The following is a 55415-nucleotide window of genomic DNA, read 5'->3' as shown; positions in this document are numbered from 1 at the left end:
CGTCACCCCGCTCACCCTCGGCATCGAGACCAAGGGCGGCGTGATGACCAAGCTCATCGAGCGCAACACCACCATCCCGACCCGCAAGGGCGAGGTCTTCTCGACGGCCGAGGACAACCAGCCGTCGGTCGAGATCCACGTCCTGCAGGGCGAGCGCGAGATGGCGACCTACAACAAGTCGCTGGGCAAGTTCCAGCTGACGGGGATCCCGCCGGCCCCGCGCGGCATCCCGCAGATCGAGGTCACGTTCGACATCGACGCCAACGGCATCCTCGCCGTGTCCGCGAAGGACCTGGGCACCGGCAAGGAGCAGAAGATCGAGATCAAGGCCGGCTCCGGGCTCAGCGACGCCGAGATCAAGTCGATGGTCGGCGACGCCGAGGCGCACGCCGAGGACGACCGGAAGGCCCGTGAGCTCGCCGAGGCGCGCAACAACGCCGAGAACGCGGCCTACCAGGCCGAGCGCCAGCTCAAGGACCTCGCCGACCAGGTCGATCCCGAGTCCAAGACCGAGATCGAGGCCAACATCAAGGCCGTCCGCGACGTGCTGACCAGCGAGGACCCGGACGAGATCAACGCCAAGGCCGAGGCGCTGCAGACCGCCTTCCACAAGGTCTCCGAGGCCATGTACGAGAAGGCCCAGCAGCAGCAGGCCGCGGCCGCCGCGGACGCGTCCGGCGCGGCCGACGGGTCGACCAACGGCGACGCCGCCTCGTCCTCCGCCGAGGAGGACGTCGTGGACGCCGAGGTCGTGGACGAGGGCAAGTAGGTGTCCGAGGAGCGCGACACGACGCTCGACGGGCAGCGCGAGGCGGCGCCGGAGGAGACTCCGGCGCCGGTCGACGCCGCCGTCGAGGAGGTCGACGACACCGAGGAGCGGGCGCAGGACGCCGCGGTCGAGGCTCCCGAGGAGCCGGACTTCAAGGACCTGTACCTGCGCGCGGCGGCCGAGACCGAGAACGTGCGCAAGCGCGCGCGGCGCGACGTCGAAGCCGCACAGGCCCGCGCCGTGGCGCGCCTCGTGCGCGAGATCCTGCCGTCGCTGGACAACCTCGACCGGGCGCTGGCCGCCGCGGAGGCCGAGGAGGCCGACGCCGAGCACGCGGCCAAGGCCGTCGACGGCGAAACAGCAGATGAGCACCACCTGACCAAGGGCATCAGGTTGGTCCAGCAGGAGCTGCTGGCGGCGCTGACGCGCGTCGGCGTCGAGGCGTACTCGCCGCAGGGCGAGGCGTTCGATCCCCACCACCACGAGGCGGTCGCCCAGCAGCCCGTCGAGGGCGCCGCGAGCGGCACCGTCGTGCAGGTCTACCAGCCCGGCTACCGCTACAAGGACGAGGTCCTGCGCGCCGCGAAGGTGGTTGTCGCGGCATGACGCCGCCCGACCCCTACAAGATCCTCGGGGTCGAGAAGAAGGCGTCCGCCGACGAGGTCAAGAAGGCCTACCGCAAGCTCGCGCGCCAGTACCACCCGGACACCAACCCGGGCGACGCCAAGGCCGAGGAGCGCTTCAAGGAGATCCAGGCCGCCTACGACGTCCTCGGCGATCCGGACAAGCGCAAGCAGTTCGACCGCGGCGGCCTGTTCGGCGTGGGCGGCGGGCAGGGCGGCGGCTCCAACGGCCCCAGCGGCGGCTTCACGGCCGCCGACTTCGGTGGCTTCCAGGACATCCTCTCCAACCTCTTCGGAGGCGAGAAGGGCGGCACCGGCACCGGCGCCGGCCGCGGCGGCGCCGCGGGCGGCCCGCGGGCCGAGCGGGGCAAGGACCTGGAGTCGTCGGTCGCGATCACCTTCGAGCAGGCGATGCAGGGCGCCCAGATCCCGCTGAGCGTCGCCACGACGCAGACCTGTCCGACCTGTCGCGGCACCGGCGCCAAGCCGGGCACGTCGCCGAAGGTCTGCCCGAAGTGCCAGGGCCGGGGCATCGAGTCCCAGGGCCAGGGCCTCTTCTCGATCTCGCAGCCGTGCTCGCGGTGCCACGGGTCCGGCGCGATCATCGAGGACCCGTGCCCGACCTGCCAGGGCGCGGGCGCGCAGAAGACCGTCAAGAAGTACAAGGTGAACATCCCCGCGGGGGTGCGCGAGGGCAGCCGCGTGCGGCTGGCGGGCAAGGGCGAGGCCGGCCGTCACGGCGGACCGCCCGGCGACCTGTACGTCCTCACGCACGTCACGCCGTCGGCGATCTTCGAGCGCAAGGGCGACAACCTCGAGGTCGAGGTGCCGCTGACGATCCCGGAGGCCATCCGCGGCGCCGACGTCGAGGTGCCGACGCTCAACGGGCGCAAGAAGCTCCGCGTCGCGCCCGGCACCAAGCACGGCACGATCCAGCGCCTGCGCGGCGAGGGGCCGCCGAAGCTCGGAGGCAAAGGCAAGGGCGATCTCCACTACCGGTTCGTCATCGACGTGCCGGCGACGCTGAGCGCGGAGCAGTCCGAGGCGGTGGAGAAGCTGTCCGAGGTCATGGACGCCGACCCGCGAGCGAGGTTGTTCTCATGAGGCGCACCCGCACGACGACGCGCGTCACGGTCTCCCACGACCGCGGCGTGTTCATGATCTCGGTCGCGGCCGAGCTGGCCGAGATGCACCCGCAGACCCTGCGGATGTACGAGCAGCGCGGGCTCATCGAGCCCAAGCGCTCGCCGAAGGGGACGCGGCTGTACTCGCACGAGGACGTCGACCGGCTGCGGCGCATCCAGGAGATGACCAACGACCTCGGCCTCAACCTCGCCGGCGTCGAGCACGTGCTGCGCCTGGAGCAGGAGCTCGACCGGGCGCGGCGCCGGGTCGACGCGCTGGAGCGGCGCACCGAGGAGCTGCAGGCCGAGATGGACGCGCAGATCGCCGCGGTCAAGCGCGAGATGCGTGGCGGCGAGCTCGTGCCGCTCAAGCACACGCGGTCGATCGTGCCGGCGCGGGACGTCGCGCCGCCGGCGCCGCCGGCCGCGCCGCCGCCCCCGTCGGGTCCGCGGCGGATCCGCATCGAGCGCGAAGACGGCCGCGGGATCTAGGACGCTCGCGGCCTGATCGCCCGGCCGGCGGGGTAGGTTGCAGGCCGTGCGGCCGCTGAACCTGGGGGAGACGCTCGACGCGAGCATCAAGATCGTGCGCGAGCGCTGGCGCACGCTGGCGACCGTGATGGTGGTCGTCGCGCTGCCGATCCAGCTGCTCGACATCCTGATCGTCTCTTCGACGACCGACGTCTACGAGATCGGCACGGGGCTCACGACCGGCAGCGGCTCCAGCAGCACCACCTACAGCGACGAGGGCGCCTACATCGCCGGGCAGCTGGCGATGCAGCTGCTGTCGGTGCTCGGCTACCTGATCGGCACGGTCGCCTGCTACCGCGCGATCGCCGACAGCTACCTCGGCCGGCGCAGCAGCGCCGCCGACTCGCTGCGCTTCGCCGCGCGGCGGCTCGGCGCGACGCTGTGGCTCACCATCCTGCTCGTCGTCGGGCTCGTCTGCGCGTTGTTCGCGCTGGTCGTGCCCGCGATCTGGCTCGCCATCGCGTGGTCGGTCGCGATCCCGGCGCTGCTCGTCGAGGGCCGCGGCGGCGCTGCCGCGCTCAAGCGCTCGTTCGCGCTCGTCAAGGACCGCTGGTGGTCCACGCTGGGCCGGCTCGCCGTGGCCTACATCCTGGTCACGGTCGTCACGGGGATCCTGACGGTCGTGCTGCTGGTGCCGGCCGTCTGGGCGGTCGACAGCACCTCGTTCGGCGCGCTCGTCCTCGAGCACCTGGCGAACTTCGCGGTCTCGCTGGTCACGACGCCGTTCCTGGCCGCAGTGATCACGTTGGTGTACTTCGACCTGCGGGTGCGCAAGGAGGGCTTCGACCTGGCGCTGCTGGCCGAGCGGATGGGCGGCGCGCCCGCGGAGGCGCCGGCGCCCGGGCTCGCGCCGGCCGGCCGCCGCGAGGGCCGCGACGCCTTCGGCAACGCGCTGACCTCGGTGCCGCCGCCCGCGCCGCGGCCGGCCGCAGCGCCCGCGCCTCCCGGCGGCTGGGCGCCGCCCGTGGCGCCCGAGCCGCACCGGCCCTCCTCGCCGCCGGACGAGTGACCGGCGCGGCCCTGCGCGAGCTGGCCACGCGCGCGGCGAGCGGCGACGGCGCCGCGCGGCGCGAGCTGACCGCCGAGGCCCGTCGCGAGGCCCGGGCCATCCTCGCCGAGGGCCGCTTCCACGCGGGCGACCACCACGACGGCCCGTTGCACGGGCTCTTCGCGAAGCTGGGCGACTGGCTGCAGTCCCTGTTCGGTGCGCTGCCCGGCGGAGCGGTGAGCGGGTGGGTCCTGCTCGCGGCGTGCGTCCTGGCCGTCGCCACGCTCGCCGGGTCCTACGCACGGGCGCGCCGGGCCAGCCGGGGCTGGGGAGCGGGTCCGGCGCGGGTGTTCTCCGCCGCCCGCTCGGCGGGACCCGAGGAGCTCGAGCGCCGCGCCGCCGGCGCGGAGCGGTCCGGCGACCTCGACGCGGCGGTCCGCCTGCGCTTCACCGCGGGCCTCCTGCGCCTGGACCGTGCCCAGGCCATCGAGCTGCGCCCCTCCCTGACCTCCGGCGAGATCGGCCGTGCGTTGGGCTCGGCCCGCTACGACGCCCTGGCCCGGACCCACGACGCGGTCGCCTACGGCGGCCGGCGCGCCGACGGCGCCGACGCCGCGGAGGCGCGCGACCAGTGGCCGGCGGTCGTGGGGGAGGCGCGGCGGCGATGACCGCTCGCACGTGGGCCGTGCTCGGGGCGGTGGCGGTCGTGGTCGCCGCCGCGGTGCTCCTCGGGCGCGCGGAGGAGCGGCCGAGCGGGCCGGCGTCCTCGTCGTACGCGACGACGCCCGGGGGGTTGGCGGCCTACGCCGAGCTGCTGGAGCGCGCGGGCCACCAGGTACGCAGGATCCGGGCGCCGCTGGATCGGCGGCGGCCGGCGCGGGACGAGACCCTCGTGCTGGTCGACGGCCGTCCGCTGCCGGCCGCCGGGCGCCGGGCGCTCGTGGCGTTCCTGAACGGCGGCGGGCGCGCGGTCCTCGCCGGCCGGCGCGCGATCGGCGCCCTGGGCGTGCCGGTGCCGTCTGACTCCATGGCGCCCGCGCTCCGGCGGGTGGGCCGGGGCGAGGCGCTGCTGCTCGCCGACCCCGCGCCGCTGCGCAACCGCGCGCTGGCCACCGGCGACCACGCGGCGGTCGCGCTCGGGCTCGCGGGACCACCCGCGCGGCGGGTCGCGTTCGTCGAGTCGGTGCACGGCTACCACGAGGCGCGCGGGCTGGGCGCGCTGCCCGGGCGGGTGCAGACCTGCCTGGCGCTGCTGGCCCTCGCGGCGCTGGTCTTCCTCGCGGCACGCGGACGGCGGCTCGGGCCGCCCGAGGCGCTGGCCCGCGAGCTGCCGCCGCCGCGGCGCGCGCACGTCGACGCCCTGGCCGCCGCCCTGGCGCGCACGCGCGACCGCGAAGAGCTCTTGACCGCCGCGCGGCAGCGCGCGGCGACGACCACGACCACGGAGAAGCCATGAACGACCTCCACGACCGGGTGGCGGCCGAGGTGCGGCGCGCCGTCGTCGGCCAGGACGATGCCCTCGAGCTGCTGCTCGCGGCCGCCGCGCTCGGCGGCCACGTGCTGCTCGAGGGCCCGCCCGGCACCGCCAAGACGCTGCTGGCGCGCGCGTTCGCCGCGGCGCTCGACACGAGCTTCCGGCGCCTGCAGTTCACGCCCGACATGCTGCCCTCCGACGTCACCGGCACGGTCGCGCTGCGCGACGGCGACCTCGTCTTCCGGCCGGGCCCGCTCTTCGCCTCGGTGGTGCTGGCCGACGAGATCAACCGCACGCCGCCGAAGACCCAGGCGGCCCTGCTGGAGGCCATGGAGGAGCGGCACGTGACCGTCGACGGCGAGCGCCATCCGCTGCCCGAGCCGTTCCTGGTCGTCGCGACGCAGAACCCCGTCGAGTACGAGGGGACCTACCCGCTGCCGGAGGCGCAGCTCGACCGCTTCCTCTTCCGCGCCGACGTCGGCTACCCCGACGAGGCCGGCGAGCTCGCGCTCCTGCGCCTGCCCCGGCGCGGCCTGGCCCCCGCGGCGCTGGACGACGTCCGCCCGGTCGCCGGCGCCGCCGACCTGCGCGCGGCCCGCGAGGCCGTCGACGCCGTCCGCGCCACCGCGGAGGTCGAGGCGTTCGTGGTGTCCATCTGCCGCCGCACCCGCGAGTTGCCGGGCGTGACGCTCGGCGCGAGCCCGCGCGCGGCCGTCCACCTCCTGGCCGCGGCGCGCGCGTCGGCGGTCCTCGCGGGCCGCGACTTCGTCACGCCCGACGACGTCGTCCGGATGGCGCGGCCGGTCCTGGCCCACCGCCTCGTCCTGGCGCCCGAGGCCGAGCTGGACCGCTTCACCGCGGCCGACGCCGTCCGGGCGGCGCTGGCCGCCGTGCCGGTACCGCGATGAAGATGATGGCCTTGGTGGCGCGGTGACGCCGACCCCTCGCACCGCGGTGGTCCTCGCGCTCGTCGCGCTCGGCGCGCTCGTAGTGCCGGGCGCGGTCGCGGCGGCGGCCGTCGCGGTGCTCGCGGGCCTGGTGCTGGCGGATGCGCTGACGGCGCGGCGCCCGGTGCGGGCGACACGGGAGCTGCCGCGGGTGCTGGCGCGCGGCGTCGGCGTGCCGCTCGCCGTGGCGCTGCCCGACGGAGGCGCGGCACGGGTCCGGGTCCGGCAGCCGCTCGTGCCGGATCTCGCGCTCGACGTCCAGGAGAGCGACGGCGCGCTGCACGCGACGCTCACGCCACGGCGGCGCGGGCGGCACACGCTTCCCGCCGTCGCGCTGCGCGCCCGCGGCCCGCTCGGCCTCGGCGCGTGGCAGCACCGCGCGGGCGGCGAGCAGGAGCTGACGGTCTTCCCGGATCTGCCGAGCGCGCGGCGCCTGGCGCTCGCGGTGCGCGAAGGCCGGTTCCGCGATCCCGGCGTGCGCACGCGCGGGCCCGTCGGCCTCGGCACGGAGTTCGAGCGCATCCGCGAGTACCTGCCCGACGACGACGTCCGCCAGGTCAACTGGCGCGCGACCGCGCGCGCCGGCCGGCCGATGAGCAACCAGCACCGCGTCGAGCAGGACCAGGAGATCATGGTGGTGATCGACGTCGGGCGCCTGATGGCCGCCCCGCTGGGCGACCGTACGCGCCTGGACGCCGCGCTCGATGCCGCCGCGGCGCTGGCGTTGGTCGCCGACGAGCTGGGCGACCGCTGCGGAGCGCTGGCCTTCGACGACGCGCTGCGCCGCCACGTCCGCCCGGGCCGCGCGACCGGCAGCGCCGTCGTGCGCGCGACCTTCGACCTCGAGCCCAGCGACCGCGACGCCGACTACGAGCTCGCCTTCCGCACCGTCGGCGGCGGCAAGCGCGCGCTCGTCGTGGTGCTCACCGACCTGCTCGACGAGGCGGCCGCCCGCGCGCTGGTCGACGCGGTGCCGGTCCTGACGCGCCGCCACGCGGTGCTCGTCGCCTCCGCCCGCGACGCCGACCTCGAGACGCTGGCCCGTGCTCAGCCCGCCACCGACCACGACGGCCTCGCCGCGGCCGCCGCCACCGATCTCCTCGACGCCCGCCGCCGCGCCGCCGCCCGCGTCCGCGGCGCCGGGGCCCAGGTCGTCGAAGCGGCACCCGAGACGCTCGCCGCCGCCTGCGTCAGCGCCTACCTGCACACGAAGTCGCGCCGGCGCCTGTAGCTCAACCGATCGGTTGACAATCGTCCGGTGCTCGCCTATCCTCAACCACATGGTTGAGGAAGCGACCGGCATGGACGTGGTCTTCCACGCGCTGGCCAACACCGCCCGCCGCGACATGCTCGGCCGGCTGGCCGATCGTGAGCTCACCGTCACCGAGCTCGCCGCGCCGCTGACGATGTCGCTGGCGGCCGCCTCCAAGCACATCCAGGTGCTCGAGCGGGCCGGCCTGGTCCGGCGCACCGTCGACGGCCGCCGCCACGTGTGCCGCCTCGATGCGGCGCCGCTGGCCTCCGCCTCGGCCTGGCTGCACTTCTATGAACGCCATTGGGAGCAGCGCCTCGATGCCCTCGAGGCCCTCTTCCCGCCGGCTCCCACCCCTGACGAGGAGGACCGATGACCCCCGAGACGACCCATGTGCCGGCCATCCGCCTGCACCGGACCATCGCCGCTGCGCCCCACGAGGTCTACCGCGCGTGGCTCGACCCCGACATCCTGCGCCGCTGGTTCGCAGGCGGCGGCATGGCGGTCGCGCGCGTCGAGGTCGACGAGCGCGTCGGCGGCCATCACCGGACCTGGCAGACGGGCCCCGACGGCGATGCCGGCGGCTTCGACGCCGAGCTGGTCGAGCTCGTCCCGGACGAGCGGCTCGTCTTCCTCTGGCGCTTCGTCGGCCCCGAGCGGGTCGCCGACCCGAGCAGCGACTCGCGCCTGACGATCACGTTCGCCGAGGCGCCCCGCGGCGCCACCGCGCTGACTCTCGTCCACGAGCGCCTCGACGGGCTGCGCGCGGCGATGCCGCACGTGGCCGACGCCGTGCCGGCCGGCTGGGGTCAGGCGCTCGACAAGCTCGAGGCGGCCTTGGCCGCGGTCTGAGGCGGCGCCCGCCGCCGCCCCCGCAGCACGATCAACGTCCAGTACAACGCGCCCAGCCCGAGCCCGACGACGTAGGGGCCCGCGCCGCCCCAGCCGGCGGGCGAGACGTAGCCCTCGACGAGCCCCGCGACGATCAGCCACGGGGCGGTGCCCAGGACGACGGCCATCGCCGGCCGCGCCTGGGCCGCCAGGGCGGCGCGGCGGGTGTGGGGCCCCGGGTCGATCAGCGCCCAGCCCATCCGCAGGCCCGCCGCGCCGGCGACGACGATGCACGACAGCTCGAGCACGCCGTGGGCGACGACGAGCCGCACGACCTGGTCGAGGTTCCCGTTGGCCGCGGCGACGCCGAGCACCGCGCCGAAGATCAGTCCGTTGTAGGCCAACAGGAAGGCGCCGCCGACCGCGAACAGCAGGCCGGCGGCGAACGACAGGAACGTCACCTGGATGTTGTTGGTGAAGATCTCGCTGGAGAACGCCGCCGACTGCGACGCGGTCAGCCCGCGGTCGCCGCTCGGTGGGTCGGCGCCGTCGATGAACGCGCCCGGCACGAGCCCCGCGGCCGCGTCGGGATCCAGGATGCCCCACACCAGCGCGAACGCCGTCGCGCCGACGAAGAGCGCCGCCGCGACCGCCAGCGCCACGCGCCGCTCGCGCACCAGCCGCCAGTAGCCCTCGGCGAAGAACCGCCGCGGCGAGCGCCGCCCGCCGACGTCGGCGTAGACGGCCTGCCGTGCGCGCACGACCAGCGCCTCCAGGCGGCCGGTCAGCGGATCGCCGGGAAACAGCCGTCGCGCCAGCGCGAGGTCGGCCGCCGCCGCGCGGTACAGCCCGCCGAGCTCGAGCACGCCCGCGGCCCCCAGGCGCTCCGGGCGCCCGCGTGCCTCGCCGAGCGCGACCTCCAGGCGGCGCCAGGCGTCGACCCGCTCGCGCTCGAAGCGGTCGAGCGTCACGGCCGATCCTTCCGGTGGGTACCCCCGCTACGGTGCCGCACGAGATGGAGGACTACCAGGACCGGCTGCGCATCGCCACGCCCGAGGGCCTGTCGGTCGATCTCGTGCTCGCGGGCGTCGGCTCGCGGTTCTTCGCGACGCTGATCGACCTCACGTTCAAGATCGCGCTGATCGTGGCCGTCACGCTCCTCGCGGCGCAGATCGGCGACCTCGGCATCGCGGTCGTCTCGATCCTCGGCTTCGCCGTCTACTTCGCCTACGACGTCGCGTTCGAGGTGCTCTGCGGCGGCCGCACGCCGGGCAAGCGCTGGACGGGCCTGCGCGTGCTGCGCGACGACGGCCGGCCCGTCGACCTGCTGTCCAGCGCGATCCGCAACGTCGTGCGGCTCGTCGACGGCCTGCCGCTGAGCTACCTGCCGGCGATGATCTCCATCCTGCTGACGCAGCGCAACCAGCGCCTCGGCGACCTCGCCGCGTCGACCATCGTCGTGCGCGAGCCGCGCCGGCCCGCGTCGATGTCGGTCGCCGGCCTCGAGCGCGCCGCCGCCGGCGCGCCCGCGCTCGCCGTCGCCGCCGCCGCGCCCACGTTCGGCGGCTTCGGCCTGCCGCCCGGCGTCGGCGATCTCTCGCCCGTGCGGCGCACCGTCGCCGCCGGCGACGTCCTGGACGTCAGCGCCGTCACCGCCGACGACCTCGCCGCGGTCCGCGGCTTCCTCGACCGCCGCGACGACCTCCCGCCCGAGGTGCGCGGCGACCTCGCCCGCCGCATCGCCGGGGCGCTCGCGCCGCGCGTCGGCGGCGCCGCCGCGCATCTGGGCGACGAGGACCTCATCGAGCGCGTCGCGCACGCCAAGGCCCGCGGCGAGTAGCGAGGGCCGCCCGGCGCTCACGCCGCGCGCCCTCAGGTGTTGCCGTGCACGGTCCCGTCGCCCTCGGCGGCCTGGCGCTCGGCCTCCTGGCGCCCCGGATGGCCCTTGGGCAGGTCCTCGGGGACGATCTCGTCGTGCGCTTCGGGCGTGTCGCCCAGATCGGTCTCCTCGTCGGGCGTCAACGGCCCCAGCGGCTCGTCGGCCGACTGGTCGTGGGGACCCGCCTCGCGGGTCGGCTCCTCGGGAACGCGGTCTGAAGACTCCGTCATACCTTCGTCGGTACCCGCGCCACACCCGGTTGACGCACCCGTGGCCGGTGCTACGATCTTAGTCACCCAGACTGAGATTTACCGACCCTGGAGAAGGATCCAAGCACCTTGAACGCCGACCGCTTCACCATCAAGTCCCAGGAGGCCCTTCAGGCCGCCATCGCCCTCGCGGCGCAGCGCAAGCACGCGCAGGTGCTGCCCGAGCACCTGCTGGCGATCCTCCTCGGGCAGGACGACTCCGTGGTGCCAGGCGTCCTGCGCAAGCTCGGCGTGGCCGGCCCCGCGCTGCGCCTCGACGTCGACGCCCGGCTCGACCAGCTGCCGACGCTCGCCACCGCCGAGGAGCCCACCACCTCGCCCGAGCTGCTCGGCGTCCTGCGCGCCGCCGAGGTCGAGATGCGCGAGCTGGGCGACGAGTACATCTCCACCGAGCATCTGCTGCTCAGCCTCGCGGGCTTCGGCGGCAAGGCCGGGGATCTCCTGCGCGGCGCCGGCGCCTCCAAGGAGCAGCTGCGCAAGGCGATCGACGAGGTCCGTGGCGCCCACCGCGTCACCGACCAGTCGCCCGAGGACAAGATCCAGGCGCTGGAGAAGTTCGGCATCGACCTCACGGAGCTCGCCGAGCGCGGCGAGCTCGACCCGGTCATCGGCCGCGACGACGAGATCCGCCGCGTCATCCAGGTGCTCAGCCGCCGCACCAAGAACAACCCCGTCCTGATCGGCGAGCCCGGCGTCGGCAAGACCGCGATCGTCGAGGGCCTCGCCCAGCGCATCGTCTCCGGCGACGTGCCCGAGTCGCTGCGCGACCGCCGCGTCATCAGCCTCGACATCGGCGCGCTGCTGGCCGGGTCGAAGTACCGCGGCGAGTTCGAGGAGCGCCTGAAGGCCGTGCTGGCCGAGATCAAGGAGGCCGGCGGCAACGTCGTGCTCTTCATGGACGAGCTCCACACGATCGTCGGCGCGGGCGCCGCCGAGGGCGCCGTCGACGCCGCGAACCTCCTCAAGCCGATGCTCGCGCGCGGCGAGCTGCGCGCGGTCGGCGCGACGACGCTGGACGAGTACCGCAAGCACATCGAGAAGGACGCGGCGCTGGAGCGCCGCTTCCAGCCCGTGCTCGTCGGCGAGCCGTCGGTCGAGGACACGATCGCGATCCTGCGCGGGCTCAAGGAGCGCTACGAGCTGCACCACAACGTGCGCATCCAGGACGCGGCGCTGATCGCCGCCGCGACCCTGAGCGACCGCTACATCGCCGACCGCTTCCTGCCCGACAAGGCCATCGACCTGGTCGACGAGGCCGCGTCGGGGCTGCGCATCGAGATCGACTCCAAGCCCGTCGAGATCGACGAGGTCGACCGCCGCATCCTGCAGCTGCAGATCGAGCGCGCGTCGCTGGACCAGGAGACCGACGAGGCGTCGGCGCAGCGCCTGGCGGTGCTGGATCGCGAGCTCGCCGACCTCAAGGAGCGCTCCGCCGGCATGACCGCCGAATGGCAGGCCGAGAAGGACGCGATCGGCGGCGTGCACGAGGTGCGCGAGCGCTTGGAGCAGGCCCACCGCGAGCTGGAGCGCGCCGAGCGCGAGGCCAACCTGGAGCAGGCGGCGCGCCTGCACCACGGCGAGATCCCCGAGCTGCAGCGCCAGCTCGCCGAGCGCGAGGAGCGCACCGACGGCGACGCGGGCTTCCTGCGCGAGGTCGTCGACGCCGAGGACATCGCCGAGGTCGTCGCGCGCTGGACCAAGATCCCCGTCAGCCGCCTGCTGGAGGGCGAGGTCGAGAAGCTCATCCACATGGAGGAGCGCCTGCACCTGCGCGTCATCGGCCAGGACGAGGCGCTTGCGGCGGTCTCCAACGCGCTGCGCCGCTCACGCGCCGGCCTGCAGGATCCGGACCGGCCGATCGGCTCGTTCCTCTTCCTCGGCCCGACCGGCGTCGGCAAGACCGAGCTCGCGCGCGCGCTCGCGGAGTTCATGTTTGACTCCAGCGACGCGATGGTCCGGATCGACATGTCGGAGTACATGGAGAAGCACGCGGTCAGCCGCCTGGTCGGCGCGCCTCCCGGCTACGTCGGCTACGACGAGGGCGGCCAGCTCACCGAGGCCGTGCGCCGCCGGCCCTACACGGTGGTGCTGCTCGACGAGATCGAGAAGGCCCACCCCGACGTGTTCAACATCCTGCTCCAGGTGCTCGACGACGGCCGCCTCACCGACGGCCAGGGCCGCACGGTGGACTTCAAGAACACCGTGTTGATCATGACCTCGAACATCCCGGGGGGGAGGGCCGGGGCCGAGGCGCACTTCAAGCCCGAGTTCATCAACCGCCTGGACGACATCGTCGAGTTCGCGCCGCTGGACCGCGAGGAGCTCGGCTCGATCGTGGAGCTGCAGGTCGAGCGCGTGCTGCAGCGCGTCCGCGCGCGCGGCATCGAGGTGCAGCTCACGCCGGAGGCGCGGACGCTCCTCGGCGACCTGGGCTACGACCCCACCTACGGCGCCCGCCCGCTCAAGCGCGTCATCCAGAAGCGGCTGATCGACCGGCTCGCGCTGGCGATCCTCGAGGGCGAGTTCCGCGCGGGCGACACCGTGCTGGTCGACGCCGCCGAGGGCGAGCTGACCTTCGCCAAGGCCGACGCCGCCGCGGCCCCGGAGCCCGCGGCGGCCTAGGACGCCGACGCGCGGTGCACGTTGACGCCCACCGTGTAGAACAGGAACGGGCTGCCCCGGACGCCGCGCTTGTACGTCTTGCTCGTGTCGAACTGCAGCGCCCACTTGCCGTGCTTGGGGGACGGGAAGGGAAACAGCCGGCGCTGCGCGGTCCGCGCGATGCTGCCGCACTGGCCCTGCGCCCTGCCCAGGCGCACGGTCTGCCGGAGCTTGCCCCCGGGCGCGACGTAGTGCACGTACACGTCCGGATCGGGTCCGCCGAGGCCGAAGCCGTTGACCCGGAAGCGCACCTTCAGCTTGGCCGGGTCGCCCTTGGACGGCGAGAAGCTCGCCTTGAACCGCGTGACCGTGAACGTCGTCTGCGCCACCAGCGCGTCGGACTGGACGCCGACGGTGAACATGCGCTCGTTCTGGTCCTTGGTCAGCGCCGGCGGGGTGAAGGCGCCGCGCATCACGCCGGCCGCGTCCATGGTCCCCGCGCCTCCGCTGAGCGGTGTGTTGTCGAGCGACACCGTGTACGGGCGCGCCGGCGTGTACCCGTTGCCGCTGATCGTCACGGTGGTCTTGTCGGTCTCGAGGTAGCACGCGCGGTCGGTCTGGACCTCGGCGCCATGTGCCGCGGCGGGCAGGAGCAGCAGAGCGAGGGGCAGGGCGGCAACGGGGCGTCGCATACGCCCTCCAGGGTAGGGGTCGTACACCGCGGAACACGCTGATCGGGTAGAAGGAGCGCATGCCCACGTACATCATGCTCTCCACGCTCACGCCCGAGGGAGTCCAGACCGTCAAGAACAACCCGCAGCGGATCCGCGAGGTCAACTCCGAGGTCGAGCAGCTCGGCGCGACCGTCAAGGCTCAGTGGTCGGTCCTCGGACGCTTCGACTTCGTGAGCATCGTGGAGGCGCCCGACGAGTCGACGATGGCGCGCGTGTCGCTGGAGCTCGGCTCCCGCGGGACGGGCCGCTTCGAGACGCTGAGCGCCATCCCGATCGACGACTTCATCGCGTCGCTCTAGCCACGGCGTGGTGACCGCTGCGCTCCTGTCCTCACATCTCCGACTCCAAGAGTGCGAGTGACCACTCCGATGTTCGTCCACGCCAGGTGAAGGTCCTGGTCGTCGGCTCCGGCGGGCGCGAGCACGCGATCGTCAACGCGCTGGCCCGCTCGCCGCGGCGGCCTGAGCTGCTGGCCGCCCCCGGCAACCCGGGGATCGCGGCCGTCGCGCGCTGCGTACCGGTCGGCGTCGGCGACCTCGACGGGCTCGTCGCGCTGGCCCGCGACGAGGCGATCGACCTGGTCGTCATCGGCCCCGAGGCGCCGCTGGTCGCGGGGTTGGCCGACCGGCTGGAGGCCGCGGGCATCGCGCACTTCGGGCCGTCGGCCGCCGCCGCGCAGCTCGAGGGCTCCAAGGCGTTCGCCAAGGAGATCATGGCCTCGGCCGGCGTGCCGACGGCGCACTGGCATGAGGTCGAGTCCGTCGACGCGGGCCTGGAGGCCGTCGACGGCCGCTACCCGACCGTCATCAAGTTCGACGGCCTGGCCGCGGGCAAGGGCGTCGTCGTGGCGCCCGACGAGACGACCGCCCGCGAGGCGCTGACCGAGATGCTCGAGGAGCGCCGCTTCGGCGAGGGGATCGTCGTCGTCGAGGAGTTCCTGGAGGGCGAGGAGCTCTCGCTGTTTGCGATCTGCGACGGCGAGCGCGCCGTGCCGATGGTCCCGGCCCAGGACTACAAGCGCATCTTCGACGGCGACGAGGGACCCAACACCGGCGGCATGGGCGCCTACACGCCCGTCGTCGGCGCGCCCGATCCCGAGGTGCTCGTGGCGCAGATCCACCAGCCGGTGGTCGACCTGCTGCGCGAGCGCGGGACGCCGTTTCACGGGGTCCTCTACGCGGGGCTGATGCTCACCGCCGACGGCCCGCAGGTCATCGAGTTCAACGTGCGCTTCGGCGATCCCGAGACCCAGGGCGTGCTGCTGCGGCTGCGCAGCGACCTGCTCGAGGTGCTGATGGCCGCAACGCGGCCCGGCGGCCTCAACGCGGTCGCGATGGAGTTCGACGAGGGCTGGGCGGTCACGCTCGTGCTGGCGGGCGAGGGGTACCCGGCGCGCTCGGCCTCCGGCGACGTGATCACCGGCCTGGACGAGGTCGGCGCCGGCGTCGAGGTCACCCACGCCGGCACCGCGCGGCGCGACGACGGCGCGATCGTCACCGCCGGCGGCCGCGTGCTGAACGTCACCGCGCTCGGCGCGGGGCCCGCGGAGGCGCGCGACGCCGCCTATGCTGCGGCGGACCTGATCCACTTCGACGGGCGGCAGCTGCGCACCGACATCGCACAGCGGGCCGTGGAGCGTGTGACCCGATGACCGAGCAGCCTCAGCCGACGACGGCCGATCCCACCGCGGCCGACCCGGCCACCGAGCCCGAGACGCTGGTGCAGCTCGAGGAGACCGAGCCCGACACGCCGGTGGTCGGCATCATCATGGGGTCGCAGTCAGACATGGACACCATGTCGGGCGCGTCGAAGGTGCTGGAGGAGGCGGGCGTGCGCTCCGAGACCCGCGTCATGTCCGCCCACCGCGACCCGGCGCAGGTCGCCGACTACTGCCAGAACGCGCGCATGCGGGGGCTGAAGGTGATCATCGCCGGCGCCGGCCTGTCGGCCGCGCTGCCCGGCGTCGCGGCCGCGCACACCGACCTGCCGGTCATCGGCGTGCCGCTGTCGAGCCGCCTGTCGGCCGCCGGCGGGCTCGACGCGCTGCTGTCGGTCGTCCAGATGCCGCCGGGCGTCCCGGTCGCCTCGGTCGGCCTGGACAACGCGAAGAACGCCGGGCACCTGGCGCTGCGCATCCTGCGCGCGTGACGGAGCTGGATCTCACCCGGCCGCGGGAGCTGGGCGAGATCCTGGCCGACGCGCTGCGGATCTTCGGCGCGCACGGCTCGGTCTTCCTCACGCTGACCATCGTCATCGTCGCCCCGGTCGGGCTGGTGGTGGACGGGGTCTGGGGTCGCGCGCTGGCCGACGGCCCGGACGCCCACCCGCCGACAGCGGTCACGCTCACGACGCTGCTGCTGTCGGGGTTCGTCCTGCCGGCGCTGGTCACCGCGCTGAACGTGAGCGTCGTCATGGGCCTCGCGCGCGGCGAGCAGCCGTCGGCCGCGCTGGCGTTCCGCCGCGCGCTGCCGGTGATCCCGCGGGCGCTGGGCGCCGTGGCGCTGGCCGCGGCGGGCGTGGCGCTCGGCACGGTGGCGCTCGTGATCCCTGGGATCTACCTGGCGATCCGGTGGTACATCGCGGCGCAGGTCGCCGTCGTCGAGGGCCTCAGCGGGCGCAGCGCGCTGGAGCGCAGCGCGGAGCTCGTGCGCGGCCGGTGGTGGAACGTCTTCCTGCTGGTGCTCGTCACCGGCCTCGGCTTCGGGCTCGTCGGCGCGCTGCTGCCGGCGCTCGTGGGCGGCGGGAGCCCGCCGCTGTACGTGGCCGCGACGATCGTCGGCCAGAGCATCGCGCTGTCGCTCACGGCGGTCGCCGGGACCCTGCTGTACTTCGACCTGCGCGCGCGCCGCGGCCAGGCGTGGGCGCCCGCCGCTCCATAGACTCGCCGGCGTGATCCCCCGCTACACGCGACCCGAGATCGGGGCCGTCTGGACCGACGAGGCGAAGCTCGAGAGCTGGCGGCAGGTGGAGGTCGCCTGCGCCCAGGAGACCGCCGGCCCCACGCCCGAGGACCTCGAGGCGATCGCCCACGCGACCTTCACCGTCGAGGCGGTCCAGGAGCGCGAGCAGGTCACCGACCACGACGTCGCCGCGTTCGTCGACGTGCTGAGCGCGAGCGCCGGCGAGGCCGGCCGGTGGATCCACTACGGGCTGACGTCGTCCGACGTCCTCGACACCGCGCTCGGCCTGCAGCTGCGCAAGGCCGGAGACCTGCTGATCGCCGGCGCCCGCGAGTACCGCGATGCCTTGGTCGAGCAGGCACGCGCGCACGTCGACACCGTGTGCGTCGGCCGCACGCACGGCGTGCACGCCGAGCCGACCACGTTCGGCGTCAAGCTCGCGGGCTTCGCGTTCGAGGCCGATCGCAACCTGCAGCGGCTGGAGCGCGCGGTCGACCAGGTCGCCGTCGGGGCGGTGTCGGGCGCGGTGGGGACGTACTCCGCCACGTCGCCCGAGTTCGAGCGCCGCGTCCTCGGGCGCCTGGGCCTGGAGGCCGAGCCCGTCTCCACCCAGGTCGTCGCGCGCGATCGCCACGCCGAGCTGCTGCAGGCGATAGCGGTCGCCGGCGCCGGCCTGGAGCGCTTCGCGACCGAGTTCCGCCACCTGCAGCGCACCGAGGTGCGCGAGGTCGAGGAGCCGTTCCGCGCCGGCGCCCAGAAGGGCTCGAGCGCGATGCCGCACAAGCGCAACCCGATCGTGTCGGAGCGCATCACCGGCCTCGCGCGCGTGCTGCGCGGCTACGCCCAGGTCGGGGTCGAGGACGTCGCGCTGTGGCACGAGCGCGACATCTCGCACAGCGGCGCCGAGCGCGTCGTGCTGCCGGACGCGACGATCGCGCTGGACTACATGCAGGCGCTGGCCACGCGCCTGGCACGCGGGATGGTCGTCCACGCCGATCGGATGCGCGAGAACATCGGGCTGACCTACGGCGCGCTGTTCTCGCAGCGCGTGCTGCTGGCGCTGGTCGCCGGCGGCCTCCAGCGCGACGAGGCCTACCGGATCACGCAGGAGGCCGCGCAGCGCGCCTGGGACACCAAGACGCAGCTGCGCGAGATCCTCGAATCCCAGCCCGGGCTGGGCCTCGACCTGGACGAGATCTTCGACCTGGGGCACTACACCCGCCACGCGGCGGAGATCGTGGGGCGGCTGGAGGGGCTGGCGGCGTAGCGCGGTCGTCGGTGGCGCCCAGCTCGCGGCCCTCGGGTGCCGCCGGCGCCTCGTGGGGGCCGTGACGACGGAGGTTCGAGCGGGCGCCGGCCCGGTCGGTCTGCCGCCGGCGCCGGGAGGGATCGTTTGGGCGTGAGTCGCCACTCTTCGGAGGTCCGGGTCGCTTCGTGATGAATTGTCAGGGATCAGGCGACCCGGACCCTCGGCCCCCCTACGCCGCCACCGCCAGCGCCTCCACCCCCTCGGCCGACGCCGCGCTCGCGTTGGCCTCGCGCGCCCGCAGCGTCACGGCGACCAGGCCGGCCCCCAGCGCGAGCAGCCCGGCGCCCACGGCGAACGCCGTCGTGTAGCCGTGCACGAGCGCGTCGGCGTGGGTGCCGCTCGCGCCCTTGGTCGCCTGGTTGGCCACCGTCGTCAGGATCGCCAGGCCGAGGGCGCCGCCGACCTGCTGCGAGGTGTTGAACACCCCGGACGCGAGGCCGTGGTCGTCGGGCGCGACCCCGCCGGTGGCGATCAGCGTCAGCGGCACGAACGCGTTGCCGATCCCGAGCGCCAGCAGAACCACGCCCGGCAGGAACCCGGTGACGTACGAGGCGTCCGGCGTCAACGTCGTCATCCACACCAGGCCGAGCGCGCCGAGGCTGAGGCCGCCGGCCAGGACGGCCTTGACGCCGAAGCGCACGAGCAGCCGCTGCGAGAGCACCGACCCGGTGATGATCCCGACGGTCATCGGGAGGAACGCGAGGCCGGTCTGCAGGGCGTTGTCGCCCTTGATCTGCTGGAAGTACAGCGAGCCGAAGTAGAACAGCGAGTACATCCCGCCCATGAGCAGCAGCGTCGCCGCGTTGGCGATCGTCAGCGTGCGCACGCGGAAGATCGACAGCCGCACCAGCGGCGCCGCCCGCCGGGTCTGGACGACCCCGAAGGCCAGCAGCAGGGCGACCGCGGCCGCGCCGAGGCCGAGCGTGCGCCCGCTGCCCCAGCCGAACTCCTGTGCCTTGACGATGGTGTAGGTCAACAGCACCAGGCCGCTCGTGACGAGCGTCGCGCCCGCCAGGTCGAACCCGCCGGCGCGGTCACCCGCACGCGACTCGGGGACGACGCGCAGCGCGAGCGCCAGCGTCGCCAGGCCGACCGGCAGGTTGATGAAGAAGACCCACTGCCAGGACAGCGCGTCGACGAGGAAGCCACCGAGCAGGAGGCCGACCGCGCCGCCGCCGCCGGAGATCGCGGCGAACGCGCCGAGCGCCTTGGCGCGGTCCGGGCCCTCGGGCACGGTCGTCGTGATGATCGACAGCGCCGCGGGGGAGACGAGCGCCGCGCCGAGGCCCTGCAGCGCGCGGGCGCCGACGAGCCACCCGGGCGAGGTCGCCAGCGCGTCGAGCAGCGAGGCGAACGTGAACAGCATGATGCCGGCGGCGAAGAGCCTGCGGCGGCCGAGCAGGTCGCCGGCCCGGCCGCCGAGCAGCAGGAAGCCGCCGAAGACCAGCGTGTAGGCGTTGACGACCCACTGCAGGTCGGCGGCGGAGAACTGCAGGTCGGATTGGATGGCGGGCAGCGCGACGTTGGTGATCGTCGCGTCCAGCACCACCATGAACTGGGCGAGGCACACGACGACCACGACGAGGAGCCAGTGGCGTGCGGGTGCTTCGGTCTGCGGGGAGGAAGACATGGGAGAAAGGGGGGAGAGGGTCTGCGCCGGTAAACGGACCGGCCGGTCCGCCGGACCGTAGCACAAGCGGACCGTCTGGTCCGTCTTTGTGGACCGGGTGGTCCTGTTTGCGGGTCGAAGTGATACCCTGAGGGCGATGGCGGTCGCGGATGTCACCCCCCTGCGGGCCGACGCGCAACGCAACCTCGAGCGGATCCTCGAGGCCGCACGCGCGGCGTTCGCCGAGCGCGGGCTCGACGTCGGGGTCGAGGAGATCGCCCGCCGCGCGGGCGTCGGCAAGGCCACCTTCTTCCGCCGCTTCCCGTCCAAGGACGCGCTCGTCCTCGCGGTGCTCCACGGGTTCGTCGACGAGATGCAGGCCTCGGCCGATCGCGCCACCGAGCTCGACGACCCGCTCGACGGGATCCGCCTGTTCCTGGTCGAGAACGCCCGCATGCAGGCGGCCAACGCCGGCTTCTTCGACGCGATGGCCGCTCGCTACGCCGGTGGAGCGTTCCCCGAGGAGCTCTCCGAGCGCGGCGTCGCGGCGGCCGCGCAGGTGCTCGAGCCCGCTCGCGCCGCCGGCCTGATCCGCGACGGCATCGCCCCGGGCGACCTCAGCGCGATGCTCAAGATGCTCGGCGCCGCGGTGCGCCCGATGCCCGGCGTGCAGCTGTGCGAGGACACGTGGATGCGCTACGTCGAGCTGCTGCTGTCGGCGCTGCGGCCCGGCCAGGAGCTCCTTCCGGGCGTCGCGATGGATCCCTGCGCGCTGACCCGCGAAGCCCACCGCTGCCGGGCCTGAGCAGGCATCGCGGGCGCCGGTCCCGTTGCTAGCTTGTGGGCGTGACCGCCGCCTCCCTCGACCTGCCGCTCGTCGCCTCCGGCAAGGTCCGCGAGATCTACGAACTGGGCGACCGACTGCTGCTGGTCGCGTCCGACCGGCTCTCGACCTACGACGTCGTGCACCCGAACGGGATCCCGGACAAGGGCAAGGTGCTCACCGGCATCTCCGCGTTCTGGTTCAACAAGACGGGGCACATCGTGCCCAACCACTACATCTCGGCGACCGACGGCGTGCCCGCCGAGGTCCGCGGCCGCGCGATGACCGTCACGAAGCTGGCGATGCTCCCGGTCGAGTGCGTCGTGCGCGGCTACATCACCGGGTCGGGCTGGAAGGACTACCAGGCGTCCGGGAAGGTCTCGGGGATCGAGCTGCCGCCCGGCCTGCGCGAGTCCCAGAAGCTGCCGACCCCGATCTTCACGCCGTCGACGAAGGCCGACGAGGGCCACGACGAGCCCATCGACATCGTGCGCGCCGGGGAGATCCTCGGCGATCCCGAGCTGGCGGGCCGCCTGCGCGACGTCTCGATCGCGCTGTATTCCTTCGCCGCCCAGCAGGCGGCCGCGCGCGGCGTGATCCTCGCCGACACGAAGTTCGAGCTCGGCTTGGACGCCGAAGGCCGGCTCATCCTCGGCGACGAGGCGCTGACACCCGACTCCTCGCGCTACTGGCCCGCCGAGGGCTACGAGCCCGGCCACGGGCAGCCGAGCTTCGACAAGCAGTACGTCCGCGACTGGGCCTCGTCGACCGGCTGGGACAAGACGCCCCCGGCTCCCGAGATCCCGGCTGACGTGGTCGCCGGGACGCGCGCCAAGTACGTCGAGGCCTACGAGCTGGTCACCGGCGAGCCGTTCGCCGCCTGGGACGCGCGGACCGCGGCATGAGAGCGCGCGTCTTGATCCGGCCCAAGGCCGGGATCCTCGATCCGCAGGGCGTCGCCGTGGAGCGCGCGCTGCCGGCGCTGGGCTTCGGCGGCGTGGGCAACGTCCACGTCGGCCGCCTTGTCGAGCTCGACGTGGAGGACGCGAGCCAGCTCGACGACATGTGCCGCAAGCTGCTCGCCAACCCGTTGATCGAGGACTACGAGATCCAGACGGTCGAGCCGGCGGCCGCCTCGTGAAGCTCGGCGTCGTCACGTTCCCCGGCACCTGCGACGACGTCGACGCGCGCCTCGCCGTCGCCAAGGTCGCCGAGCCCGTCGCGCTCTGGCACGGTGACAGCGACCTGCACGGCGTCGACGGCGTTGTGATCCCCGGCGGCTTCTCCTACGGCGACTACCTGCGGGCGGGGGCGATCGCGCGCTTCTCGCCGGTCATGGAGTCGGTCATCGCGTTCGCCCGCGCGGGCGGCCCGGTCCTCGGCATCTGCAACGGCTTCCAGATCCTCTGCGAGGCGGGGCTGCTGCCGGGCGCGCTGCTGCCCAACGTGAAGCTGCGCTTCGTCTGCCGCCAGGTGGACGTCGAGGTGCAGACGGTCGCCACGCCGTTCACCGCGACGTGCGAGGTCGGCCAGCGGCTGTCGATCCCGGCCAAGCACACGACCGGCTGCTTCTTCGGCGACGTGCCCCGCGAGCAGGTCGTGCTCCGCTACGCCGAGGGCCACAACTTCAACGGCTCGCAGGACGACGTCGCCGGCGTCGTCAACGAGCAGGGCAATGTCATGGGGTTGATGCCGCACCCCGAGCACGCGGTCGACCTGCTGACCGGCGGCTCGGCCGACGGGCTCAAGCTCTTCGAGGGGATGGCCCGTGTCGCCGTCGCCTGAGACCCGGCCCCACCCACCCGTGCCCGGCATCGAGCAGGCGGTCGCGCTCGGCCTGACGCGCGACGAGTACGCCATGGTCGTGCAGGAGATGGACGGGCGCGAGCCCAACGAGGTCGAGCTCGCCATGTTCTCGCTGCTGTGGAGCGAGCACTGCGCCTACAAGCACTCCAAGAAGCTGCTGCGCACGCTGCCCACGGAGGGCCCCGCGGTCGTCATGGGCCCGGGCGAGAACGCCGGCGCCGTGGACGTCGGCGGCGGCTGGGCCGTCGCCTTCAAGGTCGAGTCCCACAACCACCCGAGCGCGGTCGAGCCCTTCCAGGGCGCGGCAACCGGCGTCGGCGGGATCCTGCGCGACATCTTCGCGCTCGGCGCGCGACCGATCGCGGTGCTCGACTCGCTGCGCTTCGGCGAGCCCGACTCCGAGCGCTCGCGCTACCTGCTGGACCGCGCCGTCGCGGGCATCGGCCACTACGGCAACTCGATCGGCGTGCCGACCGTCGGCGGCGAGGTCGTCTTCGAGGCCCCGTACGAGACCAACTGCCTGGTCAACGCCATGGCCATCGGCCTGGCCCGGACCGAGGACATGATCCGCAGCGCCGCGGCGGGCGTCGGCAACGTCCTCGTGCTCTTCGGCGCCTCGACCGGCCGCGACGGCATCGGCGGCGCGTCGGTGCTCGCCTCCGCCGAGCTCGACGCCGAGGACGAGTCCAAGCGCCCGTCGGTGCAGGTCGGCGACCCGTTCGAGGAGTCCAAGCTCCTGGAGTGCTCGCTCGCGCTGCTGCAGTCCGGGTTGTTGGTGGCCTTGCAGGACCTCGGCGCCGCGGGGCTCACGAGCGCCGCCTCCGAAATGGCGGCCAAGGGCGAGGTCGGGCTCGATCTCGACGTCGCCAAGGTCCCGCTGCGCGAGGCCGACATGGCGCCGTTCGAGATCATGGTGTCGGAGTCGCAGGAGCGGATGCTGTGCGTCTGCGAGCCGGGCAAGGTCGCCGACGTGCTCGCGCTCTGCGAGAAGTGGGAGGTCAACGGCACCGCCATCGGCGAGGTCACCGAGGGCAACCGCTTCCGGGTGCTGCGCGGTGACGAGGTCGTCGGCGACATGCCGGTCAGCGGGCTGGTCGACGACGCGCCGCTCTACGACCTCGCGCCGGAGAAGCCCACCGAGTCGCTGTACCCCGCGCCCGCCGCGAAGCTCGGCTTCGAGGCCGACGTGCACGAGGCGCTCGTCGCGCTCCTGTCGTCGCCGAACCTCGCGTCGCGCCGTCCGCTGTTCGAGCAGTACGACTCGATCGTGCAGTCGCGCACGGTGCGCCGGCCCGAGGAGGCCGACGCGGCCGTCCTGCACCTGTACGACATGGGCGATGGCGCGCCGGCGATCGCCACGTCGATCGACGGCAACGGCCGCAAGGTGGCCGCCGACCCCTACTGGGGGACCGTCGCCAACGTCCTGGAGTGCGCGGCGAACCTCGCGTGCGTCGGCGCCCAGCCGCTGGGGACGACCAACAACCTCAACTTCGGCAACCCCGAGAAGCCGCACATCGCGTGGCAGCTGACCGAGGCCGTGCGCGGCCTCGGCGACGCCTGCCGCGCGCTGGAGGCGCCGATCGTCGGCGGCAACGTGTCGCTCTACAACGAGGGCGCCGACGGCCCGATCTACCCGACGCCGGTCGTCGGCATGGTCGGCCTCCTGCCCGACGCGACGCGCGCCGGCCGTCTCGGCTTCGCCCGGGCGGGCGACGCGATCGCGCTCGTCGGCTGGAACGGCGGGGTGAGCGGGGGCAGTCTCGCAGCCTCCGAGCTGTCCAAGCTGCGGGGCGAGGCGCTGCCCGACGGCCTGCCCGCGATCGACCTCGCGCAGGTCGTCGGCGTGCTCGACGCGGTGCGCGAGGCGGTCCGCGACGGCGAGCTCTCCAGCGTCCACGACGTCGCCGAGGGCGGCTTCCTCGTGGCGGTCGCCGAGAGCTGCCTGGCCGGCGGCCTCGGCGCGGCGCTGGACCTCGGCGACGCCGAGGACGTCTGGACCACGCTCTTCGGCGAGCGCTCCGGCGGCTTCGTCGTCTCGGGTCCGCGCGACGCGCTGGAGCGCCTCGGCGAGCGAGTGCCGCTCGACGTGTTCGGCACGGTCGGCGGCGATCGCCTGGAGATCGCCGTCTCCAACCTCGGCGAGTCGTGGCCGCTGGCGGAGCTGCGCGAGGCGTCGAGCGCGCTGGCGCCGCTGTTCCCGTAGCCCGCGGCGATGCGGGGTAGGCCCCCGCGTAGTCACGGTCCGGTTCGGACCCTACTGGGCCGCCAGGCCACGGCCCGCGGGTCCGGGATCCTGCGCTGAGCCCGCACGCTGCGAGGTTCGGACGGCGGGTGGCGCCCGCGGGCATTGCTACCTTGTCGGGGCCGCCGCGTTCTCCTCGCCCTCGTCCTCCACGGGGCGGCCCCCATGACCGAGCAGATCACTCCTCTCGACGAGCGCGACGGACCGCGCGACGAGTGCGGCGTGTTCGGGATCTACGCCCCCGAGCACGACGTCTCCCGCCTCGCCTACTTCGCCCTCTACGCCCTGCAGCACCGCGGTCAGGAGTCGGCGGGCATCGCCGCGGCCGATCGCGGCGGCTACATCATCACCCAGCGGTCGCTCGGCCTGGTCAACCAGGTCTTCAAGGAGCACGACCTGCGGGCGCTCGCCGGCGACCTGGCCATCGGCCACGTCCGGTACTCGACCACCGGCTCCAACGAGTGGGAGAACTCCCAGCCCGTGCATCGCAGCGCGGGGTCCGGCGGCAACCGCGAGCTCGCGCTGGCGCACAACGGCAACCTGATCAACGCCGTCGAGCTCCACACGGAGCTGCGCGCCAAGGGCGTGGTGTTCAGCTCCACATCGGACTCCGAGATCATCGCGGCGCTGATCTCGACGAACCCGGCCGAGCGTCTCGAGGACGCCGTCGCCGCGGTCATGCCGCGCCTGAAGGGCGCGTTCTCGACGATCGTCATGACCAACGACAAGGTCGTCGCGTTCCGCGACGGCGCCGGCCTGCGCCCGCTGTCGCTCGGCCAGCTCGACGACCGCTTCTGCGTCGCGTCGGAGACCTGCGCGTTCGACATCATCGGCGCCAAGGCGATGCGCGACGTCGCGCCCGGCGAGATGGTCACGCTTTCGGAGAAGGGGCTGCAGACCCGCCAGGTCGTCGTGGGCGAGCGGGAGGCGTTCTGCATCTTCGAGTACATCTACTTCGCCCGCCCCGACTCGCGCATGAACGGCGAGCTGCTGCAGGCCGCCCGCGGGCGGATGGGCGAGATCCTGGCCCGCGAGGCCCCGGCGCCTGGCGCCGACCTCGTCATCGCGGTGCCCGATTCGGGCAACCCGGCCGCCCGCGGCTTCGCCCGCGCCGCCGGCCTCGAGCAGGACGACGGGCTGATCAAGAACCGCTACGTCGCCCGCACGTTCATCCAGCCCGGCCAGGAGCTGCGCAAGCACGGCCTGCGGCTGAAGTTCAACCCGCTGCCGGAGATCGTCGGCGGCAAGAAGCTCGTGGTCGTCGACGACTCGATCGTGCGGGGCAACACCACGCGCCAGATCGTGCAGATGCTGCGCGACGCGGGCGCGGCCGAGGTCCACATGCGGATCTCCGCGCCGCCGATCAAGCATCCGTGCTTCTACGGCATCGACATGAGCAAGCGCGAGGAGATGATCGCGCACAACCGGACGCCGGCCGAGGTGGCGGCCGAGCTCGGCGCCGACTCGCTGGCGTACCTCTCGCTGGCCGGCGTCTACGAGGCCGTCAACGGCGATCGCGCGCACCACTGCGACGCCTGCTTCTCCGGCGAGTACCCGCTGCCGGGGACCGAGGACGGGCAGGCCAAGGACGCGTTCGAGCTGCCGCTCGCGTCCAGCGGCGTCTGACCGAGATCGTGGGGTGGGTGTCCTTGCCGCCACGGCGGCGGGGCGCCAGGATGGGCGCATGCGCACGATCGTCCTCGCCGTCGACGACGCCCAGGCGCTCGACGTCATCGGTCCCGTCGAGGTGTTCGACGCGGCGTCGAAGATCGTGCAGGCCGGTGCCGGCCGGGTCCGACCCGGCTACGACGTCCAGGTCGTCTCGCCCGGTGGCGGCGACCTGCGGCTGAGCAACGGCCTGCGGCTGAGCAGCGACCCGCTGCCGCCCTGCGGCGCGCCGGCGGCGATCGACACGATCCTGGTTGCCGGCGGGGCCGGCGCGCGCGAGCTGGACGCCGGGAGCGAGGCGATCGCCTGGCTGCGCGACGCCGCGCCGCGGGCGCGCCGGGTCGCCTCCGTCTGCACGGGTGCGTTTGCGCTCGCGACAGCGGGCCTGCTGGAGGGCCGCCGCGCGACGACGCACTGGGCGCACTGCCGCGCGCTGGGACGCGACCACCCGGGGGTCGAGGTCGACGCGGAGCCGATCTACGTGCGCGACGGGAACGTCTGGACCTCGGCCGGCGTGACCGCGGGGATGGACCTGACGCTCGCGCTGGTCGAGGAGGACCTTGGCCGCGAGGTCGCGCTGGAGGCGGCGCGGTGGCTCGTGCTCTTCCTCAAGCGCCCCGGCGGCCAGGCGCAGTTCAGCGCGGGCCTGGCGGCGCAGACCGCTGTGCGCGAGCCGCTGCGCGACCTGCAGGACTGGCTCGGCGACCACCTCGACGCGGACCTGTCGGTCGGCGCGCTGGCGGCGCGCGCGTGCCTGAGCGACCGGCAGTTCGCCCGTGCGTGGCGGGCGGAGACCGGCATGACGCCGGCCGCGTACGTGCTGGCGCTGCGCATCGAGCGCGCGCGGGCGCTGCTGGAGGACGGCCAGAGCGTCGATGCCGCGGCGCGCCGGGCGGGGTTCGGCAGCGCCGAGGTGCTGCGCCGCGTCTTCCACCGGCGTCTGGGCGTCGGCCCGTCGGCGTACCGCGAGCGCTTCCGCGCGGCGGCCTGAGCCGCGATCAACCCCAACAACGAGAACCCGGAGGGCACACCATGCTCGACATCGTCATCCCGATCTACGACGACTTCACCGCGCTCGACGCGATCGGCCCGTACGAGGTGCTGTCGCGCGTCGGCGGACGCGTGCGGTTCGTGGGCACCGAGCCCGGGCCGGTGCGCACCGACAACGGCATGCTGCAGGTGATCGCCGAGGCTTCGCTGGCCGACGCGGCCGCGCCGGACGTCGTGGTCGTCCCGGGCGGCGTCGGCACCCGCGCGCTGACGACCGACCCGGTCTGGCTGGAGTGGCTGCGCGGCGTGCACGCGACGTCGACCTGGACGACCTCGGTGTGCACCGGCTCGCTGCTGCTCGGCGCCGCGGGGATCCTCGACGGCCTGCGCGCCACGTCGCACTGGCTCGAGCTGGAGACGCTGCGCGAGTACGGCGCCGAGCCGACCGGGCAGCGCGTGGTGGAGCAGGGCAAGGTCATCACGGCGGCCGGCGTGTCGGCCGGCATCGACATGGCGCTGACCCTCGCCGCCCGCCTCGTCGGCGAGGACGCGGCCAAGGCGATCCAGCTCGGCATCGAGTACGACCCCCAGCCGCCGTTTGACTCCGGCTCGGTGCAGAAGTCCGATCCGGCGGCGGTCGCGGCGATCCGCGCGGCGGTCGCGGCGCGCGAGCAGGCGTCGCGGGACCGCGCCGGCGCGTGACGGAGGGCGGAGCGTTGGGATCAGGAGGGCTGAGCAGTCCGGCCTGACCCCTACGGTTCCGCGCCGTGTCACTGTGGCGTCTCAATCCGTTCGCTCCGGAGATCCGTGCGCCCCTGGTCCCCGAGGACCTCGGGGTCATCGCCGTCCAGCTCGCGCTGAGCTTCCCGCAGTGGGTTCGTCGTCGCCGGTTCGTCGTCGGCTACGTCGACGACACGACCATCCAGCAGCGCATGAGCGTGGACTTCCTGCTTCCGCCGCCCGAGTGGTTCTGGTCGACGACCGCGCCGCGGCAGGGCGACCGGATCTACGTGCCGATCCACCTCGCGAAGAAGGAGACGCTCGATCAGTTCACCGCCTTTGACGAAGACGGCCGCCGGCTGACGATGCTGGCCACCGCGGACAACGGATCGCTCGCGATCGCCGGCCTGCTGCCGCTCGTCCGCGGGCGCGCGGTCGGTCGGCTCACCGCGGCCGAGCGGGAGGTCATCGAGCCGCAGCTCGAGGCGGAGCTCCGCAAGGTGGTCATGGCCCCTGAGCGCCCGGACGCCCCACCGGTGGAGGACGTCCTGGCCTCCGCGTTCGCAGGCCCGCTCGGGAGGATCCTGACGGTCGAGGACGAGGTTCGCGCGATCGTGCGGGACCTCGCCGGAGGGTTCCTCATGCTGGTGCCCGTCACGTACGAGCCGGGCGTGGACCGCCTCCTGAAGGCCGAGTGGGACATCCCGAACTACTGGCGCGGACGGCGGGACACGACGCGGCCGGCGCTGCTCTGGCTGCAGAGCGCGCTGGCCTCGATTGGCTGGGCGGACAAGCGCCAGAACATCCCGGACCTCCAGCTGGGTTGGGCGCGGAGCACGCACGTCGAGGTCGTAGCACCTGAGGACGTGGAGATGAGCGCGGTGACGCTGGAAGCCTGGCAGTACGAGCCGGGGGAGTCCGCGCCCGCCCGCACGGCGCGCACGGTGTTCGACAAGCCCCGGGCCACCATCAACATCGCTCCGCTCGTGGCGTTCGACCCGTTCGAGCGCGACGCGAACGTGCGGGAGCAAGCGGCGCGCAAGCTGTTGCAGGCCCGGCCCGACAGGACGGCGGCCGTCGTAGCCGACGCGAGCACGCGGGCGTGGATCCAGCGGCTGGCCGTCCTCGCATCAGTGCTCTCGGCCGTGCTTGCTTTCGGCCTCTTGCGGACATGGGTGGGGTCGGATCTGCGGAACCGCAACCGGCCTGAGGTGCACCGGCGTTTGAGTCTCGGCGGCGGCTGACGATGACCTGGGTAGGGCGGGCTCTGGGTTGACGAGCCGTCGACACGATGCACTAAGGTGGTCCTTGTCATGACGAGACGTGGGTTGTTCAAGATCGCCCCGGTGTCGACCAAGAGCGTCGGCATCACCGCGGCACGCCCCGATCCGCAGGCCGTTCTCGGATCCGCGGCCATGCGCGATCTCGTCCGCGTCGGCTCGACGAAGCCGCGCAAGCACACGCGCGGCTGACCGTCGTCGCTTCAGCAGGAGTTTGGAAGGGCTCGCCGATGCGGGCCCTTCGTCGTTCATGGACACCGTACGTGTGACGGACGTGCGGAAGTTCCGTGTCGCGTGGCGCGCCCCGCGCGGGGGCTTCCGGACGCGGCGCTAAGGTCCGACGCCCTCCATGGATCTGCACGCCGCCCTCCACGAGCACTTCGGCTTCGACGACTTCCGTCCCGGACAGGAGGCCGCGGTCCGCGCCGCCGCGGCCGGCCGGGACGTGCTCGTGGTCATGCCGACGGGCGCGGGCAAGTCCCTCTGCTACCAGCTGCCCGCGCTCGTGCGCGAGGACCTGACGATCGTCGTCTCGCCGCTCGTCTCGCTGATGCAGGACCAGGTCGAGGCGCTGGAGCGCCGAGTTCCCGGAGCTGCCGCGGTCATCAACTCCCAGCAGGACGCCTCGGTCAACGCCGACGCGCTCGCGCGCGCCCGGTCCGGCCAGCTCCGGCTCCTGTACGTCGCGCCGGAGCGCTTCTCGTCGCCGGGCTTCCTGGAGGCGATCAAGGCGGTGCCGATCGGCCTGTTCGTGGTCGACGAGGCGCACTGCGTCTCGCAGTGGGGCCACGACTTCCGGCCGGACTACTTCCGTCTCGCCGACGCGGCGCGGTGGCTGGGCGCCAAGGCGCTGGTGGCCTCGACGGCGACCGCGACGCCGCAGGTGGCGCGCGACATCGTGGCCCGCCTCGGCCTCAGCGAGCCGGAGATCGTCAGCACGGGCTTCGACCGGCCCAACCTCAGCTTCGCCGTCGTGCCGTGTGCGACGACGGCCGACAAGCATGCGCGCATCGCGGCCGCGCTGCGCGAGGACGGCGCGCGGCCCGCGATCGTCTACGCGGGCACGCGCAAGGCGTGCGAGCGGCTGGCCGATCGCCTCGGCGCCGACCTCGAGATCGAGGTGCTCGCCTACCACGCGGGCCTGGGCCGGGCCGAGCGCGCCGCGGCGCAGCGGCGGTTCATGGCCGGCGACGTGGACGTCGTCGTCGCGACCAACGCGTTCGGGATGGGCGTCGACAAGGCCGACGTGCGGACCGTCGCCCACGAGGTCGTGCCGCCGTCGATCGAGGCCTACTACCAGGAGGCCGGTCGCGCGGGGCGCGACGGGCAACCCGCGCGGGCGCTGCTGTTCGCCGAGAAGCGCGACAAGGCCCTGCACGTGTTCTTCATCAATCGCTCCGAGGTCACCGACCAGGTGCTGGAGCAGGTCGCGGGGCGGATCTTCGCCGCCGGCGCCGAGGGTCGCTTCGACGTCGCGCTGCAGCAGCTCGACGACGAGCCCGAGCGTGTGCGCGCGATCGTCGGGCACCTGGCGCGCGCGGGCGTCGTGCAGCCGGCGCCGTCGCCCATGGACCGCGTGCGCGGCCGGATCGTCAGCGCGTTCGACGGCCGGGCGCGCGGGCTGGCGCGGACGTCGGCGGCCGAGGGCCAGCGGGCCCGCTGGCGCCAGTACCGCGCGGTGTGGGCGTTCGTGGAGGAGTCGGTCTGCCGGCGCCAGGCGATCCTCACCCACTTCGGCGATCGGTCGGCGCCCGCGCCCGAGGGCGCGTGCTGCGACGTGTGCGACCCGTCGCTCGTCCCGGCCTCGCCGTCGCGCGCCCTGGGCGACGGAACCGCCCGCTCCGGCAGCAGCGCGGTCGCGGGCACGGCGAGGCACGCGTCGGTCGAGGAGGCGATCCTCGCGGTGGTGCGGGTGGCGCGGCCGTCGATCGGCCGCACGCGCGTGGCCGAGGTGCTGCGCGGCGGGCAGGCCAAGGCGCTGATCCGCAACTCGTGGGACGGCCTGCCCGAGTACGGCACCTACGCGCACCTGACGGCCAAGTCCGTGCTCGACCGCATCGACGCGCTGCTGGACGCCGGTCGCCTGGAGTCGACCGGCGGCCCGCGCCCGGTGCTGCGCGTGGGCGCCGGCGACGGCACGGGCGGCGGCGGTGGCGAGCAGCCGGCGCTGTCGTTCGAGGCGGCGTAGGTGGCTGGACTGCTGCGGGTCGGCGTGCTCGCCTCGGGCGGCGGCACGAACCTCCAGGCGCTGCTGGACGGCGTCCACGACCGGGAGGCCAGGATCGTCGCGCTGGCGACCGACCAGGTCGACGCGCCGGCGCTGGAGCGGGCGCGCCGTGCCGCCGTCCCGGCGTCGGTCTTCCCGCGCGACGCCTTCCCGGACCGCGCCACGCGCGACGCGGCGATCGGGGACTGGCTCGAGGCGCAGGGCGTGGAGTTGGTCGTGCTCGCCGGCTACATGGCGATCCTCGACGGCGCCTTCATCGCCCGCTTCCGCGACCGCGTCGTCAACGTCCACCCGTCGCTGCTGCCGTCGTTCGCCGGCCTCGGGGCGGTGGAGCAGGCGCTGGCCTACGGCGTCAAGGTCTTCGGCGTCACCGTGCACTTCGTCGACGAGGGCGTCGACACGGGCGCGATCATCCTGCAGCGCTCGATCGACCTTCCCGACGCCACCGACGCCGACGAGGTGCTCGCGGCGCTGCGGCCCCTCGAGTACGCCCTGCTCCCCGACGCCGTGCGCCTCATCGCGGCCGGTCGCGTCCGTCGCGACCCGGCGCACGCGCGCCGCGTCGTCGTCGACCCGTAGGACGCGGCGCCGCTAGTCGTCCACGGCGCCCTCGGGATCGTCGCCCTGGCCGGGCGTCCCGCGGGTCTCCTCCGAGTCGCCGGCAACCGCCTCGCCCGGGGCGGCCTCCTCGCGCCGGGCCTGCGCCGCCCGCTTGGCGTCGGAGATGTGCTCCTCCAGCTTGTCGATGCGCTCGTCGAGCTCGTCGGCGTCGCGCTCCATCTTGGCGGCGACGTCCTCGCCGGGGCCGCTCTCGCTCATGTCCTGCATGTTCCCGTCGGGCCGCCGGCGCATGCGCGCGCGGGGCGGTCGTCACACCCGACCGAATACCATCGCGCCCATGGCCTCCGAGACCTCGCCCGAGGCGGTGACCGCGCCCGGCGCCGTCCGCATCCAGCGCGCACTGCTGTCGGTCTCCGACAAGCGCGGCATCGTCGACTTCGCCCGCGGGCTCGCTGAGCTCGGGGTGGAGATCGTCTCCACCGGCGGCACCGCCTCCGCGCTGACCGACGCCGGCATCGAGGTGCGGCCCATCGACGACTTCACCGGTTTCCCGGAGATCATGGACGGCCGCGTCAAGACGCTGCACCCCAAGCTCTACGCCGGCCTGCTCGCCGTCCGCGACAACGCGCAGCACCTCGCGCAGGCCGAGGAGCAGAACATCGAGTTCGTCGACCTCGTGTGCGTGAACCTCTATCCGTTCGAGCGCACCGCGGCCAAGCGCGGCGTCGGCGAGGCCGAGGTCATCGAGAACATCGACATCGGCGGCCCCTCCATGCTGCGGGCGGCCGCCAAGAACCACGCCTTCGCCGCGGTCGTCGTCAAGCCCGAGTCCTACGACGCGGTCCTCGAGGAGCTCCGCGACGCCGGCGGCACGCTGTCGATGCCGACCCGCGAGTCGCTGGCCGCGGAGGCCTTCGCCTACACCGCGCGCTACGACACCGCGATCGCCCGCTGGTTCGCCGAGAAGGGCGACGACTTCCCGCCGCTGGTCATCCGCGCCTTCGAGAAGGTCGTCGACCTGCCCTACGGCGAGAACCCGCATCAGCGCGCGGCGTACTACTCGCAGATCGGCACGCGCATGAACGTGCTGTCGCAGGTCAAGCAGCACCACGGCAAGCAGATCTCCTACAACAACATCCTGGACCTCGACGCGGGGCGCGTGATGGTGCGCGAGTTCGAGGTCCCGGCGTGCGTGATCGTCAAGCACAACAACCCGTGCGGCGCCGCGCTGGGCGCGACCGCCCTCGAGGCCTACGAGCAGGCCTTCGCGTGCGACCCGCTCAGCGCCTACGGCGGCGTGATCGCGTTGAACCGCAGGGTCGACAAGGCCATGGCCGAGAAGCTGCACCAGCAGTTCATCGAGGTCCTGATCGCCCCCGGCTACGACGACGACGCGCTCGAGGTCCTCACCCAGAAGCAGAACATCCGCATCCTCGAGGACCAGGAGCGGCGCCTGCCCGCGCTCGGCGAGCCGGAGATCCGCCAGGTGACCGGCGGCCTGCTCGTCCAGGACCGCGACAACAGCCGCGACGATCGCGAGTCGATGGAGGTCGTCACCCAGCGCCGGCCGACCGAGGAGGAGTGGGCCGACCTCCTCTTCGCGTGGCGCATCTCGCGCCACGTGAAGTCCAACGCGATCGTGCTCGCCCGCGGCCTGGCCACGGTCGGCATCGGCGCGGGCCAGATGAGTCGCGTCGACTCCGTGCGCCTCGCCGTCGAGAAGGCGCGCATCGACACCCTGCAGGGCTCGTCGCTGGCCTCCGACGCGTTCTTCCCCTTCGCCGACGGTCCGGCGCTGGCCATCGAGGCCGGCATCACCGCCGTCATCCAGCCCGGCGGCTCGGTGCGCGACGACGAGGTCATCGCGGCCGCCGAGGAGGCCGGCGTCGCGATGGTGCTGACCAAGCGCCGGCACTTCCGCCACTAGATGGCGATGCAGCGCCTCGGCTCCGACCCGCCGGGACCGTACGAGGATCTCGTCGGGTACTCGCGCGTCGTGCGCGCCGGCGCCCACGTGTGGGTCGCCGGCTGCACGTCGGTCGACGAGCTCGGCCTCGTCCTCGGCGTCACGCCGGGCGAGCAGATGACCTACGCGATCGCCAACCTCGTCAAGGCCCTGGAGCGCGTCGGCGCGACCGCCGCCGACGTCGTGCGTACGCGGATGTACACCACCGACACGTCGCGCTGGGAGGAGATCGGCCGCGCCCACGGCGAGGTGTTCGGCGCCGTCCGCCCGGTCACCGCGATGATCGGCGTGGAGTCGCTGCTGGACCCCCGAATGCTCGTGGAGATCGAAGCGGACGCGTTCGTGGAGCCCGATTCCGGCCGCTAGCAGGGCCTTCGCCTTCCGTCCGGTCCGTGGCCCAATCTTGACCGCCGCGTGAGCCCCGCCAAGACCACTGCCAGCAACGGATTGCGGGCGTGGCAGGTCTCCGCGCTCGAGGCGATGAGCACATGGGAGTCGGGGCCCTTCCTGATCTCGGCGGCGCCGGGCGCGGGCAAGACCCGCCCGTCCATCGAGATCGCCCGCGACCTGCTGCGCCGCAAGGTCGTCGACCGCGTCGCGGTCGTCTGCCCGACCACGCCGCTGACGCGGCAGTGGGCCGAGGCCGCGGGCCGGCTCGGCCTGCAGCTCGTCCCTGACGCGGCCGAGCTCGTGCCGCCGCGCGACTTCCACGGCGTCGCCGTGACCTACGCCAAGATCGCGTCGGTCGCGATCCGGTGGGGCTCGCAGTGCACGGGCCGCACGCTCGTCATCGCCGACGAGGCGCACCACCTCGGCGAGGAGCTGGCGTGGGGCGAGGGCTTCGCGCTGGCATTCCGCAACGCGGCGCGCTGGCTGCTGCTCTCCGGCACGCCGTTTCGCTCCGACACCACGCCGATCCCGGGCGTCCGCTACGACGCCGAGGGCGTCGCGGTCGCCGACGTGGCCTACACCTACGCCGACGCGGTCCGTGACGGCATCTGCCGGCCGGTCACGTTCATCCCCTACGACGGCACGCTGTCGTGGCGCTCCGGCGACGACGTCATCGAGGCCGGCTTCGACACGGTGCTGACCACGCGCGAGGCGTCGCGCCGCTACCGCACCGCGATCTCCGCCGAGCTGTCGGACGGCCTGCCGCGCATCCTGGCCGCCGCCCACGCCAAGCTGCATGAGGCGCGGGCGGCCGGGCATCGCGACGCCGGCGGCCTGGTCGTCGCGGCCGACTCCGACCACGCGCGCAAGATCGCCAAGCTGCTCAAGGACGTCAGCGGCAAGAGCCCGCTCGTGGTGCTGCACACCGAGGTCGGCGCGCACAAGAAGCTCGCGGCGTTCCGGGAGTCGCGCGAGGAGTGGATCGTCGCCGTCAACATGGTGTCGGAGGGCGTCGACATCCCGCGCCTGCGCGTGGGCGTCTACGCCAGCGCCGCCAAGACGCCTCTGATCTTCCGCCAGGTCGTCGGGCGCTTCGTCCGCACGATCGCCGGCCGGCCGCCGGAGATGTCGTGGCTCTACCTGCCGGGCGACGCGATCCTGCGCCGCCACGCCACCGACGTCGAGGGCGAGCTGCGCCACGTCCTGCGCTACCGCGAGAGCGACGAGGAGCTCCTCGACGAGCCGCGCGAGCGGCGCGAGACCGAGAAGTCCGAAGCCCCCGAGTTCGTGGCGCTCTCGGCCGACGTCGCGCCGACGTCGCAGATGTCGCTCTTCGGCGGCCCGGCGATCGTGGAGCCGACCGCGCCGGTCTATGCGGCGCCGCCGATGCCGGCGTTCGCCGCGGCGGTCCCGGAGGTCGCGCCCGAGCCCACGTCGCGCCTGTCGGCGTTCGAGCGGCGCAACATCCTGCGCGACAAGCGCCACCGGCTCGTCGGCGACCTCGGCCGGCGCGACCGCCGCCCGCACCGGGAGATCAACGCGTGGCTGAACCAGGCGGTCGGAGTGACGCGCGTCGAGGACGCGACGATCGACCAGCTCGAGCGGTCCGTGGATCTCCTCCTCGACGCGCTGTCGGGCAAGACGGTCGCCCGGTAGCGGGCCTCGGCGCGCCCGGTAAGGTCCGGCGCGTGTCCGACGTCGCCGAACTCCGCCATCGTGCCGAGGAGCTGCGCCGGCTCCACACGGATCCCGCCATCCTCGTGCTGGTCAACGTCTGGGACGCCGCCAGCGCGCGCACCGTCGCGTCGCTGCCCGGCTGCCGGGCGATCGCGACCGCGTCGTGGGCCATCGCCGCGGCGCACGGGCTGGCCGACGGCGAGGCCATCGGCCGCGAGGGCATGCTCGAGGCGGTGCGCTGCGTCGCGAGCTCGGTCCGGCTGCCGGTCACGGCGGACCTGGAGGGCGGCTACGGCCAGACGCCGGCCGACGTCGCGGAGACCGTCGCCCGCGCCATCGAGGCCGGCGCGGTCGGCTGCAACCTCGAGGACGGCGTCCGTGACGGCGAGCTGCTGCGCGACGCGCAGGACGCCGCGGATCGGGTGGCCGCCGCCCGCGAGCGAGCCGACGCCGAGGGCGTTCCGGTCGTCATCAACGCGCGCACCGACGTCTACCTCCGCGGCGCCGACGACCCCGAGGCCGCGATCCTGCGCGGCCAGGCCTACGCCCGGGCCGGCGCCGACTGCATCTTCGTGCCCGGCGTGCGCGACCGCGACACGATCCGCGCGCTGGTGGCCGGCATCGACGCGCCCGTGAGCGTGCTGGCGGCGCCGGGCGCGCCGTCGGTCTCCGAGTTGCAGGAGCTCGGCGTCGCGCGCGTGTCGTTCGGGCCGGGGCCGATGGGCGTGGCGCTGGCCGCGCTGGCCCGCACCGCGTCGGACCTGCTGGAGGGCGGCGTCCCGGCCGACGAGCTGTCCTACCGCCCGCCGGCCGCCTGACGCACACGTCGTCTCGGAGAGTGCTCTCGCCGGGCGAGGCGCCCGGAGGCGCCCCGCCGGCGAGAGTCGGGGAGGAACTGCACTTGCTCTCGTTGCGGAGGGGTTACAAGGCGCCGGCCGGTCCAAGGAACCGACGCCTCTGGTGTCCGCTGAGCGGATGATGCGGACCGAACCCCAAGGCAACGTGAGCAGCGGCTAACGATTGGGTAAGTTGGACGGCGAGGTGCCCCCGGTGGGGCTCGAACCCACAACCTCAACGCTTAAAAGGCGCGCGCTCTACCGATTGAGCTACGGGGGCGCCTTGGAGCCTAGATGAGTCGCTGGGCCTAGACTCAAATGGCCCGCCCCCATGGTGTAGCGGTCAGCACGCGAGCCTTTCACGCTCGAGGCAGGGGTTCGATTCCCCTTGGGGGTACTCAATGGTAAGTGGGCTGTTGCACCGGCGCGCCGCTCGCACATCCGTCGACCGGCTCATTTCGCCCGGTGTACGTGGCACAGTTCCGGGTTCCACGCGGGCGCGCCGGCGTCCGCGGTGATCCCTCCTTGGTCTCTCACGCCAGATGCCGCACCGTCTGCGACGACGCCCATCCGCTGCGATGGTCGTCGCGCTCCTCGCCCTCTTCGTCGCCCTCGACGGCCCCGCCACCGCCGCGCGGCTGATCGACGGCAAGTCGATCAAGCGCAACTCGATCACCAACCAGCAGATCCGCAATGGGACGCTGGGGACCCAGGATCTGTCCAAGACGGCGGTCAAGCGCCTGCAGACGACGCCGACCGGGTCCGTCGCGACGCGCCAGCTCGCCGCCCGGGCGGTCGACGCGTCGAAGATCGCCGACGGCGCCGTCGGGACCGGCGCGCTCGCGCCCAAGGCCGTGGACGGGACCAGGCTCGGTGACGGCGCGGTCGGCTCCGTGCAGGTGGCCAGCGACGCCGTGACGTCGTCGAAGCTCAGCGACGGGGCGGTCGGCGCGGCGGCGGTGGCCGACGGCGGCCTGCAGACGAAGGACTTGGGCGACTTCCAGGGATCGGTCATGGTGAAGAACTGGGACCGTCCCTTTGCGGCCAACACCTGCCAGGTCGTGGTGTTCGCCCCTGAGCCGTCGGCTCCAGGGATGAACGCCGCGATTGGCGATGATGTCGTGTCGGTATCTGCGGGGACAGGCTGGCCAGACCCGATCGTCGTGACGGGCACGCCAGGGGCCGGGAATACCCTGAGGATCGTGGCTTGTCGCGTCGGCGGGAACGCCGCCGATCCGTCGGATGTCATTGATCCGGGCCCGACGACCTTCCAGTACGTGGCCTTCGACTCGCCGTAATGCCTAGCACCGCTTTGCGGTGTAGCGAATCTTGCCGCAGTTTGCGGTGCTTTCTCGCACCGAAGAGCGGCGTGACGCTTGCTTCCGTCCGACGTGACGCCGATGCTCCGCTTGTGGATACCGCCTTCACATGGATGGGGAGGTCGGGACGATGCTGATGCATCGCCAGGCGCCGATCGCGCTGAGCGCGCTCGCGGCGTGTGCGGTGCTCGCCTCGGGCTCGGTGCTGCTGCGTGAGCAGATCCTCAACTTCTCGTCCTGGTCACCGGGGCGCGACAGCTTCTCCACCAACCAGCTGACGATCCCGCACGTCCGGGCGATCGAGGGTCGCGGCATCCCCGTGACCGCCGGCCACGCGCCGCGCCGCCGCGCCGCGCGCGCCGATGGCGCCACGGCCGCGCTGCTGCTCGGCGCTCCGGGCTTCGCCGGGCCCACCGCCGGGGCGCCGCCCGGCGCCGCGGGCGGCACGACCGCCGCCGGTGGCGCGAGCGCGCCGGGCACGCCCACGCCCACGCGCACCACCGCGACCGTGACCGGCCCGGGCTCGGGCAACCGCCCGGCCGACCCGCCGGTCCCGTCGTCGCCCGGCGCGGCCGTCGCCGGCGCGCCGTCGGCGTCCGCCGGCCCGACCGCGCCCGCGCCGGCGGCCGGCGCCGGCCTCTCGACCCCGGCCGGCACGATCCGCGCCGCCGCACAGGCCGCCGAGCTCGCCCCCGCGGCCGACCTCGAGCCGGTCGACAGCTCCGCCGACAACGCGCCGCCGCCACCCGACGCGACAGCCCCGAGCCCTGCGCCCGACCCGGCGCCCGCGCCCGCCCCGGCGCCGGCCGAGCCCACGCCCGCCGACGCGGCGCCGCCGGCCGAGCCCGCCGATCCCGCGCCGCCCACCGATCCGGCGCCGCCGGCCGAGACGCCGCCGCCGGCCGAGACGCCCGCGCCGAGCGAGCCGCCGGCCCCGCCGGCGCCCGAGGTGCCGTCGGCGCCTGCCGATCCCGCGCCGCCCGCCGACCCCGTTGCGCCGACCGATCCGGATCCGGCGCTCGCGCCGGCGGCCGTCAGCCCAGACAGCGCGCCCACGCCCACCGGCGCCGGTTAGCTCGGTCCTAGAAGTCCGGGCGGAAGAAGCGCGACTCGGCGCCCTCGTCGTCGAACGCGGCGTAATGCTCGCGAAGGACGTCGGCGTCGTCGCCGTCGAGGAGGACGTCGCCCGCCGCCTCGGGTGCCGTGCGCACCTGGTGGCGCGAGCACGCGATGCGCAGGTAGCCGCTCCACCACTGCGCGCCGCGCAACGGGACGAGGCGCGTGCGGGCACCGAAAGTGCCGCAGTGGACGGTGCCCCAGGCTTCGCCGTCGGGGTCGATGTGGAGGCCGTCGAGGCGGCCGACCAGACCGAAGGTGCCGTCGAGGACGAACACGTCCCGCTTGGCCTGACGTTGATCGAGCATCGTAGTCATCGCTTACCCCGGGTTTCGGCGGTTCACACGCGAAACCCTTCCCGTAGCCTGTGCGGAGCGGGCGGTTAGCTCAGTTGGCCAGAGCACTCGCCTTACAAGCGAGGGGTCCTCGGTTCAAGTCCGAGACCGCCCATCGGCGCACCCGCGCGCCCACCTGTGTTCGTCTAGAGCTTGCGGCGCGCCACGAGGACCGCGAAGCAGTGATCCTTGAACAGGCAGTCGGCGGCGTCGAAGCCCGCCTCGCGGAGCCAGCGCAGCTGCGACTCGACGTCGGAGCAGCGGTCGTGCCGCATGCGCTCCGCGGCCGCGGCCCATTCGTCGGCGGTCGCGCCGAGGGCGCGTGCGGACGCCTCGTGCCAGGCGCGGTAGCGGGCGTCGAAGCACGGCCTCGGCCCCGCGACCTGCTCGGCGTTGACGAACACGCCGCCCGGCGGGAGCGCCGCGCACACGCGGGCGAACAGGGCCTGCTTGCCCGCGTCGTCGAGGTGGTGGATCGCCAGCGCCGAGACGACGGCGTCGAACGGCCCGGGCGGCAGCGGGTCGGCGAGGTCGGCGACGTGGAGCTGTGCGCGGTCGCCCAGGGCTGCGCGGGCCTGATCGAGCATCGCCGGCGCGCCGTCGACCAGCACCAGCTCGGCCTCGGGGTGAGCCGCGCCGACCCGGGCCGCCAGCATCCCGGTCCCCGCGCCGAGGTCGAGCACGCGCGCCGGGGGACGGCCGAGCATCTCGAGGGCCGCGACGGCCGTGCCGTAGAACATCTCGAACGGCGGGATCAGCCGCCGCCGCGGCGCGTCGTAGTCGGCCGCGGCCGCATCGAAGACCGCCGGTGCGTCGATCGTGCTGTCAGTCATGACGTACGAATGTACGTGATGACGTACGGGGTGTCCAGGGGGCGGGACTACTTCCCCGTCGTCGTGACCTGGATCCCCTTGTCCTTCAGCTCCTGCTGGGCCTCGGTGATCTTCTTCACGCCGGCGCTCGTCGACAGCCCCTGCAGCGACTTGGTCAGGCTCGCGGTGTCGTTCTTGCGGGCGGCAGCGGCGCCCTGGCGGAACACGCCCGCCAGCTCCTTGAGCCCGTCCACGAGCTTCTGGTGCGCGCTCTTGGCGTCCGACGGCGGCTCGATCGCGTCGAACTTCTTGGCGGCGTCGTCGAGGGCGGCCGCGCCGCGGTCCAGGCGGTCGCCGATCTGCTTGGCCGAGGTGCCCGAACCGGTCTGGTCGGAGATGTCGGCGAAGGTCTTCTGGAGGGTCTGGCCGGCCTGGGCCAGCTGCTTGCCGTAGTCGTCCTTGGACGTGGCCGCGCCGCCGCTGCCGCCACAGCCGGCGGCGATCAGCGCGAGCAGGACCGAGAGCACGATCAGGGAGCGGCGCATGGCCCGATCCTGCCATGTTCGCCCGCCCTGCGTACCCTTGGACGCGATGCCCCTGGATCCCACGCACACCGCGCTCGGCACCTGGTCGGGCGGGCACTTCATGCACTACGGCGTCCCGCTGGACGACGAGCGCCTGGTCGCGCTCGTTCGCCCCGACGACCGGATTCCCACCGTCCTGACCGCCGACGCCTACGGCGCCGGAGACGCCGACAGGCTGCTCGGCCGAGCGCTGACGGGCCTCGACCGCGACGCCTACTCGCTGGTCGGCGCCGTCGGCCACGACTTCTATGAGGGCGAGCGCGAGGGCGCCAAGGGCTTTCCGCGGTTCACCGATCCGCGGCTGCGCGGGCCGGGCCAGTACGGGTCCTACCTGCGGATGGCGACCGAGCGCAGCCTCAAGCGTCTCGGCGTCGACCACTTCGACCTGCTGCTGCTGCACAACCCCGACCGCGCGGGCTACACGCACCCCGCGGTGTGGGAGGGCCTGGCCGCACTGCGCGACGCCGGCCTCACGCGCCGCATCGGCGTCGCGCCCGGCCCCGCCAACGGCTTCACGCTCGACGTCATCGACTGCTTCGAGCGCTACGGCGAGCTCATCGACTGGGCGATGCTGATCCTCAACCCGCTGGAGCCCTGGCCCGGCGAACTGGCGCTCCCGGCCGCCGCGGCGCACGACGTCAAGGTGATCACCCGCGTCGTCGACTACGGCGGGCTCTTCCACGACGACCTGCGCCCCGGGCTCCCGATGGGCGAGCGCGACCACCGCGCGTTCCGTCCCGGCGGCTGGATCGAGCGCGGCACCGAGCGGATCGAGCGGCTGCGCCCGATCGCCCAGCGCCACGGCCTGACCCTCCTGCAGCTCGCCGCGCAGTGGAACCTCGCGCATCCGGCCGTGGCGTCGGTCGTGCCGACCCTCATCCAGGAGTCCTGGCCCGGCGCCAAGCCGGTCGAGCTGCAGCGCGACGAGCTGGCGACGGTGCCCGCCGACGTCGTGCTCAGCGACGAGGAGGTCGCGGAGATTCGCGCCATCGGCGACAACACGCGCTGCATGGCGCTCAAGGGCGGCGTGCCCGACCACGAGGGCGAGGCGCGCCCCGACCGCTGGGCGCTGGACGGCGAGCTCGAGGAGATCGCCGCCCGCTGGGACATCGCGCCGGCCGAGCTGCAGCGCGCCGAGCCCGCCACGCGCTAGCCGAAGAACACCTCCGCGTCGGCGAAGAACTTCTCGTCGAGCGTCTTGGGGTCGCCGAGCGCCTCGGAGATCGGCACCTCGACGATGTCGGGGCCGCGCAGGGCGACCATCACCCCGGAGCGCCCGCCGTCCACCGCCTCGGCGGCCGCGACGCCGAAGCGCGTCGCCAGCACGCGGTCGAACGCGGTCGGCGTCCCGCCGCGCTGGACGTGGCCGAGGATCGTCATCCGCGTCTCGTAGCCCGTGCGCTCCTCGATCTCGCGCTCCAGCATGACCGCGATCCCGCCAAGGCGCTCGTGGCCGAAGGCGTCGAGATGGCCGGCGCCGGTGGTCGACAGCGTGCCCTCGCGCGGCGTCGCGCCCTCCGACACCACGACGATCGAGAACGTCCGCCCGTTGGCGTGCCGGCGGCGGATGTGGTTGCACACCTGCTCGATGTCGAACGGGCGCTCGGGCACCAGGATCACGTCGCCGCCGCCGGCCATCCCGGCGTGGGCGGCGATGAACCCGGCGTGCCGGCCCATGACCTCGAGGACCATGACGCGGTTGTGCGACTCGGCCGTCGTGTGCAGCCGGTCGACCGCGTCGGTCGCGATCTGCACCGCGGTCTGGAACCCGAACGTGTAGTCGGTGCCCTTGAGGTCGTTGTCGATGGTCTTGGGGACGCCGACGATCGGGACGCCGGCCTCGGCCAGGCGCGCGGCGACGCCGAGCGTGTCCTCGCCGCCGATCGCGACGAGCACGTCGACGCCCTGCTTGGCCATGCCTGTCCGCACGCCGTCCACCCCGGGGCCGCCCTCCTTGAAGGGGTTGGTGCGCGAGCTGCCGAGGATCGTCCCGCCGCGCGGCAGGATCCCCTTGGTCCGGTCGGCCGTCAGCTCCTCGCCGTCGCCGTTGAGCACTCCGGCCCACCCGTAGGTGAAGCCGAACAGGGTGTGGCCGTCCATCAGCCCCTTGCGGACGACCGCCCGGATGACCGCATTGAGCCCGGGGCAGTCGCCGCCTCCGGTGAGTACGCCGATCCTCGCCATGACTCGATCCTAGGACCCCGCCCCGGGCGGGCGGAAGGCGCGCGGTGCCCGACGCCGGTGCTAGACGCCCAGGTGGGCTAGGCGGAGGGCTTCGTCGACCGGCAGCGGCCGGCCGAGGTGGAAGCCCTGCGCGTAGTCGACGCCGAGGGCGCGGACGGCGTCCAGCGTGTCGGAGTCGCCGACGAACTCGGCGAGGCTCGGCGTGCCCAGGCCGCGCGCGATCTGGACGACGGCCTCGACGACGAGCCGGTCGGTCGCGTTGTCGCGGAGGCCGCTGACGTACTCGCCGTCGATCTTGAGCACGTCGAAGCGCAGGTGCTTGAGGTAGGCGAACGAGGCGAATCCGGCGCCGAAGTCGTCGAGCGCGAGCAGGCAGCCGAGCCGGCGCAGCGTGTCGGCCAGGGCGCGGGCGCGGTCGAGGTTGACGATCGCCGCGGTCTCGGTGATCTCGACGATCAGCCGCTTGCGCGGCACGGGCGTGAGGGTCAGCAGCTCCTCGAGCCAGCCGGCGAAGTCGCCGTCGCCCATCGTCCGGCCCGAGATGTTCACCGAGAGGGTGACCGGGCGGCCGGCCTCGTGCTCGCGGCGCAGCAGCGCGACGGCGTGGCCGACGACCCAGCGGTCGATCGCCTGGACGAGGTCGAAGCGCTCGGCGATCGGCAGGAACGCGGCGGGCGAGACGAGCTCGTCGTCGTCGCCCCGCATGCGCAGCAGCAGCTCGAAGGCGGGGATCGGGTCGGCGTCGTCATCGGGCGCCAGCGCCACGATGGGCTGGGCGTGCAGCTCGAAGCGATCCTCGGCGAGCGCGGCGCGGATGCGCTCCAGCCACGACAGGCGCGACACGCGGAGGCCCGGTCCGGTGCCGTCGCGCTCGTGCACCGCGGAGCGGTTGCGGCCCGCCTCCTTGGCGTCGTACATCGCGATGTCGGCTTCGACGAGCAGCTCCTCCGCCGTGACCCCGTCGGCGCCGGCGAAGAGCGCCAGGCCGGCCGATGCGGTCACGCGCGCGTGGCGCGCCTCGTCGGCGACGATGCCGTCGCGCTCGACGGCGTGCAGCAGCTTGGCCGCCACGGCCGAGGCCTCGGCCGTGGTCGCCTGGGGCAGGATGATCCCGAACTCGTCGCCGCCCAGCCGGGCGATGACGTCGGTCTCGCGCAGCTCGTCGCGCAGCGTGGCGCCGAGGCGCGCCAGCAGTTCGTCGCCGACCGGATGGCCGAGCGTGTCGTTGACGTACTTGAAGCCGTCGAGGTCGAGCACGAGCACGGCGCCGTGGCGGTCGTAGCGCTGGGCCTCGGCGAGCACGCGGTCGAGCTCCTCCTCGAAGCGGCGGCGGTTGAACAGCCCGGTGAGGGCGTCGTGGTCGGCGAGGTACTGGAGCTGGCCCTCGAAGCGCTTGCGCTCGGTGATGTCGACCACCTGGCCGATGCCGTAGGCCGGGCGCCCGTCGTCGCCGTTGACCGCGGCGACCGTCACGAGGGTCCAGACGATGCGGCCGTCGTCGTGCAGCATCCGGCACTCGGCCGTGATGCGCTCCTGCTCTCCGCTGGCGAGCGCGATGACCCGCCGCCGCGTCGCGCCCATCTCGTCGGGGTGCAGGAACGAGCTGACGCGGCGCGACAGGAGCGTCTCGCGGGCGCAGCCCAGCAGGTCGGCCATGGCCGGGTTGACCGTGACCCACTGGCCGGGGTCGGACCCCTGCAGGTTCAGGACGCAGACGCCGATCGGCGCGTGCTCGAAGGCGGTGCGGAACCGGCGCTCGGCCAGGCGCCGGCCCGCTTCGAGCTCGTGGAGGTCGGTGACGTCCTGCGTGGTGCCCCAGACGCGGCGGATCTGCCCGTCGACCCGGTCGGCCGGCGCGCCGCGGCCGTGCATGATCCGCTCCGACCCGTCGGGACGGATCAGCCGGTAGGTGATGTCGAACGGCTCGCCGTCGACCGACGCTCGGGTCAGCGCCGTGCGCACCGCGTCGCGGTCGTCGGCGTGGATGAGCCGGTCGTGGGCCTCGGGGCTGAGCTCCGGGCCGTCGGCCGGATCCAGGCCGAAGATCCGCAGGAGCCCCGACGTCCAGGACGTCTCGCGCGTCTCGAGGTCCATGGACCAGCTGCCGAGCTTGGCCATGTCCTGGGCCTCCTCATGCAGCGCCTGCTGGCGGCCGGCCTCCTCGGCGGCGGCGCGGGCGCGCTCCTGCGCCTCGCGCAGTCGCTGCTCGGTGGCCTTGCGCGCGCTGATGTCGCGCGTGGTCGTGACGGCCTCGACGAACGCGCCGTGCTCGTCGAGCACGGGGGAGACGGTCGACTCCAGCCACATCTCCCGGCCCGCGCGCACGTTGTTGATGCGGAAGCTCACGACGCTGCTGCGCCCGGCGCGCGCGAGGTCGTGGGAGTTGCGCACCAGGTCGGCGTCGTCGGGATGGCAGGCCTCGGCGGCCCAGAAGCCGACGAGGTGACGGGCCTCGAAGCCCAGCAGCGCCTCGGCGCCGCCGGCGGCATAGAGGATGCGCCCGTCGGCGTCGTGGCGGGCGATGAGGTCGCCGGCGTGCGCGGCCAGCAGCGCCAGCTCGCTCTCGCGGGCCTCCAGTGCGGCCTGCGCCTCGACGAAGGCGGTCACGTCGACGAACGAGGTGACGACGCCGTAGGGCTCGAGGTCGCCGTCGGCGAAGAGCGGGACGGTGTTGACGCGGAGCCACTGCTGGCCGCCGTCGCGGCGCTCGAAGAGCACGCGGACGTCACGCTGGGCCTCGCCGCTCGTCATCGCCAGCAGCGCCGGTTGCTCGGCCGGCGCCATCGGCGTGCCGTCGGGGTGCAGCGGGGCGAACCCGGCAAGGGCCGGACCACGGCCCGCGAGGCGGTCGGTCTCGGGCGTGTGGACGCCGGCGATGACGCGCGCCGCGACGTTGGAGGCGCGGATCGTCCCGGTGGAGTCCTGGACGATCAGCCCCTCGGTCGTCGCGTCGGCGGCGGGTCCGAGCAGCTGCGACCAGGCGGCGTCGGATGTGGGTGCGTGGCGGAGCGGCATCGAGGAGGGCCTCACCCGTGGTTCGGCGGGTGTGGGCCCGGACTTGAGGTCCGCGCAGAGCGATGTTGCGGGTGCGCGCAGAGGTCTCGCGTAACTTCCGCGCGCTGGACCCGTTCGAGCGGCACATGCATCACCGAACGAGGAGCTGGAACCGATGAAGATGTCGCGATGGAGCGGCGCGGCGGCCGTGGTCGCCTGTGCGTTCGCAGCGCTGCCGGCGGCCGCGTCGGCCAACGTCCAGGTCGGGTCTTCGGGCTGGCTGTGGGGCAACCCGCTGCCGCAGGGCAACACGCTGCGCGCCATGACCTTCTCCGGTCCGACCGGCTACGCGGTCGGCGACTTCGGCACGCTGCTGAAGACCACCGACGCAGGCGACACGTGGACCGGCCTGCCCGCCGGCACGTTCTCCAACCTCACCGAGGTGCAGACCGTCGACGCCAACACGGTCGTCGCCGGCGGCGGCTGCGTCGCGCGCATCTCCAAGGACGGCGGCACATCGTTCTCGCGCATCGCCTTCACGCCGGTCGAGTCGAGCTGCCCGGACGGGTCCCGCCTCGCGTCCATCTGGTACGTCAACGCCAACCACGGCTACCTGGCCCTCACCGACGGGTCGATCTTCGAGACCGTCGACGGCATCCAGTTCGCCACGAAGACCGCGCTGCCGGGCACGCGCCAGGCCGGCGGCGGCGTGGTGCCGACCGACCTGGTGTTCGTCAGCGACACGTCCGGCTTCGCCGGCACCACCGACGGCAACATCTTCCAGACGACCGACTCGGGCGTCACGTGGAAGTCGGTCAGCAACACCAGCCGTCCGGTGAAGGCGCTGACGTTCGCCACCGACAAGATCGGCTACGCGGTCGGCGACCAGTCGCTCTTCCTCAAGACCACCGACGGTGGCGCGACGTGGAACGCCAAGGACATCGGCGGCACGGCGCCGCAGAACCTGACCGCGGTCCGCTGCGCCGATGAGAAGACCTGCGTGGTGACGACGGCCGCCGGCACGCTGCTCGGCATCACCACCGACGGCGGTACGACGTTCGCGTTCCCGACGCCGTCGACCGACCCGATGCTCGCGGCCGGGTTCGCCACGGCGACGCGCCTCGCGGCGGCCGGCCAGCAGGGCTCGACCGTCGTCTCCGACGACACGGGCGCGAACTTCCGTCCGATCGGCGGGCGCCTGACCGGCAAGTTCACGCGGATCGTCGCGGGCAAGGTCGCCGGCTCGGCCTACGCGCCGGGGCCCAACGCGACGCTCGGCAAGACCGTCGACGGCGGCAAGACGTGGACGCGCGGCAACGTCACGACGACCGCCGACGTCCTCGACGTCTCGTTCCCCACGGTCAACGACGGCTACGCGCTCGACGTCTCGGGCGGCGTGTTCCGCACCTCGTCGGGCGGCCAGTTCTGGAAGACGCTCGACACCGGCAGCACCGCACGGCCGGGCGCCGTCTACGCCCCGAGCGCGGAGACGGTGATGGTCGTCGGGCCTACGGGCATCCGCCGCTCGACCGACGGCGGCGGCTCGTTCGCCGCGGTCAAGGGCGACGCGGTGGCGCGCACGGAGCTCGGCGCGGTGGACCGTGCCGGCAGCGCGATCGTCGCCTACGGCGCCCAGGACGTCATCCGCTCGGTCGACAACGGCAAGACGTGGAAGACCATCAAGAAGCCGGGCAAGTACGTCAAGCGCGGCAAGAAGCTCGTCAACCGCCTCGGGATCCGCAACGCGGACTTCATCGACGCCAACAACGGGTTCCTGCTCGACACGAGCGGTCGCCTGTTCCGCACCAAGAACGGCGGCAAGGCGTGGACCGAGCTGCCGGGCGTCGGCACGAGCGCCGCGCGCGGCATGTCGTTCTCCTCGGCGCAGAAGGGCTACCTGGTCATCAGCACGTTCGGCGACGTGCGCCAGTCGACCGGGTTCCTGCTGCGCACCGACGACGGCGGCGCGACGTGGCACCCGCAGTTCGTGGTGTCCAACCCGATCGCCGACGACGGCGTGGCCGCGGGCGGCGCGACCGACTACCTGCTCGGCGGCGAGCAGTCGCTGCTCTACAGCACGACGGGCGGCGACTCCGGCTCCAGTAGCGACCTGACGATCACCGCGCCGAAGACGCGCTACACGAAGCCCGCGCACATCGTGGTGACCGGCAAGCTCAAGCCGGCCTCCGGCAACGAGCGCGTCACCGTCGCTTACCGCAAACCCGGCTCGACCAGCTGGCGGACGCAGACCGTGACGGTCAGCGCCAACGGCTCGTTCACCTCGAGCTGGAACCTCGCGCGCGGCGCCAACGTGTTCGTCGCGCAGTGGCAGGGCGACTTCCGCTCGCACGGCGACGGATCGAAGGTCCTCACGGTGACGGTGGGGAAGGGGAAGTAGGGCTCGTCGAAGAAGGAGGCGGAACCCTCCAGAACCATGGCGTGCGCCGGGCGCGGAATCGCGCCCGGTGATCGCGCCGGCTGGCAGTGAGACGGCCGCCCATCGGGGCGGCCGTCTTGCTCAGGCGGCGGCCTCGGCGGCCGCGGAGCGCAGCCCGGCCGCCGGCGCGGCGGTGCGCACGGTGACCGGGAGGCCGTCGCGCGGCCCGATCGTCGGCATCTGGCGGACGCGCAGCCGGTAGCCGGGCTCGACGTCGAGGCGGAAGCGCTCGAGGATCTTCGTGGCGATGACGTGGATCTCGGCCTGGCCGAAGCGCATGCCGATGCACGTGCGCGAGCCACCGCCGAACGGGACGTACGCGCCCTTGGGCAGCGCGTCGCGGGCGGCGGGCGCGAAGCGCTCGGGCTTGAAGGCGAACGGGTCGTCCCAGACGTCGGGCAGGTGGTGGCTGACCCACGAGCTGTACTGGACCGGCACGCCGCCCGGCACGGTGACGCCGGCGATCTCGGTGGTGTCGATCGAGCGCCGCGGCCCGATCCAGGCCGGCGGGTACATGCGTAGCGTCTCCTCGAGCGCGAGCGCGACGTCGAAGTCCGGCGACTCCACGAGCTGCGGGTTGCGCGACAGCTCGTAGAAGAGGAACGCGACGGTCGACGTCGTCGTGTCGTGGCCGGCGAACAGGAGCGTCATGACCTCGTCGCGGATGTTGCGGTCGGTGAGCAGCAGGCCGTCGCCGTCCTGGGTCTCCATCATCAGCGAGATGAGGTCGTTGCCGAGCTCGCCGGAGGCGCGGCGGCGCTTGAGCTCCGCGTAGATCACCGCGTCGAGGCGCCGGCTCGCGGTGACCATCCGCTTCCACGGCGAGCCCGGGCCGCGCATGATCTGGAAGATGTAGTCCTTGGACCAGAAGCTGAGCGCGTTCTCGAACTCCTGCGCGGCGTCGATCTGCCCGCGCGTGTGATCGGGGTCCAGCCCGAAGAGCGCGCGCATCGCGATGCGCAGCGCCAGCTCGCGGGTCCAGTGGTACAGGTCGATCTGCTGGCCGTCGCGCCAGCCGTCGAGCGCGGCGTCGACCTCCTCGATCATCAGCCGCTGCGACTCGGCGATCCGCTCGCGATGGAACATCGGCAGCATCGTCTTGCGCGACAGGCGGTGAAACGGCCCGTCGATCGCGAGCATGCCGTCGCCCAGCAGCGGCATGAGATCGCCGTAGTGGCCCTCGCGCCAGGAGTAGTTGGCGGCGTGGCTGACCAGCAGGTGGTGGTTGGCCTCGGGACCGAGCACGAAGACGATGTTCTGGTGGAACACGCGCTGCGTGAAGACCGGGCCGTACCGCGCGTAGGCGTCCAGCAGCAGCGTCAGCGGATCGCGCGTGAAGCCCATCGTGCGCTTCATCGAGAACCACGTGTCGCCGGGCGGGAACGGCACCGCCGCGGCACGCTCGGCCCGCAGGTCGTCACGCATGCGCGCGAACGGATTGGTGTGCGTCGGCGGGGGCGGTGCGGCGACGGCCGGGCTCATGTGCACGGGAGCGTACCGGTTACCTGGCCGGCCAGCCAGGACTTCCGATCGACGCCCCCCGACCACACGACGAGCCGATCCCGCCGGATGCCATACTGTCCATCCCGACTGCTCGGGGGCGTAGCTCAGTTGGTTAGAGCGCCGGCCTGTCACGCCGGAGGTCGCGGGTTCGAGTCCCGTCGCTCCCGTACTTCCTACACCGCGCCGCTCCGTCAGAGGGCGGCGTCGTGCTTTGTGGGACGAACAGCGCGGCGAATGCGGCTGGCAGGAGCCGAGAAATCCGGTCGGCGCGATGTCCGGCGAAGGACGATGACGTAGACCTACAACTCTAGGTTCGTACTACCTAGCTCTGGTGTCCCGGCTCGGCGATGCGGAGTCCGGTCGCATGCAGGTACGGTCCCAGTTGTCCATTGGAGTTACGGCTCCCTTGGGCCAAGCCCCCGGCCTGCCCAAACAGGCGCGGGGGCGCCTAAGTTCATGATGTTGTTTCGTGGCGCCGCAAGCGTGTGCGGCAACTCGTAGATGGCCGAGTCGTCTACATGAGGTCGTCCAGGTCCTCCTGTGTCGGCTTGCCGCCGACGGCGTCTCGGAACAGGATCAAGTCGCGCGTCAGCGCCGCGCGCTCGACCAACTCGGCGGCCTCTTCGATCGTGCGCGGCCAGCGACCGGGCTCTTGCTCCCCAGCCGCCATGTGAGCGAGCGTCGCCAACTCCTTTCGGCTGCATGCGTCCGCCTCCCACGTGTCGACCGTGCGGGCGGCACGCCGCAGGCGGTCGCGCTTTTCGGCGCGCGCTTCAGGCTCATCGGGCCAGAAGCCGTCCGAGGCGAGTTCTAGCTCCAGCTCGGCGGCAGCGCCGAGCACGAGTCGGAGGGGACCGGGGACGGTAGGGTCGGCGTCGTCCATGGGGAGTTACGGCTCCTTTGGGCCATGCCCCCGGCCTGCCCAAACAGGCGCGAGGGCGAAATTTACGTTCGACACTGTATGCCCTATTGGGCATTGAGGTCTAGGGCTCGCTCACCGAGGGTCCGGGGCCACTTGCCCGACGATGAACCAGAGTCCGCCGAGTTGGATCCCGCGGTAGTGCAGTTCACCGCCAACCTGCGCAAGGCGCGCCGACGGGCCGGGCTGACGCAAGAGGCCGTGGCCTTGGCGTCAGGGGTGCCACAAGGGCACTACTCGCGCATGGAGACCGGGAAGCGCGACCCCGGCGTCCGGACGCTCGTGCGCATCGCGGCGGCTCTGAACACGACCCCCGCAGAGCTGCTGGCGGGCGTCAAGAAAGGCTAGGGCAGGCCGTGGGCGTTGGTTCGCGCCACGGTTCGCGCCGCAGTTCGCGCCACGGTTCGTCCCGTGGTTCGCGCCACGGTTCGTCCCGTTGAGGCGGGGAGTGCCCTGAGCCCTTACGCTGCAACGGGTTTCGGGACCGGTCTAGTGCCGACATCTATCCCCGAGAGGGGTAGATGCGAGGACTTCACCGACCCAACGACGATTCCCGAGCAGGCGGGCCTGGCCACGAACGGCGGGACCGGAGCACTCGTTCAGGTCTGCGCGATCACCGCGCTCAACGTGCTCGGCATCCACACGTATCCGAGGTCGGTGCGGCCATCTATCCGTCCTCCGTAGATCCCGAGGAAGCGTGTGACCGGACCAGGGAAGAAACCAAGGCCACCCCCGGCCAATGTTCCGCTTCCGCTGCCCTCGTAAATCAGCACAGGGGACCCGGACTGGCCCGTGCGCGTGCGCGCATCGACCAGGAACAGTGGCTGTCCTTCGTAACCGAGTTCGGGCTCGCTGGCAACGAACCCGCTTACCCACACCGCAAATCCTCCACCGCCGGTCAGGCCAAACGGGAAACCGACGATCGACACCCGCGACGCCGGCCCGAATGCCAGATCAGCGCCTACGTTGTCCGGGTCGTAGATGTCCAGGACTTCGACACCGTCTAGTTGGGTCAACGGCAGCGCCCCTACGTCGAGCTCGGATCCGTTTGGATGTGCAAGCCATCGCGGTTGCCCATCGTCGTCGAGTAGGGCCTCGGTGCGAGTGACGTGAACTCCGAGCTGGCCGGAAGCGTTGTGAAGGATGTCAATGGTGTCCGGGACGCCACCGTGTTCGGATAGCGGTTGTCGGGTTCGCGGATCCCGCCCGGATAGGCAATGCCCGGCGGTAGCCAGGAAGACCTGACCGTCGTGTCGCACAAGGAACCCGGTGCCGCTCGCGAGGATCGTCTCGCCAAAGCGCATCTGGATATACAGCGACGCCGCCGAGGGCGCGGAGATCGAAATCGGGTTGCTGCTCACGCGATGCAGCGTACTTCGTCGCTCTACATCACTGATCGCAGTGACGTGGTGCGCGCGGAGAGTGCGCGTGATTGGTCCGGCTACAGCCCGATCTGACTCAGCGAACCAAGCCAGCTTCCATGATTGAGGACGCCTGCAGCTTCGATGTATGCACCGGGTGAATAGGGCGGCGGCAGATGCGAGGCCAATGCGTTGACGAGGAACAGATAGAGCAAAAGCATCGCGTCCTCGCACGCCGGGATCCACGCCATGTGCGTTGCCTCGGTTGGCGGCAGTGCCAGTTGCGGGGACCCGTCGGGCTCCGAGGCCCAGACGATCAGTCCGCGGCCAAGAATCAGCACTCCGTCCGCTCTGTCGACTGGATCTAGAGACTTGTTGGCCTGTGCGAAGGCGTACATCAGGTCAGGCTCTGATTTGGACGCCGCGTACGCCACCGCGACGGCGAACGGCTTCGACGTCGCGTATTCCACTGAAACGCCGTCTGGACGAACGGAAAGCACTGGCCGAGGCGCGCTTCCAAGCAGACATTTCAGCGACGCTAAGTTGCCCACCACCGCATCCATGTCGCTTGCTGAGAGCGACGACTTGACCTGGATCGTTGCTGACACGAGTTCAACAGGAAGAACAACTTGCTCGCGAACCCGCACGAAGGGCGCACCGGCGATCCGATCGAAGAGCAGAATGTCCTGCTGTTCACTGCGATCTCCCGCAAGGTTGGTGGCAATGCCTGACGCCAAGCCGAATCTCTCAGGGACGAACGGCGCTAGGGCATCAGCAAACTGCGCTTCTCTGGCTTCGCCCGCCGTCAGATTGTGCTCGTACGCAGCGGTGGTCGCAACAGCCGCTTGCAAGGCGGTTGACGCTTCTCGCATGCTGGCTTGGAGAGGATGCTGCGCCATGACGCTGGACGGTAGCTCGAATCTTGTCCGTATACCGTCGGTTTACATCGCAACCCGTGCCGGCTTTAGAACCGGATCTCGATGTCGGCGTGGAGGTAGGAATCCCGGGTTTGACCCCCGTCGCTCCCGTCTCCGAGAGCCCTGCATCCGTGGGGCTTTCGTCGTTCCGGGGGGTGTGTCGTGAGGGCTCGAAGGCCACGGGTACCACTGGCGGGTACCAAACCGCCGCGCTTTCGCCCGGGGCCCTCAGCGGTTACCGTGGCGATCGTGATCGATGACGAGGCCAAGATCCGCGAGGTCGGACGCCGTCTGGCGGCCGAGGCGCCGAACGCTCGCGTCATCCTGTTCGGCTCGCACGCGCGCGGCTCGGCGACGGCGCGCAGCGACATCGACGTCCTCGTCATCGAGCCCGAAGTCGAGAACACGGCGCTGGAGTCGGTCCGGCTGATGCGCGCGGTCCGCGACCTGCGGCTACCGGTCGAAGTTGTTGTAGTCAGCGAACGCGAGGCCGCCGAGTGGCAAGGCGTGCACGGCAGCCGCGTACACGCCGCGTTGGCCGAAGGCCGCGTGCTCGCCGCTTGATGGCCGATCAGGCTGACCTCGCGCGCGAGTTGCTCGGGCTCGCCGCCGACGATCTGACGCGGCGCAAGCGCTGGTCGATGTCCCCTCGGTGACGGAGGCGATCGTCGGCTTCCACGCACAACAGGCGGCGGAGAAGGCGTTGAGGGCGGCGCTCGCCGCAACAGGCCGAGACTTCCCGTTCACGCACAACATCGCGGTCCTGATGCAGTTGTGCGAGGACGCTGGCATCGGGCTGCCGCCCGCTCTCGACCACATCGATGTGCTCACGCCCTTCGGTGTGGCCGCGCGCTACGGCACCCGCTCCCCAGGCGCTGTGGACCGTGCCACTGCCCTGGACCTCGCGATGAGCGCAGTCGCCTGGGCCCGCGCCGCCGTCGAGCCCTGACGGGTCGCCGTCAGGGTCGGTGGCCGCGCACGCCGTCGAGCGCCTCGACCACGTCGGAGCGGATGAAGCGGCGATGGCGGCCGAGCTTGAGCGAGGGCAGGAGTCCGCGCCGGGCGTAGTCCTCGACGGTGGACTTGCGCACGAGGAGCAGGTCGGCGAGCTGCTGGGCGATCATGAGCTCGTCGAGCGAGCTGGCGGGTTGGTCGGCGCTGTCGGGCATTGTGGGGTCAGAGGTCGAGGCCGGTGTCGAGATCGGGGTCGAGATCGGGAGTGGCCGGCGCGGTCTCGGCGAGGAGGTCGAGCGGCTGGTGGAGGTGGCCGAGACGCTCGTACACCTCGTCGCTGATGTGCTGGCGGTCGCGTCGTTCGCCATCGACGCGGAGGAAGAGCTCGACGTCGGCGCGGTGGCCTGAGAGCCAAGCGTCCTGGGGCAGTCGATCGAGTGGTAGGCGAGTCGCGTCCCGCGTCGAACCTCAGGCGGAACAGCGGTCAGTCGGCGATCACCGATGGAGTTCGTCACCGGGACGACGCACGGCACTCCGGGCTGGCGCGAGATCCCGCTCGCATGAGCTGCAAGACTCCTGGCATGCCCGAGGACGCGACCAGCGAGAGCGGCTCCGCGACGATCGACGCGATCGTCGCGCAACTCGGCGACTGGCGGGGCGAGCTGCTCGCCCGGATGCGTGAGCTGATCAAGCAGGCCGAGCCCGACGTCGTCGAGGAGGTCAAGTGGCGCAAGCCATCGAACCCCCTCGGCGTGCCGACCTGGTCACTCGACGGGATCATGTGCACGGGAGAGACCTACAAGGCCAAGGTGAAGCTCACGTTCGCCAAGGGGGCTTCGCTGGAGGACCCGGTCGGCCTGTTCAACGCAAGCCTCGACGCAGGGACCAGGCGGGCGATCGATCTGCACGAGGCCGACACGATCGACGACGACGCGTTCAAAGCGCTGGTCCGCG

Annotated in this window: 58 protein-coding genes and 4 tRNA genes; 46 read left to right on the top strand and 16 right to left on the bottom strand. The window is 72.9% G+C overall.

The features are described from left to right. The 11 genes from VK501_RS17815 to VK501_RS17765 form a co-directional block, all read left to right on the top strand. A partial coding sequence (locus tag VK501_RS17815; protein WP_324339702.1) for an Hsp70 family protein occupies positions 1–769 on the top strand: 769 nt, incomplete at its 5' end. Beyond that, a complete protein-coding gene (locus tag VK501_RS17810; RefSeq protein WP_324339700.1) occupies positions 770–1375 on the top strand; it encodes a nucleotide exchange factor GrpE in 606 nt (201 codons plus the stop codon). Beyond that, positions 1372–2496, top strand: coding sequence for a molecular chaperone DnaJ (gene dnaJ, locus VK501_RS17805; protein WP_324339698.1), 1125 nt, complete (start codon positions 1372–1374; stop codon positions 2494–2496). The genes VK501_RS17810 and dnaJ overlap by 4 nt, the downstream gene beginning before the upstream one ends. Then, positions 2493–3008 carry a heat shock protein transcriptional repressor HspR gene (locus tag VK501_RS17800; RefSeq protein ID WP_324339695.1) on the top strand — a complete coding sequence of 172 codons (516 nt, stop codon included), beginning with the start codon at positions 2493–2495 and terminating at the stop codon, positions 3006–3008. Before dnaJ ends, VK501_RS17800 begins: the two co-directional genes overlap by 4 nt. A gap of 46 nt (positions 3009–3054) precedes the next feature. Continuing rightward, positions 3055–4056 carry a hypothetical protein gene (locus tag VK501_RS17795; RefSeq protein ID WP_324339693.1) on the top strand — a complete coding sequence of 334 codons (1002 nt, stop codon included), beginning with the start codon at positions 3055–3057 and terminating at the stop codon, positions 4054–4056. Next, positions 4053–4703 carry a DUF4129 domain-containing protein gene (locus VK501_RS17790; protein ID WP_324339691.1) on the top strand — a complete coding sequence of 217 codons (651 nt, stop codon included), beginning with the start codon at positions 4053–4055 and terminating at the stop codon, positions 4701–4703. The genes VK501_RS17795 and VK501_RS17790 overlap by 4 nt, the downstream gene beginning before the upstream one ends. Next, on the top strand, positions 4700–5491 hold the full coding sequence (locus tag VK501_RS17785; RefSeq protein ID WP_324339689.1) for a DUF4350 domain-containing protein: 792 nt from the start codon (positions 4700–4702) through the stop codon (positions 5489–5491). Before VK501_RS17790 ends, VK501_RS17785 begins: the two co-directional genes overlap by 4 nt. Then, positions 5488–6417, top strand: a complete 930-nt coding sequence (locus VK501_RS17780; protein WP_324339687.1) for an AAA family ATPase — start codon at positions 5488–5490, stop codon at positions 6415–6417. The genes VK501_RS17785 and VK501_RS17780 overlap by 4 nt, the downstream gene beginning before the upstream one ends. Positions 6418–6439: 22 nt before the next feature. Further along, positions 6440–7687, top strand: coding sequence for a DUF58 domain-containing protein (locus tag VK501_RS17775; RefSeq protein WP_324339685.1), 1248 nt, complete (start codon positions 6440–6442; stop codon positions 7685–7687). Between the two features lie 49 nt (positions 7688–7736). Beyond that, entirely contained in the window at positions 7737–8084 is a 348-nt protein-coding gene (locus VK501_RS17770) for a metalloregulator ArsR/SmtB family transcription factor (RefSeq protein ID WP_324339683.1), read from the top strand. Beyond that, entirely contained in the window at positions 8081–8560 is a 480-nt protein-coding gene (locus VK501_RS17765; RefSeq protein ID WP_324339681.1) for an SRPBCC domain-containing protein, read from the top strand. Before VK501_RS17770 ends, VK501_RS17765 begins: the two co-directional genes overlap by 4 nt. Here VK501_RS17765 and VK501_RS17760 read toward each other — a convergent pair. Further along, positions 8518–9510, bottom strand: coding sequence for a stage II sporulation protein M (locus tag VK501_RS17760; RefSeq protein WP_324339679.1), 993 nt, complete (start codon positions 9508–9510; stop codon positions 8518–8520). The two genes, VK501_RS17765 and VK501_RS17760, sit on opposite strands and share 43 nt — an antisense overlap. Positions 9511–9554: 44 nt before the next feature. Here VK501_RS17760 and VK501_RS17755 point away from each other — a divergent pair, with 44 nt between their 5' ends. After that, entirely contained in the window at positions 9555–10379 is an 825-nt protein-coding gene (locus VK501_RS17755) for an RDD family protein (protein WP_324339677.1), read from the top strand. Between the two features lie 32 nt (positions 10380–10411). Here VK501_RS17755 and VK501_RS17750 read toward each other — a convergent pair whose 3' ends face one another. Further along, positions 10412–10648, bottom strand: a complete 237-nt coding sequence (locus tag VK501_RS17750) for a hypothetical protein (RefSeq protein ID WP_324339676.1) — start codon at positions 10646–10648, stop codon at positions 10412–10414. A 108-nt stretch (positions 10649–10756) separates the two neighbouring features. Between VK501_RS17750 and clpB the strand changes: the two genes are divergently transcribed. After that, positions 10757–13309 (top strand): ATP-dependent chaperone ClpB, encoded by a 2553-nt coding sequence (gene clpB / locus VK501_RS17745; protein WP_324339674.1) that lies wholly within the window; start codon positions 10757–10759, stop codon positions 13307–13309. On the opposite strand, the gene VK501_RS17740 is transcribed toward clpB, so the two are convergent. Further along, positions 13306–13980: a hypothetical protein gene (locus VK501_RS17740; RefSeq protein WP_324339672.1), complete on the bottom strand. Its 675-nt coding sequence runs from the start codon at positions 13978–13980 to the stop codon at positions 13306–13308. The two genes, clpB and VK501_RS17740, sit on opposite strands and share 4 nt — an antisense overlap. 59 nt (positions 13981–14039) lie before the next feature. On the opposite strand from VK501_RS17740, the gene VK501_RS17735 reads away from it, so the two are divergent. The 5 genes from VK501_RS17735 (at position 14040) to purB (ending at position 18189) form a co-directional block, all read left to right on the top strand. Continuing rightward, a complete protein-coding gene (locus tag VK501_RS17735) occupies positions 14040–14321 on the top strand; it encodes a GYD domain-containing protein (protein ID WP_324339670.1) in 282 nt (93 codons plus the stop codon). Positions 14322–14407: 86 nt separating this feature from the next. After that, on the top strand, positions 14408–15673 hold the full coding sequence (gene purD / locus VK501_RS17730; protein WP_324339669.1) for a phosphoribosylamine--glycine ligase: 1266 nt from the start codon (positions 14408–14410) through the stop codon (positions 15671–15673). Further along, complete coding sequence (purE, locus tag VK501_RS17725) at positions 15670–16170, top strand: 5-(carboxyamino)imidazole ribonucleotide mutase (RefSeq protein ID WP_324339668.1); 501 nt, start codon at positions 15670–15672, stop codon at positions 16168–16170. The genes purD and purE overlap by 4 nt, the downstream gene beginning before the upstream one ends. Continuing rightward, entirely contained in the window at positions 16167–16901 is a 735-nt protein-coding gene (locus VK501_RS17720; protein ID WP_324339666.1) for a hypothetical protein, read from the top strand. Before purE ends, VK501_RS17720 begins: the two co-directional genes overlap by 4 nt. Before the next feature lie 10 nt (positions 16902–16911). Further along, a complete protein-coding gene (gene purB / locus VK501_RS17715; RefSeq protein WP_324339664.1) occupies positions 16912–18189 on the top strand; it encodes an adenylosuccinate lyase in 1278 nt (425 codons plus the stop codon). A gap of 211 nt (positions 18190–18400) precedes the next feature. Here purB and VK501_RS17710 read toward each other — a convergent pair whose 3' ends face one another. Further along, complete coding sequence (locus VK501_RS17710; protein WP_324339662.1) at positions 18401–19861, bottom strand: MFS transporter; 1461 nt, start codon at positions 19859–19861, stop codon at positions 18401–18403. 136 nt (positions 19862–19997) lie between these two features. On the opposite strand from VK501_RS17710, the gene VK501_RS17705 reads away from it, so the two are divergent. The 12 genes from VK501_RS17705 (at position 19998) to purN (ending at position 32175) form a co-directional block, all read left to right on the top strand. Next, entirely contained in the window at positions 19998–20645 is a 648-nt protein-coding gene (locus tag VK501_RS17705; protein WP_324339660.1) for a helix-turn-helix domain-containing protein, read from the top strand. Between the two features lie 62 nt (positions 20646–20707). Continuing rightward, positions 20708–21568, top strand: a complete 861-nt coding sequence (locus VK501_RS17700; protein ID WP_414641190.1) for a phosphoribosylaminoimidazolesuccinocarboxamide synthase — start codon at positions 20708–20710, stop codon at positions 21566–21568. Beyond that, entirely contained in the window at positions 21565–21804 is a 240-nt protein-coding gene (gene purS, locus VK501_RS17695; RefSeq protein WP_324339656.1) for a phosphoribosylformylglycinamidine synthase subunit PurS, read from the top strand. Before VK501_RS17700 ends, purS begins: the two co-directional genes overlap by 4 nt. Then, the gene (gene purQ, locus VK501_RS17690; RefSeq protein ID WP_324339654.1) at positions 21801–22448 is read left to right on the top strand and encodes a phosphoribosylformylglycinamidine synthase subunit PurQ; all 648 of its coding nucleotides are present in this window, start codon (positions 21801–21803) and stop codon (positions 22446–22448) included. The genes purS and purQ overlap by 4 nt, the downstream gene beginning before the upstream one ends. Further along, positions 22432–24672: a phosphoribosylformylglycinamidine synthase subunit PurL gene (gene purL / locus VK501_RS17685; RefSeq protein ID WP_324339652.1), complete on the top strand. Its 2241-nt coding sequence runs from the start codon at positions 22432–22434 to the stop codon at positions 24670–24672. The genes purQ and purL overlap by 17 nt, the downstream gene beginning before the upstream one ends. A 204-nt stretch (positions 24673–24876) precedes the next feature. Beyond that, positions 24877–26337 carry an amidophosphoribosyltransferase gene (gene purF / locus VK501_RS17680; RefSeq protein ID WP_324339650.1) on the top strand — a complete coding sequence of 487 codons (1461 nt, stop codon included), beginning with the start codon at positions 24877–24879 and terminating at the stop codon, positions 26335–26337. A gap of 58 nt (positions 26338–26395) precedes the next feature. After that, positions 26396–27370 carry a GlxA family transcriptional regulator gene (locus VK501_RS17675; RefSeq protein WP_324339648.1) on the top strand — a complete coding sequence of 325 codons (975 nt, stop codon included), beginning with the start codon at positions 26396–26398 and terminating at the stop codon, positions 27368–27370. A 41-nt stretch (positions 27371–27411) separates the two neighbouring features. After that, a complete protein-coding gene (locus VK501_RS17670) occupies positions 27412–28071 on the top strand; it encodes a DJ-1/PfpI family protein (RefSeq protein WP_324339646.1) in 660 nt (219 codons plus the stop codon). Between the two features lie 65 nt (positions 28072–28136). After that, on the top strand, positions 28137–29333 hold the full coding sequence (locus VK501_RS17665) for a hypothetical protein (protein ID WP_324339644.1): 1197 nt from the start codon (positions 28137–28139) through the stop codon (positions 29331–29333). 69 nt (positions 29334–29402) lie between these two features. Next, entirely contained in the window at positions 29403–29561 is a 159-nt protein-coding gene (locus tag VK501_RS17660; RefSeq protein WP_324339642.1) for a hypothetical protein, read from the top strand. A 157-nt stretch (positions 29562–29718) separates the two neighbouring features. After that, a complete protein-coding gene (locus VK501_RS17655) occupies positions 29719–31557 on the top strand; it encodes an ATP-dependent DNA helicase RecQ (protein ID WP_324339640.1) in 1839 nt (612 codons plus the stop codon). Then, complete coding sequence (gene purN, locus VK501_RS17650) at positions 31558–32175, top strand: phosphoribosylglycinamide formyltransferase (protein ID WP_324339638.1); 618 nt, start codon at positions 31558–31560, stop codon at positions 32173–32175. Positions 32176–32187: 12 nt separating this feature from the next. Here purN and VK501_RS17645 read toward each other — a convergent pair whose 3' ends face one another. Further along, positions 32188–32415, bottom strand: a complete 228-nt coding sequence (locus VK501_RS17645) for a hypothetical protein (protein ID WP_324339636.1) — start codon at positions 32413–32415, stop codon at positions 32188–32190. Between the two features lie 79 nt (positions 32416–32494). On the opposite strand from VK501_RS17645, the gene purH reads away from it, so the two are divergent. The 4 genes from purH to VK501_RS17625 are packed head-to-tail and all read left to right on the top strand — an operon-like array spanning position 32495 to position 37008. Then, positions 32495–34084: a bifunctional phosphoribosylaminoimidazolecarboxamide formyltransferase/IMP cyclohydrolase gene (purH, locus tag VK501_RS17640; protein WP_324339634.1), complete on the top strand. Its 1590-nt coding sequence runs from the start codon at positions 32495–32497 to the stop codon at positions 34082–34084. Next, positions 34085–34489, top strand: a complete 405-nt coding sequence (locus VK501_RS17635; RefSeq protein WP_324339632.1) for a RidA family protein — start codon at positions 34085–34087, stop codon at positions 34487–34489. A gap of 48 nt (positions 34490–34537) precedes the next feature. Beyond that, positions 34538–36169 (top strand): DEAD/DEAH box helicase, encoded by a 1632-nt coding sequence (locus VK501_RS17630; protein WP_324339630.1) that lies wholly within the window; start codon positions 34538–34540, stop codon positions 36167–36169. A gap of 32 nt (positions 36170–36201) precedes the next feature. Continuing rightward, on the top strand, positions 36202–37008 hold the full coding sequence (locus VK501_RS17625; protein WP_324339628.1) for an isocitrate lyase/phosphoenolpyruvate mutase family protein: 807 nt from the start codon (positions 36202–36204) through the stop codon (positions 37006–37008). 224 nt (positions 37009–37232) lie between these two features. Here VK501_RS17625 and VK501_RS17620 read toward each other — a convergent pair. Beyond that, a tRNA-Lys gene (locus VK501_RS17620) sits at positions 37233–37306 on the bottom strand. A 45-nt stretch (positions 37307–37351) separates the two neighbouring features. Here VK501_RS17620 and VK501_RS17615 point away from each other — a divergent pair. From VK501_RS17615 to VK501_RS17605, 3 genes are all read left to right on the top strand, one after another. Beyond that, positions 37352–37423 (top strand) — tRNA-Glu (locus VK501_RS17615). A gap of 181 nt (positions 37424–37604) precedes the next feature. Then, positions 37605–38324 carry a hypothetical protein gene (locus VK501_RS17610; protein ID WP_324339626.1) on the top strand — a complete coding sequence of 240 codons (720 nt, stop codon included), beginning with the start codon at positions 37605–37607 and terminating at the stop codon, positions 38322–38324. Between the two features lie 151 nt (positions 38325–38475). Next, on the top strand, positions 38476–39420 hold the full coding sequence (locus tag VK501_RS17605; RefSeq protein ID WP_324339624.1) for a hypothetical protein: 945 nt from the start codon (positions 38476–38478) through the stop codon (positions 39418–39420). 7 nt (positions 39421–39427) lie between these two features. On the opposite strand, the gene VK501_RS17600 is transcribed toward VK501_RS17605, so the two are convergent. After that, entirely contained in the window at positions 39428–39769 is a 342-nt protein-coding gene (locus tag VK501_RS17600) for a hypothetical protein (protein WP_324339622.1), read from the bottom strand. Positions 39770–39837: 68 nt separating this feature from the next. On the opposite strand from VK501_RS17600, the gene VK501_RS17595 reads away from it, so the two are divergent. Continuing rightward, a tRNA-Val gene (locus tag VK501_RS17595) sits at positions 39838–39911 on the top strand. 31 nt (positions 39912–39942) lie between these two features. On the opposite strand, the gene VK501_RS17590 is transcribed toward VK501_RS17595, so the two are convergent. Both VK501_RS17590 and VK501_RS17585 read right to left on the bottom strand, forming a co-directional pair. Next, positions 39943–40629: a class I SAM-dependent methyltransferase gene (locus tag VK501_RS17590; RefSeq protein WP_324339620.1), complete on the bottom strand. Its 687-nt coding sequence runs from the start codon at positions 40627–40629 to the stop codon at positions 39943–39945. 47 nt (positions 40630–40676) lie between these two features. After that, the gene (locus VK501_RS17585) at positions 40677–41153 is read right to left on the bottom strand and encodes a hypothetical protein (RefSeq protein WP_324339618.1); all 477 of its coding nucleotides are present in this window, start codon (positions 41151–41153) and stop codon (positions 40677–40679) included. Positions 41154–41199: 46 nt separating this feature from the next. Here VK501_RS17585 and VK501_RS17580 point away from each other — a divergent pair, with 46 nt between their 5' ends. Continuing rightward, entirely contained in the window at positions 41200–42345 is a 1146-nt protein-coding gene (locus tag VK501_RS17580) for an aldo/keto reductase (RefSeq protein WP_324339617.1), read from the top strand. On the opposite strand, the gene VK501_RS17575 is transcribed toward VK501_RS17580, so the two are convergent. Together VK501_RS17575 and VK501_RS17570 are read right to left on the bottom strand one after the other, a co-directional pair. Beyond that, a complete protein-coding gene (locus VK501_RS17575) occupies positions 42342–43376 on the bottom strand; it encodes an ATP-dependent 6-phosphofructokinase (RefSeq protein ID WP_324339616.1) in 1035 nt (344 codons plus the stop codon). The two genes, VK501_RS17580 and VK501_RS17575, sit on opposite strands and share 4 nt — an antisense overlap. A 60-nt stretch (positions 43377–43436) precedes the next feature. Beyond that, entirely contained in the window at positions 43437–46391 is a 2955-nt protein-coding gene (locus tag VK501_RS17570; protein WP_324339614.1) for an EAL domain-containing protein, read from the bottom strand. A gap of 154 nt (positions 46392–46545) precedes the next feature. Between VK501_RS17570 and VK501_RS17565 the strand changes: the two genes are divergently transcribed. Continuing rightward, positions 46546–48768 (top strand): WD40/YVTN/BNR-like repeat-containing protein, encoded by a 2223-nt coding sequence (locus VK501_RS17565; RefSeq protein ID WP_324339612.1) that lies wholly within the window; start codon positions 46546–46548, stop codon positions 48766–48768. A gap of 120 nt (positions 48769–48888) precedes the next feature. Here VK501_RS17565 and VK501_RS17560 read toward each other — a convergent pair whose 3' ends face one another. Then, entirely contained in the window at positions 48889–50289 is a 1401-nt protein-coding gene (locus VK501_RS17560) for a cytochrome P450 (protein WP_324339610.1), read from the bottom strand. Between the two features lie 114 nt (positions 50290–50403). On the opposite strand from VK501_RS17560, the gene VK501_RS17555 reads away from it, so the two are divergent. Continuing rightward, positions 50404–50477: transfer RNA gene (locus tag VK501_RS17555), tRNA-Asp, on the top strand. Positions 50478–50824: 347 nt separating this feature from the next. Here VK501_RS17555 and VK501_RS17550 read toward each other — a convergent pair. Then, positions 50825–51193 (bottom strand): hypothetical protein, encoded by a 369-nt coding sequence (locus VK501_RS17550; RefSeq protein WP_324339608.1) that lies wholly within the window; start codon positions 51191–51193, stop codon positions 50825–50827. 132 nt (positions 51194–51325) lie between these two features. Between VK501_RS17550 and VK501_RS17545 the strand changes: the two genes are divergently transcribed. After that, positions 51326–51577, top strand: a complete 252-nt coding sequence (locus tag VK501_RS17545) for a helix-turn-helix transcriptional regulator (RefSeq protein ID WP_324339606.1) — start codon at positions 51326–51328, stop codon at positions 51575–51577. A gap of 251 nt (positions 51578–51828) precedes the next feature. On the opposite strand, the gene VK501_RS17540 is transcribed toward VK501_RS17545, so the two are convergent. Both VK501_RS17540 and VK501_RS17535 read right to left on the bottom strand, forming a co-directional pair. Continuing rightward, positions 51829–52590 carry a trypsin-like peptidase domain-containing protein gene (locus tag VK501_RS17540; RefSeq protein ID WP_324339604.1) on the bottom strand — a complete coding sequence of 254 codons (762 nt, stop codon included), beginning with the start codon at positions 52588–52590 and terminating at the stop codon, positions 51829–51831. A gap of 80 nt (positions 52591–52670) precedes the next feature. Beyond that, complete coding sequence (locus VK501_RS17535) at positions 52671–53489, bottom strand: DUF6602 domain-containing protein (RefSeq protein ID WP_324339602.1); 819 nt, start codon at positions 53487–53489, stop codon at positions 52671–52673. A gap of 258 nt (positions 53490–53747) precedes the next feature. On the opposite strand from VK501_RS17535, the gene VK501_RS17530 reads away from it, so the two are divergent. Together VK501_RS17530 and VK501_RS17525 are read left to right on the top strand one after the other, a co-directional pair. Next, positions 53748–54071, top strand: coding sequence for a nucleotidyltransferase domain-containing protein (locus VK501_RS17530; RefSeq protein ID WP_324339600.1), 324 nt, complete (start codon positions 53748–53750; stop codon positions 54069–54071). A gap of 88 nt (positions 54072–54159) precedes the next feature. Beyond that, positions 54160–54456, top strand: coding sequence for a HEPN domain-containing protein (locus VK501_RS17525; protein WP_324339598.1), 297 nt, complete (start codon positions 54160–54162; stop codon positions 54454–54456). Positions 54457–54466: 10 nt separating this feature from the next. On the opposite strand, the gene VK501_RS17520 is transcribed toward VK501_RS17525, so the two are convergent. Next, the gene (locus tag VK501_RS17520) at positions 54467–54631 is read right to left on the bottom strand and encodes a helix-turn-helix domain-containing protein (protein ID WP_324339596.1); all 165 of its coding nucleotides are present in this window, start codon (positions 54629–54631) and stop codon (positions 54467–54469) included. Here VK501_RS17520 and VK501_RS17515 point away from each other — a divergent pair. Further along, positions 54630–54869, top strand: coding sequence for a hypothetical protein (locus VK501_RS17515; protein ID WP_324339594.1), 240 nt, complete (start codon positions 54630–54632; stop codon positions 54867–54869). The genes VK501_RS17520 and VK501_RS17515 overlap by 2 nt on opposite strands. A 173-nt stretch (positions 54870–55042) precedes the next feature. Then, the coding region (locus VK501_RS17510) for a DUF1801 domain-containing protein (RefSeq protein WP_324339592.1) at positions 55043–55415 on the top strand (373 nt) is incomplete at its 3' end.

The sequence above is a fragment of the Baekduia sp. genome (genome assembly GCF_035318805.1).
Lineage (GTDB): Bacteria > Actinomycetota > Thermoleophilia > Solirubrobacterales > Solirubrobacteraceae > Baekduia.
This window is presented reverse-complemented; position numbering and strand designations above follow the sequence as displayed.

Coding starts and splice junctions, on each gene's coding strand:
- VK501_RS17800 (WP_324339695.1), top strand. CDS start 2,493: ATGAGGCGCACCCGCACGACGACGCGCGTCACGGTCTCCCACGACCGC.
- VK501_RS17735 (WP_324339670.1), top strand. CDS start 14,040: ATGCCCACGTACATCATGCTCTCCACGCTCACGCCCGAGGGAGTCCAG.
- VK501_RS17520 (WP_324339596.1), bottom strand. CDS start 54,631: ATGATCGCCCAGCAGCTCGCCGACCTGCTCCTCGTGCGCAAGTCCACC.
- VK501_RS17655 (WP_324339640.1), top strand. CDS start 29,719: ATGGATCTGCACGCCGCCCTCCACGAGCACTTCGGCTTCGACGACTTC.
- VK501_RS17565 (WP_324339612.1), top strand. CDS start 46,546: ATGAAGATGTCGCGATGGAGCGGCGCGGCGGCCGTGGTCGCCTGTGCG.
- VK501_RS17710 (WP_324339662.1), bottom strand. CDS start 19,861: ATGTCTTCCTCCCCGCAGACCGAAGCACCCGCACGCCACTGGCTCCTC.
- VK501_RS17605 (WP_324339624.1), top strand. CDS start 38,476: ATGCTGATGCATCGCCAGGCGCCGATCGCGCTGAGCGCGCTCGCGGCG.
- VK501_RS17515 (WP_324339594.1), top strand. CDS start 54,630: ATGAGCTCGTCGAGCGAGCTGGCGGGTTGGTCGGCGCTGTCGGGCATT.
- VK501_RS17755 (WP_324339677.1), top strand. CDS start 9,555: ATGGAGGACTACCAGGACCGGCTGCGCATCGCCACGCCCGAGGGCCTG.
- purS (WP_324339656.1), top strand. CDS start 21,565: ATGAGAGCGCGCGTCTTGATCCGGCCCAAGGCCGGGATCCTCGATCCG.
- purF (WP_324339650.1), top strand. CDS start 24,877: ATGACCGAGCAGATCACTCCTCTCGACGAGCGCGACGGACCGCGCGAC.
- VK501_RS17550 (WP_324339608.1), bottom strand. CDS start 51,193: ATGGACGACGCCGACCCTACCGTCCCCGGTCCCCTCCGACTCGTGCTC.
- purH (WP_324339634.1), top strand. CDS start 32,495: ATGGCCTCCGAGACCTCGCCCGAGGCGGTGACCGCGCCCGGCGCCGTC.
- VK501_RS17535 (WP_324339602.1), bottom strand. CDS start 53,489: ATGGCGCAGCATCCTCTCCAAGCCAGCATGCGAGAAGCGTCAACCGCC.
- VK501_RS17765 (WP_324339681.1), top strand. CDS start 8,081: ATGACCCCCGAGACGACCCATGTGCCGGCCATCCGCCTGCACCGGACC.
- VK501_RS17575 (WP_324339616.1), bottom strand. CDS start 43,376: ATGGCGAGGATCGGCGTACTCACCGGAGGCGGCGACTGCCCCGGGCTC.
- VK501_RS17570 (WP_324339614.1), bottom strand. CDS start 46,391: ATGCCGCTCCGCCACGCACCCACATCCGACGCCGCCTGGTCGCAGCTG.
- VK501_RS17670 (WP_324339646.1), top strand. CDS start 27,412: ATGCTCGACATCGTCATCCCGATCTACGACGACTTCACCGCGCTCGAC.
- VK501_RS17660 (WP_324339642.1), top strand. CDS start 29,403: ATGACGAGACGTGGGTTGTTCAAGATCGCCCCGGTGTCGACCAAGAGC.
- VK501_RS17560 (WP_324339610.1), bottom strand. CDS start 50,289: ATGAGCCCGGCCGTCGCCGCACCGCCCCCGCCGACGCACACCAATCCG.
- VK501_RS17770 (WP_324339683.1), top strand. CDS start 7,737: ATGGTTGAGGAAGCGACCGGCATGGACGTGGTCTTCCACGCGCTGGCC.
- VK501_RS17590 (WP_324339620.1), bottom strand. CDS start 40,629: ATGACTGACAGCACGATCGACGCACCGGCGGTCTTCGATGCGGCCGCG.
- VK501_RS17610 (WP_324339626.1), top strand. CDS start 37,605: ATGGTCGTCGCGCTCCTCGCCCTCTTCGTCGCCCTCGACGGCCCCGCC.
- VK501_RS17740 (WP_324339672.1), bottom strand. CDS start 13,980: ATGCGACGCCCCGTTGCCGCCCTGCCCCTCGCTCTGCTGCTCCTGCCC.
- VK501_RS17635 (WP_324339632.1), top strand. CDS start 34,085: ATGGCGATGCAGCGCCTCGGCTCCGACCCGCCGGGACCGTACGAGGAT.
- VK501_RS17585 (WP_324339618.1), bottom strand. CDS start 41,153: ATGCGCCGCTCCCTGATCGTGCTCTCGGTCCTGCTCGCGCTGATCGCC.
- VK501_RS17580 (WP_324339617.1), top strand. CDS start 41,200: ATGCCCCTGGATCCCACGCACACCGCGCTCGGCACCTGGTCGGGCGGG.
- VK501_RS17705 (WP_324339660.1), top strand. CDS start 19,998: ATGGCGGTCGCGGATGTCACCCCCCTGCGGGCCGACGCGCAACGCAAC.
- VK501_RS17780 (WP_324339687.1), top strand. CDS start 5,488: ATGAACGACCTCCACGACCGGGTGGCGGCCGAGGTGCGGCGCGCCGTC.
- purE (WP_324339668.1), top strand. CDS start 15,670: ATGACCGAGCAGCCTCAGCCGACGACGGCCGATCCCACCGCGGCCGAC.
- VK501_RS17645 (WP_324339636.1), bottom strand. CDS start 32,415: ATGAGCGAGAGCGGCCCCGGCGAGGACGTCGCCGCCAAGATGGAGCGC.
- VK501_RS17750 (WP_324339676.1), bottom strand. CDS start 10,648: ATGACGGAGTCTTCAGACCGCGTTCCCGAGGAGCCGACCCGCGAGGCG.
- VK501_RS17785 (WP_324339689.1), top strand. CDS start 4,700: ATGACCGCTCGCACGTGGGCCGTGCTCGGGGCGGTGGCGGTCGTGGTC.
- VK501_RS17600 (WP_324339622.1), bottom strand. CDS start 39,769: ATGCTCGATCAACGTCAGGCCAAGCGGGACGTGTTCGTCCTCGACGGC.
- VK501_RS17675 (WP_324339648.1), top strand. CDS start 26,396: ATGCGCACGATCGTCCTCGCCGTCGACGACGCCCAGGCGCTCGACGTC.
- dnaJ (WP_324339698.1), top strand. CDS start 1,372: ATGACGCCGCCCGACCCCTACAAGATCCTCGGGGTCGAGAAGAAGGCG.